Source organism: Pseudarthrobacter sp. B907 (assembly GCF_040137805.1).
GTDB lineage: Bacteria > Actinomycetota > Actinomycetes > Actinomycetales > Micrococcaceae > Arthrobacter.
In genome coordinates this window covers 1-55,728 of the sequence record NZ_JBEEQE010000015.1, presented here as the reverse complement: position 1 = coordinate 55,728, position 55,728 = coordinate 1, and the positions used below count along the sequence as shown (strand labels likewise).

The 55,728-nt window shown below is 69.8% G+C and carries 52 protein-coding genes; 37 read left to right on the top strand and 15 right to left on the bottom strand.

The features are described from left to right. The first annotated feature begins 383 nt into the window (after nt 1-383). Both hflX and ABLI39_RS13180 read left to right on the top strand, forming a co-directional pair. Nucleotides 384-1,961 carry a GTPase HflX gene (gene hflX, locus ABLI39_RS13185; RefSeq protein WP_349413876.1) on the top strand — a complete coding sequence of 526 codons (1,578 nt, stop codon included), beginning with the start codon at nt 384-386 and terminating at the stop codon, nt 1,959-1,961. After that, complete coding sequence (locus ABLI39_RS13180; RefSeq protein ID WP_349413875.1) at nt 1,954-4,074, top strand: ATP-dependent DNA helicase; 2,121 nt, start codon at nt 1,954-1,956, stop codon at nt 4,072-4,074. Before hflX ends, ABLI39_RS13180 begins: the two co-directional genes overlap by 8 nt. Nucleotides 4,075-4,156: 82 nt before the next feature. Here the strand turns inward: ABLI39_RS13180 and lexA are convergent, their stop codons facing one another. Next, nucleotides 4,157-4,906 (bottom strand): transcriptional repressor LexA, encoded by a 750-nt coding sequence (lexA, locus tag ABLI39_RS13175; RefSeq protein ID WP_349413874.1) that lies wholly within the window; start codon nt 4,904-4,906, stop codon nt 4,157-4,159. Between the two features lie 402 nt (nt 4,907-5,308). Here lexA and ABLI39_RS13170 point away from each other — a divergent pair, with 402 nt between their 5' ends. The 8 genes from ABLI39_RS13170 to ABLI39_RS13135 all read left to right on the top strand — a co-directional run bounded on the left by ABLI39_RS13170 (nt 5,309) and on the right by ABLI39_RS13135 (nt 11,670). Then, nucleotides 5,309-5,770, top strand: a complete 462-nt coding sequence (locus tag ABLI39_RS13170; protein WP_349413873.1) for a LysM peptidoglycan-binding domain-containing protein — start codon at nt 5,309-5,311, stop codon at nt 5,768-5,770. Nucleotides 5,771-5,834: 64 nt separating this feature from the next. Beyond that, entirely contained in the window at nt 5,835-6,953 is a 1,119-nt protein-coding gene (locus ABLI39_RS13165; protein ID WP_349413872.1) for a histidinol-phosphate transaminase, read from the top strand. A 69-nt stretch (nt 6,954-7,022) separates the two neighbouring features. Then, nucleotides 7,023-7,649, top strand: a complete 627-nt coding sequence (hisB, locus tag ABLI39_RS13160; protein WP_349413871.1) for an imidazoleglycerol-phosphate dehydratase HisB — start codon at nt 7,023-7,025, stop codon at nt 7,647-7,649. Then, nucleotides 7,646-8,404, top strand: a complete 759-nt coding sequence (gene hisH / locus ABLI39_RS13155; RefSeq protein ID WP_349413870.1) for an imidazole glycerol phosphate synthase subunit HisH — start codon at nt 7,646-7,648, stop codon at nt 8,402-8,404. Before hisB ends, hisH begins: the two co-directional genes overlap by 4 nt. Next, nucleotides 8,405-8,563: a CG2302 family histidine operon protein gene (locus ABLI39_RS13150; RefSeq protein ID WP_349413869.1), complete on the top strand. Its 159-nt coding sequence runs from the start codon at nt 8,405-8,407 to the stop codon at nt 8,561-8,563. 75 nt (nt 8,564-8,638) lie between these two features. Beyond that, on the top strand, nt 8,639-9,385 hold the full coding sequence (gene priA / locus ABLI39_RS13145) for a bifunctional 1-(5-phosphoribosyl)-5-((5-phosphoribosylamino)methylideneamino)imidazole-4-carboxamide isomerase/phosphoribosylanthranilate isomerase PriA (RefSeq protein WP_349413867.1): 747 nt from the start codon (nt 8,639-8,641) through the stop codon (nt 9,383-9,385). Nucleotides 9,386-9,399: 14 nt separating this feature from the next. Further along, entirely contained in the window at nt 9,400-10,287 is an 888-nt protein-coding gene (locus ABLI39_RS13140) for an SseB family protein (protein ID WP_349413866.1), read from the top strand. 63 nt (nt 10,288-10,350) lie between these two features. Continuing rightward, the gene (locus ABLI39_RS13135; protein ID WP_349413865.1) at nt 10,351-11,670 is read left to right on the top strand and encodes an MFS transporter; all 1,320 of its coding nucleotides are present in this window, start codon (nt 10,351-10,353) and stop codon (nt 11,668-11,670) included. Nucleotides 11,671-11,796: 126 nt separating this feature from the next. On the opposite strand, the gene ABLI39_RS13130 is transcribed toward ABLI39_RS13135, so the two are convergent. After that, on the bottom strand, nt 11,797-12,183 hold the full coding sequence (locus tag ABLI39_RS13130) for a DUF1844 domain-containing protein (protein WP_146337937.1): 387 nt from the start codon (nt 12,181-12,183) through the stop codon (nt 11,797-11,799). 395 nt (nt 12,184-12,578) lie between these two features. Here ABLI39_RS13130 and infC point away from each other — a divergent pair, with 395 nt between their 5' ends. The 4 genes from infC (at nt 12,579) to ABLI39_RS13110 (ending at nt 15,514) form a co-directional block, all read left to right on the top strand. Then, a complete protein-coding gene (gene infC / locus ABLI39_RS13125; protein ID WP_502935229.1) occupies nt 12,579-13,649 on the top strand; it encodes a translation initiation factor IF-3 in 1,071 nt (356 codons plus the stop codon). Between the two features lie 115 nt (nt 13,650-13,764). Then, entirely contained in the window at nt 13,765-13,959 is a 195-nt protein-coding gene (rpmI, locus tag ABLI39_RS13120; RefSeq protein ID WP_009358635.1) for a 50S ribosomal protein L35, read from the top strand. A 119-nt stretch (nt 13,960-14,078) separates the two neighbouring features. Further along, entirely contained in the window at nt 14,079-14,543 is a 465-nt protein-coding gene (gene rplT, locus ABLI39_RS13115; protein WP_349413863.1) for a 50S ribosomal protein L20, read from the top strand. A 65-nt stretch (nt 14,544-14,608) separates the two neighbouring features. After that, nucleotides 14,609-15,514, top strand: a complete 906-nt coding sequence (locus ABLI39_RS13110) for a TrmH family RNA methyltransferase (protein ID WP_349413862.1) — start codon at nt 14,609-14,611, stop codon at nt 15,512-15,514. A 105-nt stretch (nt 15,515-15,619) separates the two neighbouring features. On the opposite strand, the gene ABLI39_RS13105 is transcribed toward ABLI39_RS13110, so the two are convergent. Continuing rightward, entirely contained in the window at nt 15,620-15,886 is a 267-nt protein-coding gene (locus tag ABLI39_RS13105) for a GlsB/YeaQ/YmgE family stress response membrane protein (protein ID WP_349413861.1), read from the bottom strand. A 228-nt stretch (nt 15,887-16,114) separates the two neighbouring features. On the opposite strand from ABLI39_RS13105, the gene ABLI39_RS13100 reads away from it, so the two are divergent. Beyond that, on the top strand, nt 16,115-17,035 hold the full coding sequence (locus ABLI39_RS13100; protein WP_349413860.1) for a cation diffusion facilitator family transporter: 921 nt from the start codon (nt 16,115-16,117) through the stop codon (nt 17,033-17,035). Nucleotides 17,036-17,083: 48 nt separating this feature from the next. Here ABLI39_RS13100 and ABLI39_RS13095 read toward each other — a convergent pair whose 3' ends face one another. Beyond that, nucleotides 17,084-18,292: an MFS transporter gene (locus ABLI39_RS13095; protein ID WP_349413859.1), complete on the bottom strand. Its 1,209-nt coding sequence runs from the start codon at nt 18,290-18,292 to the stop codon at nt 17,084-17,086. Nucleotides 18,293-18,470: 178 nt separating this feature from the next. Here ABLI39_RS13095 and ABLI39_RS13090 point away from each other — a divergent pair, with 178 nt between their 5' ends. Genes ABLI39_RS13090 through ABLI39_RS13075 form a run of 4 tightly spaced genes read left to right on the top strand, consistent with a single transcriptional unit; the run spans nt 18,471 to nt 21,846 of the window. Next, complete coding sequence (locus ABLI39_RS13090) at nt 18,471-18,914, top strand: (deoxy)nucleoside triphosphate pyrophosphohydrolase (RefSeq protein ID WP_349413858.1); 444 nt, start codon at nt 18,471-18,473, stop codon at nt 18,912-18,914. Nucleotides 18,915-18,956: 42 nt separating this feature from the next. Then, entirely contained in the window at nt 18,957-20,114 is a 1,158-nt protein-coding gene (locus ABLI39_RS13085; RefSeq protein WP_349413857.1) for a Re/Si-specific NAD(P)(+) transhydrogenase subunit alpha, read from the top strand. After that, nucleotides 20,114-20,476 carry an NAD(P) transhydrogenase subunit alpha part 2 gene (locus tag ABLI39_RS13080; RefSeq protein WP_349413856.1) on the top strand — a complete coding sequence of 121 codons (363 nt, stop codon included), beginning with the start codon at nt 20,114-20,116 and terminating at the stop codon, nt 20,474-20,476. Before ABLI39_RS13085 ends, ABLI39_RS13080 begins: the two co-directional genes overlap by 1 nt. Then, nucleotides 20,473-21,846 (top strand): NAD(P)(+) transhydrogenase (Re/Si-specific) subunit beta, encoded by a 1,374-nt coding sequence (locus ABLI39_RS13075; RefSeq protein WP_349413855.1) that lies wholly within the window; start codon nt 20,473-20,475, stop codon nt 21,844-21,846. The genes ABLI39_RS13080 and ABLI39_RS13075 overlap by 4 nt, the downstream gene beginning before the upstream one ends. Before the next feature lie 63 nt (nt 21,847-21,909). On the opposite strand, the gene ABLI39_RS13070 is transcribed toward ABLI39_RS13075, so the two are convergent. After that, nucleotides 21,910-23,067, bottom strand: coding sequence for an Rv2578c family radical SAM protein (locus tag ABLI39_RS13070; protein ID WP_349413854.1), 1,158 nt, complete (start codon nt 23,065-23,067; stop codon nt 21,910-21,912). Between the two features lie 80 nt (nt 23,068-23,147). On the opposite strand from ABLI39_RS13070, the gene pcp reads away from it, so the two are divergent. Further along, on the top strand, nt 23,148-23,789 hold the full coding sequence (gene pcp, locus ABLI39_RS13065; protein WP_349413853.1) for a pyroglutamyl-peptidase I: 642 nt from the start codon (nt 23,148-23,150) through the stop codon (nt 23,787-23,789). 25 nt (nt 23,790-23,814) lie between these two features. Here pcp and ABLI39_RS13060 read toward each other — a convergent pair whose 3' ends face one another. After that, nucleotides 23,815-24,453, bottom strand: a complete 639-nt coding sequence (locus ABLI39_RS13060) for an SIMPL domain-containing protein (protein ID WP_349413852.1) — start codon at nt 24,451-24,453, stop codon at nt 23,815-23,817. After that, nucleotides 24,450-24,884, bottom strand: a complete 435-nt coding sequence (locus tag ABLI39_RS13055) for a hypothetical protein (RefSeq protein WP_349413851.1) — start codon at nt 24,882-24,884, stop codon at nt 24,450-24,452. Before ABLI39_RS13055 ends, ABLI39_RS13060 begins: the two co-directional genes overlap by 4 nt. Before the next feature lie 249 nt (nt 24,885-25,133). Here ABLI39_RS13055 and pheS point away from each other — a divergent pair, with 249 nt between their 5' ends. The 3 genes from pheS to ABLI39_RS13040 are packed head-to-tail and all read left to right on the top strand — an operon-like array spanning nt 25,134 to nt 29,474. Beyond that, nucleotides 25,134-26,195 carry a phenylalanine--tRNA ligase subunit alpha gene (gene pheS / locus ABLI39_RS13050; RefSeq protein ID WP_349413850.1) on the top strand — a complete coding sequence of 354 codons (1,062 nt, stop codon included), beginning with the start codon at nt 25,134-25,136 and terminating at the stop codon, nt 26,193-26,195. Between the two features lie 3 nt (nt 26,196-26,198). Continuing rightward, on the top strand, nt 26,199-28,742 hold the full coding sequence (pheT, locus tag ABLI39_RS13045; RefSeq protein WP_349413849.1) for a phenylalanine--tRNA ligase subunit beta: 2,544 nt from the start codon (nt 26,199-26,201) through the stop codon (nt 28,740-28,742). A 33-nt stretch (nt 28,743-28,775) separates the two neighbouring features. Beyond that, nucleotides 28,776-29,474: a 4'-phosphopantetheinyl transferase family protein gene (locus ABLI39_RS13040; RefSeq protein WP_349413848.1), complete on the top strand. Its 699-nt coding sequence runs from the start codon at nt 28,776-28,778 to the stop codon at nt 29,472-29,474. A 15-nt stretch (nt 29,475-29,489) separates the two neighbouring features. Here the strand turns inward: ABLI39_RS13040 and ABLI39_RS13035 are convergent, their stop codons facing one another. The 4 genes from ABLI39_RS13035 to ABLI39_RS13020 form a co-directional block, all read right to left on the bottom strand. Then, nucleotides 29,490-30,782, bottom strand: a complete 1,293-nt coding sequence (locus tag ABLI39_RS13035; RefSeq protein ID WP_349413925.1) for a M1 family metallopeptidase — start codon at nt 30,780-30,782, stop codon at nt 29,490-29,492. Between the two features lie 142 nt (nt 30,783-30,924). Next, on the bottom strand, nt 30,925-34,878 hold the full coding sequence (locus ABLI39_RS13030) for a Pls/PosA family non-ribosomal peptide synthetase (RefSeq protein ID WP_349413847.1): 3,954 nt from the start codon (nt 34,876-34,878) through the stop codon (nt 30,925-30,927). Between the two features lie 58 nt (nt 34,879-34,936). Further along, on the bottom strand, nt 34,937-35,902 hold the full coding sequence (locus ABLI39_RS13025) for a quinone oxidoreductase family protein (RefSeq protein ID WP_349413846.1): 966 nt from the start codon (nt 35,900-35,902) through the stop codon (nt 34,937-34,939). 95 nt (nt 35,903-35,997) lie between these two features. Next, complete coding sequence (locus tag ABLI39_RS13020; RefSeq protein WP_349413924.1) at nt 35,998-37,101, bottom strand: fatty acid desaturase family protein; 1,104 nt, start codon at nt 37,099-37,101, stop codon at nt 35,998-36,000. Nucleotides 37,102-37,281: 180 nt separating this feature from the next. Between ABLI39_RS13020 and argC the strand changes: the two genes are divergently transcribed. The 10 genes from argC to ABLI39_RS12970 all read left to right on the top strand — a co-directional run bounded on the left by argC (nt 37,282) and on the right by ABLI39_RS12970 (nt 47,380). After that, a complete protein-coding gene (gene argC, locus ABLI39_RS13015; RefSeq protein ID WP_349413845.1) occupies nt 37,282-38,313 on the top strand; it encodes an N-acetyl-gamma-glutamyl-phosphate reductase in 1,032 nt (343 codons plus the stop codon). Then, complete coding sequence (gene argJ, locus ABLI39_RS13010; protein WP_349413844.1) at nt 38,310-39,476, top strand: bifunctional glutamate N-acetyltransferase/amino-acid acetyltransferase ArgJ; 1,167 nt, start codon at nt 38,310-38,312, stop codon at nt 39,474-39,476. Before argC ends, argJ begins: the two co-directional genes overlap by 4 nt. Nucleotides 39,477-39,500: 24 nt before the next feature. Continuing rightward, nucleotides 39,501-40,436 (top strand): acetylglutamate kinase, encoded by a 936-nt coding sequence (argB, locus tag ABLI39_RS13005; RefSeq protein ID WP_349413843.1) that lies wholly within the window; start codon nt 39,501-39,503, stop codon nt 40,434-40,436. Between the two features lie 68 nt (nt 40,437-40,504). Beyond that, nucleotides 40,505-41,719 (top strand): acetylornithine transaminase, encoded by a 1,215-nt coding sequence (locus ABLI39_RS13000; protein ID WP_349413841.1) that lies wholly within the window; start codon nt 40,505-40,507, stop codon nt 41,717-41,719. Nucleotides 41,720-41,727: 8 nt separating this feature from the next. Next, nucleotides 41,728-42,717: an ornithine carbamoyltransferase gene (argF, locus tag ABLI39_RS12995; RefSeq protein WP_349413840.1), complete on the top strand. Its 990-nt coding sequence runs from the start codon at nt 41,728-41,730 to the stop codon at nt 42,715-42,717. Further along, nucleotides 42,717-43,247 carry an arginine repressor gene (locus ABLI39_RS12990; RefSeq protein WP_138769703.1) on the top strand — a complete coding sequence of 177 codons (531 nt, stop codon included), beginning with the start codon at nt 42,717-42,719 and terminating at the stop codon, nt 43,245-43,247. The genes argF and ABLI39_RS12990 overlap by 1 nt, the downstream gene beginning before the upstream one ends. A 57-nt stretch (nt 43,248-43,304) precedes the next feature. After that, on the top strand, nt 43,305-44,510 hold the full coding sequence (locus ABLI39_RS12985) for an argininosuccinate synthase (protein WP_349413839.1): 1,206 nt from the start codon (nt 43,305-43,307) through the stop codon (nt 44,508-44,510). Continuing rightward, nucleotides 44,510-45,925, top strand: coding sequence for an argininosuccinate lyase (argH, locus tag ABLI39_RS12980; RefSeq protein ID WP_349413838.1), 1,416 nt, complete (start codon nt 44,510-44,512; stop codon nt 45,923-45,925). Before ABLI39_RS12985 ends, argH begins: the two co-directional genes overlap by 1 nt. Nucleotides 45,926-46,063: 138 nt before the next feature. Next, on the top strand, nt 46,064-46,585 hold the full coding sequence (locus ABLI39_RS12975; RefSeq protein WP_349413837.1) for a pyridoxine/pyridoxamine 5'-phosphate oxidase: 522 nt from the start codon (nt 46,064-46,066) through the stop codon (nt 46,583-46,585). A gap of 54 nt (nt 46,586-46,639) precedes the next feature. After that, entirely contained in the window at nt 46,640-47,380 is a 741-nt protein-coding gene (locus ABLI39_RS12970) for a maleylpyruvate isomerase family mycothiol-dependent enzyme (protein ID WP_349413835.1), read from the top strand. A gap of 25 nt (nt 47,381-47,405) precedes the next feature. On the opposite strand, the gene ABLI39_RS12965 is transcribed toward ABLI39_RS12970, so the two are convergent. Further along, the gene (locus ABLI39_RS12965) at nt 47,406-47,921 is read right to left on the bottom strand and encodes a methylated-DNA--[protein]-cysteine S-methyltransferase (RefSeq protein ID WP_349413834.1); all 516 of its coding nucleotides are present in this window, start codon (nt 47,919-47,921) and stop codon (nt 47,406-47,408) included. Beyond that, entirely contained in the window at nt 47,918-49,459 is a 1,542-nt protein-coding gene (locus ABLI39_RS12960; RefSeq protein WP_349413833.1) for a DNA-3-methyladenine glycosylase 2 family protein, read from the bottom strand. The genes ABLI39_RS12965 and ABLI39_RS12960 overlap by 4 nt, the downstream gene beginning before the upstream one ends. Nucleotides 49,460-49,563: 104 nt before the next feature. On the opposite strand from ABLI39_RS12960, the gene ABLI39_RS12955 reads away from it, so the two are divergent. Next, nucleotides 49,564-50,205: a DNA-3-methyladenine glycosylase gene (locus tag ABLI39_RS12955; protein ID WP_349413832.1), complete on the top strand. Its 642-nt coding sequence runs from the start codon at nt 49,564-49,566 to the stop codon at nt 50,203-50,205. Here the strand turns inward: ABLI39_RS12955 and ABLI39_RS12950 are convergent. Beyond that, the gene (locus ABLI39_RS12950; protein WP_349413831.1) at nt 50,175-50,792 is read right to left on the bottom strand and encodes a GNAT family N-acetyltransferase; all 618 of its coding nucleotides are present in this window, start codon (nt 50,790-50,792) and stop codon (nt 50,175-50,177) included. The genes ABLI39_RS12955 and ABLI39_RS12950 overlap by 31 nt on opposite strands. A gap of 211 nt (nt 50,793-51,003) precedes the next feature. Here ABLI39_RS12950 and ABLI39_RS12945 point away from each other — a divergent pair, with 211 nt between their 5' ends. From ABLI39_RS12945 to tyrS, 3 genes are all read left to right on the top strand, one after another. Continuing rightward, on the top strand, nt 51,004-51,525 hold the full coding sequence (locus ABLI39_RS12945; protein ID WP_349413923.1) for an adenine phosphoribosyltransferase: 522 nt from the start codon (nt 51,004-51,006) through the stop codon (nt 51,523-51,525). Nucleotides 51,526-51,699: 174 nt separating this feature from the next. After that, entirely contained in the window at nt 51,700-53,949 is a 2,250-nt protein-coding gene (locus ABLI39_RS12940) for a HelD family protein (protein WP_349413830.1), read from the top strand. Nucleotides 53,950-54,047: 98 nt separating this feature from the next. Next, nucleotides 54,048-55,361, top strand: a complete 1,314-nt coding sequence (tyrS, locus tag ABLI39_RS12935) for a tyrosine--tRNA ligase (protein ID WP_349413829.1) — start codon at nt 54,048-54,050, stop codon at nt 55,359-55,361. Here tyrS and ABLI39_RS12930 read toward each other — a convergent pair. After that, nucleotides 55,358-55,728 (bottom strand): hypothetical protein (locus ABLI39_RS12930; RefSeq protein WP_349413828.1); only part of this gene is annotated, 371 nt, incomplete at its 5' end. The genes tyrS and ABLI39_RS12930 overlap by 4 nt on opposite strands.

Genomic DNA, 55,728 nt, shown 5'->3' with positions numbered 1-55,728 from the left:
CTTGAACTTCAAGTAGCCGGCACGGGCCTTCCTTTCGTTAGCGAAGTCCCGTCCCCGCAGCGACGCAGGTAGTCACCTTCCGCTCAGTGCGCCCCGCGATGCTCTTGCCATGGAGCCGACGGCCAGCGCCAGAACCTTGGAGTTTGGCAGTGCTCCTTCGAGCCCGGCCGGGCGGACAGTCTCTCCCTCCTTAAGGCGCCAGCACGCCTGTATCTTTCCCCTTTCCCAGCGCTCCGTCCCGGAGCCCGCCCCAGCCCGCGGCACCGCCGCCGCCGGCACGCCAGGAGGCATGGATGACCAACACTCGTCAGCCCAGCGCGAATACAGCGCCACAAGAGACCGAACAGCACTATTCTGGAAGGGCCAACCCTTCAAAGGAGACCATGACCAGTCAGCCCAACACCGGACCCGATTCAGCCGCCCAGGACATGAGCCCTGCGGAAATCCAGGCTGTCATCGACCGGATCCTCTCCAAAGACGCCCCTGCCTCGAAGAACGGCTCCGGCGCCGGCCACTCCGGCGAGTCCCGGGCGGTGTTCGGCCGGGCCCAGGCAATCTCGCGGCTGGATGAGGAGCACGGCAGCTACGACGGCGACCAGCAGGACCTCGAGGAGCGCCACGCGCTCCGCCGCACGGCCGGCCTGTCGACGGAACTCGAAGATGTCACCGAAGTCGAATACCGCCAGTTGCGCCTGGAGCGTGTGGTCCTCGCCGGGCTCTGGACCGAAGGCACCCTCGCCGACGCCGAGAACTCCCTCCGCGAGCTCGCGGCGCTGGCCGAAACCGCTGGTTCCGAGGTCCTCGACGGACTCGTCCAGCGCCGCGCCAAGCCGGACCCGGGCACGTTCCTGGGTTCCGGCAAGGCCCAGGAACTCAAGGACATCGTGATGTCCACCGGCGCGGACACCGTGGTGGTCGACGCCGAACTGGCACCGTCCCAGCGCCGTGGCCTCGAGGACATCGTCAAGGTCAAGGTCATCGACCGCACCGCCTTGATCCTGGACATCTTCGCCCAGCACGCGAAGAGCCGCGAAGGCAAGGCCCAGGTGGAACTGGCCCAGCTCGAATACCTGCTCCCGCGCCTGCGCGGCTGGGGTGAATCGATGTCCCGCCAGGCCGGCGGCCAGGTGGGCGGCGCCGGAGCAGGCATGGGTTCCCGCGGCCCCGGTGAGACCAAGATCGAGCTGGACCGCCGCCGGATCCGCACCCGGATGGCCAAGCTGCGGCGGGAAATCGCCGCGATGAAGCCGGCCCGGGAGACCAAGCGGGCCAACCGCCGTCGTAATGCCGTCCCGTCCGTGGCCATCGCCGGCTACACCAACGCCGGCAAGTCCTCGCTGCTGAACCGGCTGACCGACGCCGGTGTCCTGGTGGAGAACGCCCTGTTCGCCACGCTGGACCCGACCGTCCGCAAGGCCGAGACCGCCGACGGGCTCGGCTACACCCTCGCCGACACCGTGGGATTCGTCCGCTCGCTGCCCACCCAGCTGGTGGAAGCCTTCCGCTCCACCCTGGAGGAGGTCGCGGATTCGGATCTGATCCTTCACGTCGTCGACGTCTCCCACCCTGACCCGGAGGGCCAGATCGCGGCGGTCCGCGCCGTGTTCAGCGAAGTCGACGCGCGCAAGGTGCCGGAAATCATCGTCCTGAACAAGGCCGATGCCGCCGACCCGTTTGTGATCGAGCGGCTCAAGCAGCGCGAACCGCGCCACGTGGTGGTCTCGGCCCGCACCGGCGAAGGCATCCCGGAACTGCTCAAGGCCATCAGCGAGGGTATTCCGCGGCCGAGTGTGAAGCTGGAACTGATGATCCCGTACAACCGCGGGGACCTGCTCAGCAAACTGCACGAGACCGACGCGGAAATCATCAGCCTCGACCACGAGGAGACCGGCACCCGTGCCGTGGTGATGGTGCGCGAGGGGCTCGCCGCCGAACTGGATTCCTTCGTCAGCAATGACTGAACCAGCGGCGGCCGAAGGGGAGGCCCTACCGTCCGGCAGTCCCTCCAAAGGCAGCGCGTCCGGCAGCGGCCCGTCCGGCGAGCAGTTCGTGGTTGAACTGCTCGACCGGGCGGTCTCCGGCATGGGCGGCCAGAGCCGCGACGGCCAGCACGAAATGGCCCGGCAGGTGGCCCGCGCGATTGAAACCGGCGACCACCTGCTGGTCCAGGCCGGCACCGGCACCGGCAAGTCCCTGGCGTACCTGATTCCGCTGATCGCCCACTCGCTGGTCAGCGACAAGCCCACCCTGGTCTCCACCGCCACCCTGGCGCTGCAGACCCAGATCGTCGGCCGTGACCTGCCCCGGCTGCTCAAGACCATCACCCCCGCCCTGGACCGGCCGGTGAAAGTGGCCCTGGTCAAGGGCCGCTCCAACTATGTCTGCCGGCACAAACTCGAAGGCGGCTTCCCCTCCGAGGAGCCCTCCGAGGGCCAGTTATTCTCCCTCGGCGAGGACACCTCCGTGCCGCACTTCGCCGCCGCGATGGGCGGGCCGTCCTCCCAGCTCGGCAAGGAGGTAGTCCGGCTCCGCGAGTGGGCCGAGGACACCCAGACGGGGGACCGGGACGAGCTGATGCCGGGCGTGACCGACCGCGCCTGGCGGCAAGTCTCCGTCACCTCGATGGAATGCCTCGGGGCGCAGAAATGCCCGCTCGCCGCCGAATGCTTCAGCGAACTCGCCCGGCAAAACGCCGCCGACGCCGACGTTGTGGTCACCAACCACGCCATGCTGGCCGTCAGCGCCTTCGAAGGCCTCGCCGTGCTGCCCGAATACGACGTGGTGGTGGTGGACGAGGCGCACGAACTGCAGGACCGGGTGACCGGCGCCGTGTCCGGACAGCTCTCCGTCGCCATGGTGCACGCCGCCGCGTCAGGTGCCCGCAAGCACACCGGAATCACCGTCGACGCGCTCAACAACGCCGCGTCCAACCTGGAACTCGCCATTGAAGGCGTCCCCAGCGGGCTGATGCCGAACGGCCTGAACACCGAACAGCTCGACTGCGTCGACCAGCTGCGTGACGCCTGCCGCGCCGCGCTTTCGGATTCGAAGGGGGACAGCGCCAACACCGCCGACGGCGGCCGGCAGCTAGCCCGGTCCCGCCTGATGCTGATCCTCGAACTGTGCGAACGGCTCCTGGCCGCCAAGGAAAACCGCGAGGTGGTCTGGTTCTCCCGCAACAGCAGTTTCGACCCGCAACAGGGCTACTCCCAGCCCGATGACTCCGCGCCCGCGCTGATCAACATCGCCCCGCTCAGCGTCGCCGGGCGGCTGCGCGAGGGATTGTTCGCCGACCACACCGTCGTGCTGACCTCGGCCACCCTCGCCATCGGCTCGGCCTTCGAGCCGGCAGCCGGAGGCCTGGGCCTGGTCGGCCCGGGCGCGCCCAGCTGGACCGGCGTCGACGTCGGGTCCCCGTTCGAATATCCCAAACAGGGCATCCTCTACGTCGCGAAGCACCTGCCCAAGCCCGGCCGCGGCACGTCGCCCGAAGCGCTCAACGAGCTCGAAAAGCTGATCCGCGCCTCCGGCGGCGGGGCCCTGTGCCTCTTCTCCTCCCGGCGCGCCGCCGAGGAAGCCGCCGAGGCGATGCGGCCGCGGCTCGGCATGAGCATCCTCTGCCAGGGGGAATCGACCATGACGGCACTGGTGAAGCAGTTCGCGGACGAGCCGGACACCTGCCTCTTTGGCACCATGTCGCTCTGGCAGGGCGTCGACGTGCCCGGTAACTCCTGCCGCCTTGTGGTGATTGACCGGATCCCGTTCCCGCGGCCGGATGATCCGCTGATGACGGCCCGCTCCCGTGCCGTGGCCCAGGCCGGCGGCAACGGTTTTATGAGTGTCTCTGCAACCCACGCGGCTATCCGGCTCGCCCAGGGCGCCGGCCGGCTGATCCGCTCGACGTCGGACAAGGGCGTGGTGGCCGTCCTGGATTCCCGGCTGTCCACTGAGCGCTACGGCGGGTTCCTGCGCGCCGCGCTGCCGCCGTTCTGGCCCACCACCGACCCTGCGGTGGCCCTGGCCGCCCTTGCACGCCTGGCCCGGGATGCGCCGGCCAAACAGGCCGCCACCTAGGCCGACAGGCAACGCGAAGGCCCCGTCCGGAACGGGCGGACGGGGCCGTCGGCGTCGGCGGCCGGACGTGCCGACGCGGGTGCTAGAGGGAGCGCAGCACGGAGACGACCTTGCCCATGATGACGGCGTGGTCACCCAGGATCGGTTCGTACTGGGTGTTCTGCGGAAGCAGCCAGGTGTGGCCGTCGCGCTGGCGGAACGTCTTGACCGTGGCCTCGTCGTCGAGCAGGGCGGCCACGATGTCGCCGTTAACGGCGTCGTTCTGGCGCCGGACCACCACCCAGTCGCCGTCGCAAATGGCGGCGTCGATCATCGAATCGCCGGCCACCCGGAGCATAAACAGTTCGCCGTGGCCCACCAGCTGGCGCGGCAGCGGCATCACGTCCTCCACCACCTGGTCGGCCAGGATCGGGCCGCCGGCCGCGATCCGGCCCACAAAGGGCACCATCGCTGTGTCCGTGGCGCTGGCCAGCTCCGAGACCGCGAGGCCGCCGACGGCCCGCAGGCCGGTGGACTTCGCAACACCGGACACCTTGGTGGCGCCCTCGTCGAGCGTCAGCGGCAACAGGACTTCCATGGCGCGGGGCCGCTTCGGGTCCCGCCGCAGGTAACCGAGCTTTTCCAGCTGCGAGAGCTGGTGGGTGACGCTGGAGAGGCTGGCGAGCCCGACGGTGTCGCCGATTTCACGCATCGAGGGCGGGTAGCCGTTGTCCGTCACAGACCGCTGGATGGTCTCCAAGATCTTCTTTTGCCGGACGGTGAGGCCCTTCGGCGCCCGGCCGGTCTGGGGGTTCCGCTGGGCGGCCCTCCCGCCGGCGGCTTGTGCTGCCATGTTCGCCTCGCCTTTCCGTTCCGCCCGGCCGCAGTGGCCGCCGGGACCAGCGGGCCTGAAAAATGTCAGACCCTGTTGATCAACTGCTGTTGATCGCCACCCGTGGTTGTCCTGCAATTGGTTGTCCTGCTGGTTCAAAAGTAGGCCAGCCTGCACAGTTTTTCAAACATTTGTTCTAGCGAGTCTCGACAATGTTCGTTCATAAGTGCTAAAACAGGAACTACAAAGTTCGAATATGTATTCGAAGCAGGGCGTCGGAGGAGCACTTCGGGGTTCGGTTCTGTGTTCGAACATGGTGATCAACGTTTACGTTCCAAGGTTCGCGTTTGATGGTTAGGCCGGTTGGCGGCAGGTACGTGGAGTACGCCGGGCGGCACAGATAAGTCCAGGAGGGCTCAGCTCATGTCAGCAGTAAGCGCTATTTCCGGTTCGCTGGTTTCCGTTCCCGCTCAGGGCCCGTTCGAGGGGTCCGGCTTTGAGGCCTTCGGCCCGAACGGCATCTTCGACGGCCAGGAGTCCGGCCGGAGCCGGCGGACGGTGCCCGCCGGGCAGGCGCCGCTGCGGCTGACCCGCCGCGGCCGCTTCGTCTTCTTTGGCCTGCCGCTGATCCTGCTGGCTGCCCTTCTCCTCTCGCTGGCCGGTTTCCTCAACGCGCCGGCCAAGGCTGCCGACTCCGCGTCGGAGCTGGCGCTCACGCCTACGGTCACCGTCACCGTCCAGCCGGGGGAGTCACTTTGGGCCATCGCCGGGGCCGTGGCTCCGGAACGGGATCCCCGCGACGTCGTCGCGGACATCGTCCAGCTCAACAACCTCGGCGCCGCCCGCGTCATCCCCGGCCAGCAGCTCTACGTACCCTCCAAGTAGCGCCGGCGGCCGGATTGCCGGTCACAGTTTCGGGGCCGGGCAGGGTCTCACTTAAACTGGGCAGGTGACTGACCAGCTAGAGCGCCTCAACCGACTGCCCCTCCGGACGAACCTGCGGGGGCTGCGCCCGTACGGCGCGCCCCAGCTGGACGTCCCCATCCTGCTGAACGTCAACGAGAACACCCACGGGGTTCCGGCCGACGTCCGTGCGGCCATCGCCGAAGCGGTGACGGAGGCCGCCGCCGGGCTGAACCGCTACCCGGACCGCGAGTTCACCGAACTGCGGGAAGGGCTCGCCGAGTACCTCGGCCACGGCCTCGACGCCGGCAACATCTGGGCAGCGAACGGCTCCAACGAGGTCCTCCAGCAGATCCTCCAGGCCTTCGGCGGTCCGGGCCGCACTGCGCTCGGCTTTCCTCCCACGTACTCCATGTACCCGCTGCTGGCCGCCGGCACGGACACCGGATACATCACCGGGGTGCGTGCCGACGACTATGGGCTCAGCGCCGAATCGGCCGCGCGGCAGGTCCGGGAGCTGCAGCCCAACGTTGTTTTCCTCTGCTCGCCGAACAACCCCACCGGCACCGGCCTGGGACTCGACGTCGTTGAAGCGGTTTACGAAGCCGGCGAAGCAAGCCAGACCATCGTGATCGTCGACGAGGCGTACCACGAGTTCGCCCACGACGGCACGCCCAGCGCCCTCACGCTGCTGCCGGGACGGGAACGGCTGATCGTCTCCCGGACCATGAGCAAAGCCTTCGCCCTGGCCGGGGCGCGGCTGGGCTACATGGCGGCCGCGCCGGAGGTCACCGACGCCCTGCGCCTGGTCAGGCTGCCGTACCACCTCTCCGCCGTCACCCAGGCCACGGCGCTGGCCGCGCTGCGCCATCGGGTGGCCCTGATGGCCGACGTTGAAGACATCAAGCGCCAGCGGGACCGGATCGTCGCCGAGCTGACCCGGATGGGACTCAAGCCCGCGGCCTCGGACTCCAACTACGTTTTCTTCGGCGGCCTCGAGAACCCGCACGAGACGTGGCAGGGGCTGCTGGACGCCGGAGTCCTCATCCGCGACGTTGGCATCCCCGGCCACCTGCGCGTGACCGCCGGCACTGAGACGGAAACCACAGCCTTCCTGCAGGCGCTGGAGCGGATCCTGACCGGCCACGAAGCGCAGTCCGCCTAGACTAAAGCCAGGACCCACGCACACCGCCGGCGTTTGCCGGGCGCCCGCCTCATCCAAAGGACACCCCACATGAGCACCACCGGATCTGCCGCTGCCGAGGCCCGGACCGCACGCCTCGAGCGGACCACCAGCGAATCGTCCGTGCTGGTCGAGATCGACCTCGACGGCACCGGCGTCTCCGACATCAGCACTTCGGTGCCGTTCTACGACCACATGCTGACGGCGCTGAGCAAGCACTCGCTGATCGATATGACCGTCAAGGCCACCGGCGACACCCACATCGACGTCCACCACACGGTGGAAGACGTCGCCATCACCTTCGGCGAGGTCCTCCGCATCGCCCTGGGCAACAAGGCCGGCATCCGCCGCTTCGGCGAGGCCACGGTCCCGCTCGACGAGGCCCTCGCGCACGCCGTCGTCGACGTCTCCGGCCGGCCCTACCTGGTGCACGCCGGCGAACCGGCGGGCCAGGAATACCACCTGATCGGCGGCCACTTCACCGGTTCCCTGACCCGGCACGTCTTCGAGGCCATCACGCTGCACGCCGGAATCTGCCTGCACATGAACGTCACCGCCGGCCGGGACCCGCACCACATCGTCGAGGCCCAGTTCAAAGCCTTCGCCCGAGCGCTCCGGGCCGCCGTGGAACCCGACCCCCGGGTCGAGGGCATCCCCTCCACCAAGGGTGCGCTGTGACCGGCAAAGTCCTCCAGGACGGCGCCATCATCAACCCCGACGCGGCTCGGAAGCCCGCGTCGCCCGAGGGTAAGCCCACCGTCACCGTGCTGGACTACGGCTCCGGCAACGTCCGCTCCGCCGTCCGCGCGCTGGAACGCGCCGGTGCCGAAGTGATCCTCAGCGCCAAGCCCGAGGACGTGCTCAACGCCGACGGACTCGTCGTCCCCGGCGTCGGGGCCTTCGAAACCGTCATGAAGGAGCTCAAAGCCGTTGACGCCGTCCGCATGATCGGACGCCGGGTCGCCGGCGGCCGTCCGGTGCTCGCGATCTGCGTCGGACTCCAGGTCCTGTTCGAGGCCGGCGTGGAACACGGCACCGTCGCCGAAGGCATGGGGGAGTGGCCCGGCAAGGTCGAGCTGCTGCCGGCCGAGGTGGTGCCGCACATGGGCTGGAACACCGTCACCGTGCCGGGGGGCTCACGGCTCTTCGCCGGCGTCGAGAACGAGCGCTTCTATTTCGTGCACTCCTACGGCGTGCAGCACTGGGACTTCGACGTGATCCAGCCGCGGATGAAGGCGCCGCTCGTGACCTGGTCCGAACACGGCGCCCCGTTCATCGCCGCGGTGGAAAACGGCCCGCTCTGCGCCACCCAGTTCCACCCCGAAAAGTCCGGCGACGCCGGCGCGCGGCTGCTCCGCAACTGGGTAAACGGCCTGCGCACCGACACCAAGCCCGGCACCGCCCGGCCCGCCGCCCCGGAACAGACCGCCTAGATGTGGTCCATAGTCTTGATGGGCCTCGCCGGACTGCTCGTAGGCGGCGCCCTGTCCTTCCGGCAGCAGAAAAGCCCCCTGTGGGTCCAGATCGTGTTCTACCTCCTGGCCGGAATGTCGCTGCTGGCCGCCTGGCTCCTGACCCTGCCGGGAAACTGACCCCGCCGGCACCGGACCGGCCCGCAAACACGCACCCTTTCCAGACCGCCGCCCCAACACCGTGAGGACCCTACGATGACCACCGAAACCCCGCTGCCGGTACTCGAATTGCTCCCCGCCGTCGACGTCGTCAACGGGCAGGCAGTGCGCCTGGTCCAGGGCGAAGCCGGCAGCGAAACCAGCTACGGCACCCCGCTGGAGGCCGCGCTCAACTGGCAGGACCAGGGCGCCGAATGGGTCCACCTCGTGGACCTCGACGCCGCTTTCGGGCGGGGCTCCAATGCCGAACTGCTGCGCGAGGTCGTCGGCCGGCTGGACATCAAGGTGGAGCTTTCCGGCGGCCTGCGCGATGACGAGTCCCTGGAAAAGGCCCTCGACCTCGGCGTGGCCCGGGTGAACCTCGGCACCGCGGCGCTGGAGAACCCCGAGTGGACGCAGGGCGTGATCGAGCGCTTCGGCGACAAGATCGCCGTCGGACTCGACGTCCGCGGCACCACCCTCGCCGGCCGCGGCTGGACCAAGGAGGGCGGCGACCTCTGGGACGTGCTCGGCCGCCTCGAAGAGGCCGGCTGCGCCCGCTACGTCGTCACCGACGTGACCAAGGACGGCACGCTGCAGGGCCCCAACGTCGAGCTGCTGCGCCAAATGGTGGAAAAGACCGGCAAGCCCGTGGTGGCCTCCGGTGGCATCTCCAGCCTCGAGGACCTCAAAGTCCTGCGCTCCCTCGTGCCGCTCGGCGTCGAGGGCGCCATCATCGGCAAAGCCCTCTACAACGGCAACTTCACGCTGCCGGAGGCGCTCGACGTCGCCGGCCGCCGCTAGGGAGACCCCCGCCCATGGAGCACAAGCCGCTGCCCGGCCACATCGCCGCCGCCCTCGCCGGGGCCGGGGGCGCGACGGACTCCGCCGGGCAACCCTGGGCCGGGCGCAGCCTCAGCGGTGACGACGCCAAGATCCACAACTTCGAGGACGACGACGGCGCCGCAGACGCCGGCTACCGCGCAGCGCTGGCGGCACTCGCCGCCGGCACGGGCGACGAGGCGGCGGTCGTGGCATCGCTGGCCACCGCCCGCGTCTTTGTGCCCATCCTCGCCCGGCTCGCCGAAGAGGGCGACGCAATGGCCGGCCAGGAGGGCAACGACCACCACGGCGGGGAACTGCACGGTGACAAACAGGCGGACATGGCGCTGGTGACCCTGCAGGCGCCGGACGGCCGGACCGCGCTGCCGGTCTTCACCTCGGCGGACGCCCTCGCGGCCTGGCACGCCGAGGCGCGGCCCGTGGCGGTCTACGCCGCGCGGGCGGCGCTTTCCGCCGTCGCCGAAGGCGCCGAACTGCTCGTCCTGGATCCCGGTTCAGCCGCCACCTTTGTCGTGCGCCGGCCCGCCGTCTGGGCCCTGGCCCGGCAGCACGGCTGGACGCCGAGCTACAGCGACGCGGCGGTGGCCGAAGCGGTCGCAACCGCGGCGGCTGGCCTTCCGGCGCTCCGGCGCGTGGAAATCCAGCCCGGCGGGGGAGTGGCGTCGGCGCAGGCCGGCGGCGGCCAGCTTCCCGGCGGCGGCGCGGGCCCGGAGTTGCGCATGGTGCTGTACCTTGAAGACGGGCTCGACGCCGCCGCGGTGCAGTCCCTCGTGGCCGGGCTGAACGACGCGCTGGCCCGGAATGAAACATTTGCCGAGCGGGTTGACTCGATCGACATCAAATTGCAGCGCGCAGCACCCTAGCCGACGGCCGGTACGGACACTTCCGGGTGCTGCCCACGGCAGTACACAAAGGAAAGCAGTTTCGTGAATTTCGCGCTCTACCGGGACCTGCTGGCCGTGAGGCCCATCAGGAACCTCCTGCTCGTCGGCATGGTCGCCCGCATCCCGCACTCCGCGGCCGGGGTGCTGCTGACGCTGCACATCGTCCTCAGCCTGGGACAGGGCTACGCCGCCGCCGGCGCCGCCGCGGCCGTCATGACCATCGGGATCGCCGTCGGCGCCCCCTGGCGCGGACGCCGGGTGGATACCGTGGGCCTGCGCCGCGCGCTCATCCCCTCCGTCGTCTCCGAGACCGTGATCTGGTCGATCGTCCCGCATGTGGGCTACGAACTGTTGCTGCCGCTGGTGTTCGTCGGCGGCCTGCTGACCCTGCCGATCTTCAGCGTCGTGCGCCAGTCGCTGGGCATCCTCGCCGGCGGCGAACAGCGCCGGACCGCCTTCGCCCTGGACGCGATCAGCACGGAGCTTGTTTTTATGATCGGCCCGGCAGCGGGCGCCGTCATCGCCACCGCGGGCTACTCGGCGCTCGGCCTGACCGTGGTGGGCGTGGCCACCTCCCTCTCCGGCCTGTTCCTGATGTGGATCAACCCGCCCACCCGCAGCGCCGACCCGGGCGCGGAACCGGACGCGGCGTTCGAGGCCGGCCAGCAGGAGGGCGCGGAGAGCGCGCTCGTCGCCGCGGCGCCCCATGTGCAGGAAGCCGCGGCCGAGCTGGCACCGCTGGCCGCCGCGGAACAGCGCCGGCAGGACCGCCTGGACCTGAGGCACAGGCTCGTCCACAACTTCGCCTGGTTCACGGCCGGTGTGGCGGCGGTCTTCGCCGTCGCAGCCGGTGCGGGCATGGTCCTCAGCGGCACCGACGTCGGCATTGTCGCGGCCCTGCAGACCGGCGGCCATGAGGCCGAGATCGGCATCGTCTTCCTGTTCTGGTGCGCCGCGTCCGTGCTGGGCGGCCTCGTGTACGGCGCCATGCACCGGCCGGTGTCGCCGGTCCTGCTGCTGCTGGGCATGTCCGCGCTGACCCTACCGATGGCCTTCGCACAGGACACCTGGACGCTCGCCCTGCTCTCGCTGCTCCCGGGCCTGCTGTGCGCGCCGGTGCTCTCGGCGGCGTCGGAGAAGGTCGCGGCCCTGGTCGAGGAGGGACGCCGCGGTGAGGCGATGGGCTGGTATGGCTCGGCCCTGACCGGCGGCGTGGCACTCGGCGCACCGCTGGCCGGGCTCTTTATTGACGGGGTTGGCCCGGGAGCGGGCTTCCTCTCAGTGGGGCTGGCCGGCGTTGTGCTGTGCCTGGTGGGCCTGGTCCTTCAGCGGCGCCGGCGGCGGCGGCTCGCAGCGGCTTGACCTGCTGCGGCCCTCGCCCGGCCGCTTACCGGCGCCCGGTTACAACGCCCGGTTAAACGACGACGGCGGCGGCCGGCCCCCTGGGGTCCGCCCGCCGCCGTCGTCTTTGGCTGTTAGTGCTGGTGCCTAGTTGACCGGGCCGGTGTACTTCTCGCCCGGGCCCTTGCCCGGGGCGTCCGGAATGACGGATTCTTCGCGGAACGCGAGCTGCAGGGAACGCAGGCCGTCGCGCAACGGGCCGGCGTGCTGGGAACCGATTTCCGGCGCCGCGGAGGTGACGAGTCCGGCCAGCGCGGTGATCAGCTTGCGCGCTTCGTCGAGGTCCTTGAGCTCTTCGGCGTTGTCCTCGGCAGCCAGGCCGAGCTTCACCGCGGCGGCGCTCATCAGGTGGACGGCGGCGGTGGTGATGACCTCGATCGCGGGGACCTCGGAGATGTCGCGGATCTGCTGGGAGACGTCGGGCTGGGCGTCGGCCGGCTGGTAAACGTGTGAATTACTGTCTGAAGTGCTCATGCTGGTAAGCTTGTCACAGACCGACTGAATGTCGTTATTTCTGCAGCTTGGAGCAACACCTGCAACCCGCCCGGCGCACATGTGCGTTGAACGGGTGCCTTTCTGTAGAATGGCAGTTCAGTTTGCAAGCGGAGTTCTCTCCCACCCGCGTCAACCGCACATATTCCTCACGGAATCAAGGTTGCCGGGTACCTGGTCGGGCATTCTTCCCGGGCTTCACGCCTGGCGGGGGACGCGTGCCGCCTCCTCACGGGGGAGGGCAATTCCGATCTTCGAGGCCTTCGATTGCTCCGGCAATTGGAGGCCTTCTTCATTTGCCGGCGAAGTACCCCCACGAACACAGGAGCTTTAACATTAGCGAGCCAAGAATCAATGAGCGTATCCGCGTCCCCGAGGTGCGGCTGGTCGGCCCTGCAGGTGAACAGGTAGGAGTCGTCCGTATTGAGGATGCCCTGCGTTTGGCTGCCGAGTCCGATCTTGATCTCGTTGAAGTTGCACCGCAGGCAAAGCCTCCGGTGTGCAAGCTGATGGACTTCGGCAAGTACAAGTACGAAGCCGCTGTCAAGGCACGTGAGGCCCGGAAGAACCAGACCAACACGGTCCTGAAGGAAATCCGTTTCCGGCTCAAGATCGACACTCACGACTACGAGACCAAGCGCGGCCACGCGCTCCGGTTCCTCGGCGCCGGTGACAAGGTCAAGGCCATGATCCAGTTCCGCGGCCGTGAGCAGCAGCGTCCTGAGATGGGCATCCGCCTGCTCCAGCGCTTCGCCGACGACGTTGCCGAAGTGGGCGTCGTGGAGTCCAGCCCGCGTATCGATGGCCGCAACATGGTCATGGTGGTGGGCCCGCTGAAGAACAAGGCCGAAGCAAAGGCAGAGGCCCGCCGTGCAACGCAGCGCGCAGAAGCCAAGGCCGAGAACGAAGCCAAGGCCTCGGGCCGCGTCGACACCTCGGGCCCGGATGCGCCGATGACTCAGTCGCTCGCCGATCTCCTTCCCGAGGGCTACCAGGTACGGACCGAGGCCACCGAAACCGAGGCGCCCGAAACGGCGGCTCCGGCAACGGAAGCCCCCGCCGTCGAGAAGCCCAAGGCAGAGGAATCCAAGGCAGCCGAGACCGCGGCCGCGAAGGCTCCGGCCGAGGCGGCCCCGGCAGCGGAAGAGCCGAAGCAGGAGGCCCCCAAGGCCGCCAAGGCAGCGGCTCCGAAGCAGGCGGCACCCAAGGCTGACGCGAAGCCGGCAGCGAGCAAGGCCCCGGCTGCCCCGAAGGCCGCGGCTCCCAAGGCTGCACCGAAGGCGCCTGTTGCTGCGGCCCCCGCCGCAGCGACGCCGGCTGCCGAGAAGCCTGCACCGAAGCCGGTCGCGGCTCCCAAGCCGGTAGCCCGGCCTGCGGCGCCGAAGCCTGCGGCTCGGCCGGCGGCCCCCAAGGCCGCCCCGAAGCCGGGCAGCAAGAAGACTAACTAGTTCACGGCTGCCGGACAGCAATGTCCGGCAGCAAGCAACCAGCACGCCGCCCGCAGGGGTGGCTGCACGAAAGACTGCAGACCTGGTCTGCGGATACGTAAGGAGATCGGTTCCCATGCCGAAGATGAAGACCCACAGCGGTGCTAAGAAGCGCTTCAAGCTGACCGGCAGCGGCAAGCTGCGCCGCCAGCAGGCCAACCGCCGCCACTACCTCGAGCACAAGTCCTCCAGGCTGACCCGCCGCCTCGCCGGCGACAAGATCGTCTTCAAGGGCGACGCCAAGGTCATCCGGAAGATGCTCGGCATCTAAGTTCCAAGTTCTCGGATCGATTGCCACCTGGCAGCGGTCCACTACCAAAAAGGCTTCTCAGGCCAGCCGGGTTTCCCGGCAGTAGACGCTTGGGATCAGAATTCTGAAGGAGTACGCACGTGGCACGTGTGAAGAGGGCGGTCAACGCCCACAAGAAGCGCCGGGTTATCCTCGAACGCGCAAAGGGCTACCGCGGACAGCGTTCACGCCTGTACCGCAAGGCCAAAGAGCAGCTGCTGCACTCGTTTGTGTACAGCTACGGCGACCGCAAGAAGAAGAAGGGCGACTTCCGCCGCCTGTGGATCCAGCGCATCAACGCTGCATCCCGCGCCAACGGCCTGACCTACAACCGTCTGATCCAGGGCCTCAAGGCCGCTGAGGTCGAGGTTGACCGCCGTATGCTGGCCGAGCTGGCCGTCTCCGACGCCAACGCCTTCGCCGCGCTGGTCAAGGTCGCCAAGGACTCGCTGCCCGCGGACACCTCCGCTCCGGCCGTCCAGGCTGAAGCTGCTGCCCCGAAGGCCGCCAAGAAGGCTCCCGCGAAGAAGCCTGCTGCCAAGAAGGCTGACGCCGAGGCCAACTAGTCCCCGCCGCCGTCGCAAGACAGCGCCGTTCGAGAACCCGCTGCGAAAGCAACTAAGGTTCTTATATGAACGAAACCGGGCGCCCGCAAGACTTTGCACTTTCCAATCCTCGAGCCGATCGAGTGAGGAAGGTGGCACAGCTTGCCGGGCGCCCGGCCCGTTTAAAGCGCCGCGAATTCCTGGCCGAGGGCCCGCAGGCTGTCCGCGAGGCCCTGGTCCTGCACCAGCGGCGGATTGCCGCGGGGGAGCCCGGGATCGTCTACGAGGTCTACGCAAGCGAGGCCTGCCTGGACCGGCACCCGGACCTGGAAGCCCTGGCGGAGGGCACCGCCGCGTACCTCGCCACCGATGAGGTGCTGGCCGCGATGGCGGACACGGTCACGCCGCAGGGCATTCTTGCGGTCTGCGGCTTCCTGGATGTCAGCCTCGACGCGGTGCTGGACGCGCGCCCGCAGCTCCTCGCGGTGCTGTGCCAGGTGCGGGACCCGGGCAACGCCGGAACCGTGCTCCGGGCCGCCGACGCCGCCGGCGCTGATGCCGTTATCCTGACCGCCTCCAGCGTTGACATCTACAACCCCAAGGCCGTCCGCTCGACCGCGGGTTCCCTCTTCCACCTGCCCGTCGTGCTCGGCGCCGACGTCGAGGAGCTGGCGGCCCGCTGCAAGGAACGCGGCATCGGCATCCTTGCCGCGGACGGCCAGGGCCAGCTGAACCTGGACCGCCTGCAGGACGAGAACGCGGCCCGCCGCCTGGGCGCCCCTGCCGCCGGGTCCATCTTCGCCCTGGAGCAACCCACCGCCTGGCTCTTCGGCAACGAGGCGCAGGGACTGTCCGCCGAGGAAATCGCCCTAGCCGACCACCGGGTCGCCGTTCCGGTCTACGGGGCGGCCGAAAGCCTCAACCTCGGCACCGCGGCAACGGTCTGCCTGTACGCCAGCGCCCGCTCCCAACAGCCCGCCGCCTCGGCTTAGCGGACAGCTGCCACAACAACGACGGCGGGGGCCCACCTTTCGGTGAGCCCCCGCCGTCGTGCTTTCACCGCTGCGGCACTGCTGCCGGGGCGGTGGCTTGAGAGATTACGTGCTCCGGTTGCGCCCGGTGACGGCGCCGTAGATGCCGGCAACAACGAGGCCGCCGACAATGGCCAGGAGCCAGGAACCCAGATTCCAGAATTCCATCTTGCCGCCGCCGAACAGCAGGTCGCCGATCCAGCCGCCGACAATGGCGCCGACGACGCCGAGCACGAGGCTGGTGACCCAGCCGCCGCCGACCCTGCCAGGCATGATTGCCTTAACGATTGCACCTACAATGAGTCCGAGAATGATCCAGCCTAGAAAGCCCATTTCTCCTCCTACATATTCGTCGGCATTCACCTTAGGAATCCCGATTATGGCTTCAAGCTAACACAGGCGTGACCCCCTGTCAGCAACATCACCCCCAATCGTTACCTGCCTGCTGAGGCCCCTCCGCGGTGCGGGCGCGGTTCCGGAACGGGTACGGTATTGCTTGCGGATACGGGCCGCCGCCGGTGTCCGCGATTCCCCCGAAAAACCTCCAAAGGAGAAGCTCTCGTGGCTGCAAATGGCGGTACCAAAGCGATTGTCGCGGCGCTGGCCGCCAACCTGACGATTGCCGTCCTGAAGTTCGTCGCGTACATCCTGACGTTGTCCTCCTCGATGCTGGCCGAAGCGATCCACTCCCTCGCCGACTCCGGCAACCAGCTCCTGCTGCTCGTGGGCGGCAAGCGCGCCAAGAAGGAGGCCAGCCCGGAACACCCCTTCGGTTACGGCCGTGAGCGTTACATCTACGCGTTCATCGTCTCGATTGTGCTGTTCAGCGTCGGCGGACTCTTTGCCCTGTACGAAGCGTGGGGCAAGCTGCAGCACCCCCACGGCATCGAGGGCGACTTCTGGTGGGTGCCGCTCGCGGTCCTCGTCGGCGCCATCATCGCCGAATCGTTCTCGTTCCGGACGGCAATCATGGAATCCAACCACATCCGCGGCAAGCAGAGCTGGGTGCACTTCATCCGCAATGCCAAGCAGCCCGAGCTGCCGGTGATCCTGCTGGAGGACTTCGGCGCCCTGCTGGGCCTGGCCTTCGCGCTGTTCGGCGTGAGCCTGACGCTGGTCACCGGCAACGGCATCTGGGATGCCCTGGGCACTGCCATGATCGGCCTGCTGCTGGTGGCGATCGCCGCCGTGCTGGCCGTGGAAACCAAGTCCCTGCTCCTCGGCGAGTCCGCCACGAAGGACGACGTCGCGAAGATCCGCGCTGCCATCGAATCCGACGGCACCCGCATCATCCACCTCAAGACCATGCACCTGGGCCCCGAGGAACTGCTGGTCGCGGCCAAGATCGGCATCGGCCACTCCGATACGGGCCGGCAAGTCGCGGCCGCAATCGACGCCGCCGAGATCCGGATCCGGGACGCCGTGCCGACGGCGCGCGTGATCTACCTGGAACCGGACCTGGAACGCGTCACCGCCGGCTAGGACCGGGCGTCGCACCGAGGCCGCTGGGCCGGAACCGCAGGCTGCGGGTTACCGGACCAGCGGCCTCCTGCGTTCCACCGCGCCGCTGAGCACGGCGACGCCGAGGCCGAGGACGGCCAGTACCGCTCCCACCAGGGCGGGGGCCACGTAGCCCCAGCCCCACGCGATGACGAGGCCGCCGAGGAAGGCGCCCAGGGCATTGGCCACGTTGAGGGCGGCGTGGTTCAACGAGGATGCCAGCGACGGCGCGTCGGGCGAGGCGTCGAGGAGGCGGGTCTGCAGCGCCGGAACGAGCATGGAACCGGCCGCGCCCACCACAAAGACCATCACGTAAGCGGACCACGGCCAGTGCACCGCCACCGCGTAGACCACGAGCGCCACGGCCACGCCCGGCAGGACCCAGTAGATGGTGCCCATCACGGACCGGTCCGCGATGCGGCCGCCGACGATGTTGCCCGCCACCATGCCCACACCGTAGAGCGCGACGACGAGCGGCAGCCATTCCGCCGGGATGCCGGCCACTGAGGTCATCGTGTGGGCGATGTAGGTGTACGTGGCGAAGAAGCCGCCGAAACCGACGATGCCGATCAGGATGGCCAGCCAGACCTGCAGCCGCTTCAGCGCGCCGAGTTCGCGCCGGATGCTGGCGTCCGCGTGGGGCTGCTGAAACGGCACGAACTTCCAGAGCATGGCCATGGTGGCAATCCCGATCAGGCCGACCAGCAGGAAGAGCAGGCGCCAGCCGAAGTTCTGGCCCAGCCACGTCCCGAACGGCACACCGATCACGTTGGAAACGGTCAGCCCGGCCATCACCATGGAGATCGCCCAGCCGCGCCGGGTCGGGGCCACCAGCGACGAGGCGATGACAGCGGCAACCCCGAAGAAGGCGCCGTGCGGCAGCCCGGCGGCGAAGCGGGACACCAGCATGGTGCCGTAGTCCGGGGCGATGAAGGAGCTGAGGTTGGCGAGGCTGAAGAACAGCATGAGCCCCAGCGCGAGGTACTTGCGCGGGAGTTTGGCTCCGACCGCGGCCAGCACCGGGGCGCCGACCACCACGCCCAGGGCGTAGGCCGAGATCAGGTGCCCCGCCTCCGGAGTGCCGATGCCCAGGCCCTGCTCGACCTCCTTGAGCAGGCCCATCATGGTGAACTCCGTGGTGCCGATGCCGAATCCGCCCATGGCGAGGGAGATGATGGCGAGGGCGAGGTGGCGGGTGCCGGTCTTGGGCGTCGCGGGGGCGTCTTTGGTGATGGTCATCCGTCTGCTTTTCGGGAACGATCCCGGCCGGGGCCAGGAGAATGCGGCGTGGTGGATCGGCTTGTGCTATCAGTGGGGGCAACGCAGGACGCGGGGCCCGGTATTCCGGCGCCCGGCGTGGCGCGCCCCACCATTGTCCCCCGGCAGCGGGCGCCGGGCGGCCTCTAGACTGGTGGACGTGACTGAACTCATCAGCGTCGTCGGCGGCGCAGTAGTGGATTCCCTGGCCGCCCCCCGCACCCTCCTGGTGGCACGGCGGACGGCGCCGCCCCAGTTCGCCGGCATGTGGGAGTTCCCCGGCGGCAAGGTGGATCCGGGCGAAGCCCCGGAGGGTGCCCTGCACCGTGAACTGTACGAGGAGCTCGGCGTGGAGGTCCGGCTGGGGGCGGAACTGCCCGCCGAGGCCCCGACCGGTTGGCCGCTGAACGAACGGGCGGCCATGCGGGTCTGGTTCGCGGAGCTGGCCGCTGGCACCCCGCAGCCGCTGGAGGACCACGACGAGCTGCGCTGGGTGCCGCTGGAGGACCCGTCGGAGGTCCTGGGCCTGCCTTGGATCCCGGCCGACCTGCCGATCGTCGAAGCACTCCTGGCAGCCGTTGGAGCCGAACCCTCGCCAAACTGAGCCCTGTGTGCCTACTCTTGGGCCAACCGAGAGGAGCTGGGTGTGCAGGTCGGGGTCAGACGGGAAGAGCGAGCGGGCGAACGCCGGGTTGCGGCGACACCGGAGACGGTGCGGCAACTAACGGGCCTGGGCCTGGCACTGCTGGTGGAGTGCGGGGCCGGGGCCGAGTCCGGCTACGACGACGCCGACTACGAGGCGGCGGGCGCGGCCCTCACCCCGGAGCTCCCGCTGAAGGCCCTCGACGTCCTGTTGCACGTCCGTCCGCTCACGCCAGAGACCGCCGCCGCGCTGCGGCCGGGCGCCGTCACCATCGGTTTCGCCTCCCCGGCCTCGGAACTGCCGGCCGTCGGGGCCCTGGCCGCCGCCGGGGTGACGTCTTTTGCCCTGGAACTCGTTCCCCGGATCTCTCGCGCCCAGTCCATGGATGCCCTCAGTTCCCAGTCCCTGGTCGCCGGCTACCGCGCCGTCCTGGAAGCCGCCGTGCGGTACCCGAGGTTCTTCCCGCTCTACATGACCGCCGCTGGCACCATCCCGCCGGCCAGGGTGCTGGTCCTCGGCGTCGGCGTCGCGGGCCTGCAGGCGATCGGCACCGCCAAGCGGCTCGGTGCCCGGGTTTCCGCGAACGACATCCGGGCGGCCTCCGCCGACGAGGTCGCCTCGATGGGCGGCACCTTCATCAATCTCGACCTCGACACCCGGGCAGCGGGCGCGTCCGCCGAGGGCAGCGGCGGCTACGCCCGGGAACTCGGCGAGGACCGGGCCGCCCGGCAGCGCGCGCTGCTGGCGCCGCACGTCGCCGCCGCGGACGTGCTCATCACCACGGCCGCGATCCCGGGCCGGGACGCCCCGCTCCTCGTCACCGCCGACATGGTGGCCGGCATGCGGGCCGGGTCCGTCGTGGTGGATCTCGCCGCCGAGTCCGGCGGCAACGTCGAGGGCGTCATCGCCGGCCGGGACGTTTTGGTGCCGGTCGCCGGCGGCGCCGTGACCTTGGTGGGGATGCAGGACGCGGCGTCCGCTCTCGCCTCCGACGCGTCCCGCCTCTACGCCAAGAACGTCGCCAACCTGCTCGCCCTGATGACCTCGGACGGTACGGTGGCACCGGACTTCGACGACGACGTCGTCGCCGGAGCCTGTCTGACCCACGACGGCGCCGTCCGCCACGCCGGCACGGCGGCAGCTATGGAGGCGCACACGTAATGGACGCAGTCACGTTACTCACGGTGGTGGTCCTCGCCGTCTTCGTTGGCTTTGAAGTCGTCTCGAAGGTCACCAGCAAACTGCACACGCCGCTGATGTCCGGCGCCAATGCGATCCACGGCATCATCCTGGTCGGGGCCATCATCGTGGCGGGCCAGGCCGACGATCCCTGGCTGCTGGCCGTGGCCCTGCTGGCGGTGGCCCTCGCCACCGTCAACCTTGTGGGAGGCTTTGTGGTCACGGACCGGATGCTGGAAATGTTCGGACCGCGGAAAGCAGCCGGCGTGCACCCGGCGGACGGCGCCGGGACGTCGGCTGGCACATCGGAAGCATCCGGCCGGGCGGGGGAGGGGCGCCCATGAGCTTCCTCTCTCCCGCCTGGACCGCGCTGCTCTACCTCGTGGCAGCGGTGTGCTTCATCCTGGCGCTGAAGGGCCTCAGCTCTCCCCGGACGGCCCGGCGCGGAAACGCCATCGGCGCCGCCGGGGCCGCGGTGGCCGTTGTGACCGTGTTCCTCTCTGCGCGGTTGGAGAACATCCCGCTGATCCTGGCCGCCATTGCCTTCGGCACCGCCCTGGCAGTTCCTGTCGCCCGGCGCGTGCAGATGACGCAGATGCCCCAATTGGTGGCCTTGTTCAACGGCGTCGGCGGCGGCGCGGCCGCGCTGGTCGCGGTGCTGGAGCTCGGTCACAGCGCTGACTCCTGGGTCCGGCTGGCGGTCGTCTTCACCATGCTGGTGGGCGCGGTGTCCTTCGCCGGCTCGGCCGTCACGGTCGGGAAGCTGCAGGAGCTGATCAGCACCCGCCCGCTGCTGTTCCCCGGCATGCCCGTGGTGATGGCGGTCGTACTAGTGGGGGCGCTCGCCGCCGGTGGCTTCGTCGTGGGGACGGGCTCGCCCGGCTGGGCCGGCGCGCTGCTGGTCCTCGGCCTGGCCGCGGGCCTGCTGCTCGTGCTTCCGGTCGGCGGCGCCGATGTTCCCATCGTGATCTCGCTGCTGAACGCCTTCACCGGCCTCGCCGTCGCGGCCTCCGGAATCGTGCTGGGGAACGTGCTGCTGCTCGTCGCCGGCACACTCGTCGGCGCCAGCGGCACCATCCTGACCAAGGTGATGGCCTCCGCCATGGGCCGCGGCGTGGCCGGGATTATGTTCGGCGCCTTCCGGGGCGGGTCCACCGCAGGCTCGACCACGCTCAGCGACCGGCCGGTGCGCTCCTCCTCGGCCGAGGACGTCGCCGTCCAGCTCGGGTACGCCCAGCGCGTCGTGATTGTGCCCGGCTACGGCCTCGCCGTTGCGCAGGGCCAGCACACCGTGGCCGAACTCGCCACCGCCCTGACCGCCCGGGGAGTCGACGTCGTCTTCGCCATCCACCCCGTCGCCGGCCGGATGCCCGGGCACATGAACGTGCTGCTGGCCGAGGCGAACGTGCCCTACGAGTCGCTGCGGGAACTCGAAGAAGTCAATCCGGAGTTCGCGAGCACCGACATCGTCCTGGTGGTGGGCGCCAACGACGTCGTGAACCCGGCCGCGAAGTCATCGCCGGGGTCACCTATCTTCGGGATGCCGATCCTGGAGGTGGTCGAGGCCCAGCAGGTGGTGTTCCTCAAACGCTCGATGCGCCCGGGCTTTGCCGGCATCGAGAACGAGTTGCTGCACGATCCGAAGACCACCCTGCTGTTCGGTGACGCCAAGGATTCGCTCTCTAAGGTCCTCGGCGCGGTCAAGATCCTCTAGGGCAACGGGCCGGTCCGGCAGGGTCGAGCAGGGCAGCCCAGGGTCTGCAGGGAGCGTGGGTCCTCAGAACAGCGTGGGCTGCGCGGCACCGGCATGGGCCACCGATGCGTTGCCCGCGAACGCCCGTTGTGCCGCCGGGTCGGGAATGCTGCCGGCCGGGTACTGGGCCTCCTCTTCCCTGGGATCGTCGTCGAGGTCGCGGTGGCTGAACCCCGAGGAGCCCAGGAAGCCATGCCGGGACTTGAAGTAGCGGATCCGGCCGGCCAGCCAGGCCCGGTACTCCTTCGAGGCGTAGGACCCGCTGCCGTACAGCCGGCGGTACTTGCCGGCGAGCTGCGGGTGCTCCTTGGCGATCCACTGCATGAACCATTCCCGGGTACCGGGCTTGAGGTAGAGCGCCCCGGCGGTGACGCCGGTAGCGCCGGCGGCGGCAAGCGAGCCGAAGAGGGAATCCAGCGCTTCGTCGGAGTCGGAGAGCCAGGGCAGGATGGGCATCGCCATCACACCGCAGGGAAGTCCCGCCTCACGCAGCCGGGAGACCAGTTTGAGCCGGGCCCGCGGTCCGGGAGTCCCCGGTTCGACCGCCTCGGAGAGCCGCTCGTCGGTCATCGCCAGCGAGATCCCCACGCCCACGGGAACCTGGGCGGCCGCGTGCTTGAGCAGCGGGATGTCGCGGGCCAGCAGCGTGCCCTTGGTGAGGATGGACAGGGGAGTGCCGGAGTCTGCGAGGGCGCCGATAATGCCGGGCATCAGCTGGTACCGGCCCTCGGCGCGCTGGTACGGGTCCGTGTTGGTGCCAAGGGCGACATGGTGCCGCTGCCAGGACGGCTTGGCGAGTTCCTTGCGCAGGACCTCGGCCGCGTTGATCTTGACCACCACCTGGCTGTCGAAGTCCAGGCCGGCGTCGAAGTCGAGGTAGGTATGGGTCTTGCGGGCGAAGCAGTAAACACAGGCGTGACTGCAGCCCCGGTACGGGTTTACGGTCCATTCGAACGGCATCCGGGAACCGGCGGCCACCTTGTTGAGCACCGATTTGGCAGTGACCTCATGGAAAGTGACCCCGGCAAACTCAGGGGTGGAGACGGAGCGAACCAATCCGGCCAGCGGCAGCAGCGCGGGAGCGGTCGGGCCCGCGCCGGAGGCGGAATCCCCGGACAGCTGCCCACCGCCTGTGGCGTCAGTTTCACCGGCTGGTCTGAGTGCCTGCGCGTCCCATCTCATTACTACATTCGAATATATGTTCGATCTTAAGTCAAGGACGTTGGGCTTGATGACCAACGCGGCGTTGCTAGGCTGGGCCCATGATTCTCCTGACCGGGTTCGAACCGTTTGGCGGCGAAACCACCAACCCGTCCTGGACCGCGGCGCGCGAGGCGGCGGCCCTGCTACGGGCCGAGGGACACGAGGTCGCGGCGGTAGAGCTGCCCTGCGTCTTCGGGGACGCCGTCGCCGTCCTGCAGGCCGCCCTCGCGGAGCACCGGCCTGCGCTGGTGGTCTGCGCGGGCCAGGCCGGGGGCAGGGCCCGCATCTCGCTGGAGCGGGTCGCGATCAACTGCGACGACGCGCGGATCCCGGACAACGCGGGCAACGCCCCCGTCGACGAGCCGGTAGTACCCGGCGGCCCGGCGGCCTACTTCAGTACCCTGCCGGTGAAGGCGGCACTGGAGGCGCTGGGCACCGCCGGCATTCCCGCCGAGGTGTCCCAGACAGCCGGCACCTACGTCTGCAACCACGTCTTCTACGGCCTGATGCACGCCCTGCGGCTCACCCCAGGCGCCCGGGGCGGCTTTGTGCACGTCCCGTTTGGACCCGACCAGGTCCCAGCGGGGAGCGGCCTGGCCTCGCTGCCGCTGGAGCACATGACGCAGGCGCTCGCCGTCGTCGTCCGGACCGCGCTGGCGACGACGGCGGACCTCAAGCTCGCCGCCGGCGCCACGCACTAGCGCCACCCACCAGCGCCGTAACTGGTCAGTCCAGCAGTTCCCAGACAACGCCGACGGCCGCGGTGACGCCGGCCGCGCCCGCCTCGACGGTCAGCGGCTCGGACGCCACGGCTCGCTGCATCGCGGCCAGCGGGAGTGGCGGTGCGGTGCCCGGCTGCTGGGTCACCGAGATCGCCCTGCCCAGCCGGGCGCCGGCCAGTGCGGCGAAATGTTCCGCTGCCGCCCGGGCGTTGTGCCACGCGGCCTCCCGGGCGCGGGCTTCGACCGCGGCGGGATCGGCGAAGCCGAGTTCGAGTCCGTTGAGGCGCGCGTCGTCCCCGGCGGCCCCGACCGCCGCCGCAATGAGCCCGGAGGACGCCGCCAGGTCGCGAAGCCGGACGGTGAGCATGCTGGAGGCCAGGTAGCCGGAGACGATTTGGCCCCGTCCCTCCTGCCAGCTGACCTCGGCCCGGACGTTCAGCCCGGTGGTGGTGATGTCCGGATTCCCGACGCCGTGATCCCGGAGCACGGCCGTGATCGCGGACGAGGCCCGGGCGGCGTCCCGGTACGCCGCGTCCACGCCCGGTCGCCGGCATTCGACGCCGAGCGAGAGCGTCAGCAGGTCCGGCGCCGCCTCCGCGGTGCCGGACCCGGTGACCGAAATGGATCTGGGAGTGTCCGTCATGTGATGCCTCGTTCCGTTCGGGGGTCGGAAGTGGCCGGCGGGTAGCCGCCGGCCTGGAGCCCGGCGTGGCGCTCAAAAAAATTGGCGGACCCGGGGTTGCCGGTCCGGAGCAGGGACCAGGCCGCCGCCAGGAAGTACAGCGGCAGGAACGGCACCCCGAGGCACCAGGCGTACTGGGTGGCGTGCCGCTCTTCGTGCCCCAGCAGTACCGGGTTGGCCATGGCCTCCTCCGGCCCGGCACGGAAGAGCACCACGTTGCCCACGGTGAACGCCGCCGCGAACGGCAGGCGCCAGCGGTAGCCGGTGGCCAGGAGCAGACCGCGCGGGCCGCGGCGGAGCCTGGTCCGGGCGCAGGCCGCCAGCAACAGCCCCAGCGGGGTCGTCGCATTCACCGCGTTGGCGAACTGCCGCAGCCGCTGTCCGGGAGTCATGAGGCCATGCTAGCGGGGCACCCGCCGACGGGATACGCCAGCGGGATACGACGCCGGGGGGAGGCGGGACCGCCGGGACCGCCGGCGCCGCCGTCACGTTCGGGCACCTGAGTGGCTTCAACTAGACTGAGGGGGAGCGCCCGCCGGAGCGATTTTGGCGAGCCCTGCCCTTTGCCAACGCACTGGCACCTGCTCCTGTTGAAGGCCTGCGTGCGTTGGCATGAACCGACTCGTAGCTAAGAACAGTAGATGACTGAAACTTTGCCGGGCGCCGCCGTCCCGAACCCTCTGGATGAAGCCGCCATCACCGCCGCCGTAGACCAGGCCGTCGCCGCCATTGCCGCGGCCTCGACGCTCGATGAACTCAAGACCGTGCGGCTCGCCCACACCGGGGAGAAATCCGCGCTGAGCCTCGCCAACCGGGAGATCGGCGGGCTGCCCAAGGACCAGAAGGCCGCAGCCGGCAAGCTGATGGGCGCCTCCCGCGGACGCGTCAACAAGGCGCTCGCGGACCGCACCGCCGAGCTCGAGGCTGAGAACGACGCCCGCATCCTGGTCGAGGAGACGGTGGACGTCACCGCCGCCCCGCGCCGCCGTCGTGCCGGCGCCCGCCACCCCCTCTCCACCCTGCAGGACCGGGTCGCGGACATCTTCGTGGGGATGGGCTGGGAAATCGCCGAGGGCCCCGAGGTCGAGTCCGAGTGGTTCAACTTCGATGCGCTGAACTTCAAGCCGGACCACCCCGCCCGCGAAATGCAGGACACCTTCTTCGTGGAGCCGCCCGAGGCGCACCTGCTGATGCGCACCCACACCTCCCCGGTGCAGGTCCGCTCCATGCTCGAACGCGAAGTCCCGATCTACGTGCTGTGCCCGGGCAAGGTCTTCCGCACCGACGAACTCGACGCCACGCACACCCCGGTGTTCCACCAGTTCGAGGGCCTGGCCATCGACAAGAAGCTGAGCATGGCGGACCTGCGCGGCACCCTGGAGCACTTCGCGCGCCAGATGTTCGGCGACGAGGCCCAGATCCGGCTGCGCCCCAACTACTTCCCGTTCACCGAGCCGTCCGCGGAGCTGGACATCTGGCACCCGGGCGCCAAGGGCGGCCCGCGCTGGATCGAGTGGGGCGGCTGCGGCATGGTCAACCCCAACGTGCTCCGCGCAGCCGGCATCGATCCGGACGTTTATTCAGGTTTTGCCTTCGGCATGGGCATCGAGCGCACCCTCATGTTCCGCAATGAGGTCGGCGACATGCGCGACATGATCGAAGGCGATGTACGTTTCAGCGAGCACTTCGGGATGGAGATCTAAACAGTGCGTATACCACTTTCCTGGCTGCGTGAATTTGCAGCCGTACCGGCCGGAGCGAGCGCCGAAGACGTGATGGCGGACCTCGTCAAGGTCGGCTTTGAAGAAGAAGCGGTCCACCGCCCCACCGACGCCCTGCAGGGCCCCGTGGTGGTGGGCCAGGTCCTGAGCATCGTCAAGGAACCGCAGACCAACGGCAAGACCATCAACTGGTGCCAGGTCCGGGTGGTCCCGGAAGGACAGCAGCAGACCCTGACGGGGGAGGGCATCGACCCGTCCGGCGTCCAGGGCATCATCTGTGGCGCCCACAACTTCGTGGAAGGCGACAAGGTGGTGGTCACCCTTCCCGGCGCCGTGCTGCCCGGCGACTTCCGCATTTCCGCCCGCAAGACCTACGGGCACCTCTCCGCCGGCATGATCGCCTCCGTGCGCGAGCTCGGCATCGGCGAGGACCACGACGGCATCCTGGTGCTCTCCCGGATCGGGCTGGACCCGGAAATCGGCACCGACGCCATGGAACTGCTGGGCCTCTACGACCAGGCCGCCGAAATCAACGTCACCCCGGACCGCGGCTACGCGTTCTCGATCCGCGGCGTGGCCCGGGAGTACGCCCACGCCACCGGCACGCCCTTTACCGACCCGGCTTCCAAGGTCCAGGCTCCCTCGGACCTCAGCGGCGGCTACGGCGTGAAGCTCAACGACGACGCCCCGATCTACGGCAAGCCCGGCTGCGACCGCTTTGTGGCCCGCACCGTCCGCGGTGTCGACGCCACGAAGCCGACCCCGCCGTGGATGAGCTCCCGGCTCCGGCTCGCCGGCATCCGGTCCATCTCGCTGCCGGTGGACATCTCCAACTACGTCATGCTGGAACTCGGCCAGCCCACGCACTGCTACGACCTGGACACGCTGTCCGGCGATATTGTGGTCCGGCGGGCGGTGGCCGGCGAAAAGATCACCACCCTGGATGCGAAGGAACGCACGCTCGACGCCGAGGACCTCCTCATCACCGACGGCTCCGGCCCAATCGGCATCGCCGGTGTGATGGGCGGCGCCGCCACCGAGGTGTCCGACTCCACCACCAACGTCCTGGTCGAGGCCGCGCACTTCGACGAGGTCTCGATCGCACGCTCCCGCCGCCGCCACAAACTCCCGTCCGAGGCCTCCAAGCGCTTCGAACGCGGCGTCGACTGGCACATCGCCCCCGTGGCCGCCCAGCGGGTCGTTGACCTCCTGGTCGAGCTCGCCGGCGGAACCGCCGTGGCCGAGGGGACCGACGTCGGCACCGCACCGGACGCCGTCGCCGTCGAACTGCCCGCGGCCTTCGCCGCGGAGCGGATCGGCATCGACTTCACCGAGGACCAGATCCTGACCTGTCTGCGGGACCTCGGCGCCGTCGTCGAAAAGACCGGCACCGGCTACGCCGTCACGGCCCCGAGCTGGCGCACCGACCTGGAGACCAAGGAGGACCTCTCCGAGGAGATCGCCCGGCTGGTCGGCTACGACAACATCCCCGCCACCCTGCCGGTGGCGCCCCCGGGCCGCGGACTGACCCGCGTCCAGCAGCAGCGCCGGCGGCTGGTCCAGGCCCTGGCGGACGCTGGCCTCACCGAGGTGCTGGCCTATCCGTTCGTCTCCAAGGCCGCCAATGACACCTTCGGGACCCCCGAGGCCGGCGCGGAGCGCAAGGCGCTCAAGCTGGCCAACCCGATCAGCGAGGAGCACGGCTACCTGCGGACCTCCATCCTGCCGGGCCTGATCGAGGTCGCCAAGCGCAATCACTCCCGTGGCTTCCGCGACCTCGCGCTGTTCGAGTCCGGGCTGGTCTTCCTGCCCGGCGACACGCTGGGCACCGCCTCGATCCCGCCGCTGGGCGCCAAACCCTCCGACGAGGTGCTGGACGGCCTGTACGACGGCGTCCCGGACCAGCCGCTGTACCTCGCCGCGGTGCTGACCGGCCACGATTCGCCTGCCGCACCGGCGCATGCGCCCCGCGCCTGGGACTGGGCTGACGCGCTGGACATCGCCCGGCTTACCGGCGACGTCCTCGGCGTCGAGATCGTCATCAGCCAGGGCCAGCACCAGGCTTTCCACCCGGGACGGGCCGCGCAGTTGACGCTCCGCAACGGTGAGGTCCTGGGCTACGCCGGCGAACTCCACCCGAAACTGCTCGCGGCGCACGACATGCCGGCCCGCTCGGTGGCGCTGGAACTGAACGCCGATGCACTGTTCGAAGCCGCCGCCGACGTGATCGTCGCCCGGCACATCTCCACCTACCCGGTGGCCACCCAGGACGTTGCCCTCGTGGTGGCGGCAGAGGTTGCCGCGGACGAGGTGCTGGCCGCCCTGCGCGAGGGCGCGGGGGAGCTGCTCGAGGACGTCGCACTGTTCGACGTCTATGCCGGCAAGGGCATCGAAGAGGGCAAGAAGTCGCTGGCCTTCAACCTGCGCTTCCGCGCGGATGACCGGACGCTGACCGCGGACGAGGCCTCGGCGGCCCGGGACAGCGCGGTGGCGGCCGCGCACGAGCGGTTCGGTGCGGTCCAGCGCTAACGCCCGGGCGGTAAACACAGGAGGGCGGGACATTTGTCGCAGCTGATGGTGCGGTCGGTCCCGCCCTTCCGCGTCCCCGGCGCACCCGGGCAGGCGGCGGGCTCCGGCGACGAGCCGCTGGAGGCGGCGGCCCGCACGCTGTTGGACGACGTCGAACTCGGCCGGGCCCGGGATCTGGAACCCCGTCCGCGGGAGGCCTTCCTGGCCGGCAGGCTGGCGCTGCGGCGCTTCGCGGCGGAACTGCTGGGGGTGCCGGCGGCGGACCTTACGGCGGCCTACGACTGTCCGCAGTGCGGGCCCGGAAGTGCGCACGGCCGGCCCGGCTACGCGCTGCGCGGTGAACCGGTGCCGTTGCTGCTGAGCCTCTCGCGGAGCGCGGGATGGATCCTGATGGCTGCGGTCGCGGATCCTTCACCGGGGCTCCGGCTGGGCGTCGACGTGCAGGACCCGGCAGGCACGGATTTTGCCGGCTTCGACGCACTGGTGCTTGGCGCTGCGGAACAAGCGAGCCTGCGCGGATTGGCCGCCGCCGAGCTCCTGGCCGGCCGCGCCCGGCTCTGGGCCCGGAAGGAGGCCTGGCTCAAAGTGTGCGGCACCGGGCTGCGGACCGCGCCGGACACGGTGGAGGCTCTGGAGCACCCCGGCATCAGGGACTTGCCGCCCGCTGAATCCGGGCTGCCCGCGCACTTTGCTGCCGCCGTCGCCCTGGCCTGCGTTCCGAAGGGGGACTGACGGTGCTTCCGCGGCTCAGTCGGCGGGCAGCGGCGGCAGCGCCGCCTCGTAAAGCCAGGGGTGGAGCACTGCCTCGGCGTCGATCCCGGTGACCCGGTGCGCGGCCAGGATGAAGTCCTCCGTAGTGACCGAGCCGTGCCGGTGATTTCCGGTCCAGTCGTGCAGGAGCGCGAAGAACGCGAGGTCGCCGCACTTGAGCCGGATCGCGTGTAGGGCGAGGGCGCCGCGTTTGTAGACGCGGTCATCGAACATCAGCTCCGGCCCCGGGTCACCGACCAGCAGGTCCTGGGCCCCGCCATTGAGCCCCCGCCAGGCCGCCTTCGCCCGGTCGGTCACGGTCATGATGCCCGCCTCCTCGGACCAGATCCACTCGGCGTAGCAGGCGAAGCCCTCGTGCAGCCAGATGTCCTTCCAAGAGGCCGCCGTCAGCGAGTTCCCGAACCACTGGTGGGAGAGCTCGTGGGCGATCAGCCGCTGCGATTCCCAGTGCTGCTCCAGGTGGTTGCTGCCGAAAATGGACAGCGACTGGGCCTCCAGCGGGATTTCCAGGGCGTCTTCGGTCACCACGACGGTGTAGCCGGCGAACGGGTACGGCCCGAAGCAGCTGGTGAAGGTGCGCATCATCTCGGGCTGGCGGGCGAGTCCGGTGCGGGCCTGGGCGGACAGTTCCGCCGGCACGGCGGCGAGCTGGGCGACGTCGCCGGCGGCCCGGTCCGGGTTGAGGGGGAGTAATGCGTAGCGGCCGATCTGGACCGTGGCGAGGTAGCTCGCCATCGGTTCGGACTGCTCGTAGACCCAGGTTTCGCGGCTGGACCGGGCCTGGTGGGAGACCAGCACCCCGTTGCAGACGGCGCGGTAGTTAGCGTCGGTGGTCACCGCGATCCGGTAGCTGGCCTTGTCCCGCGGGTGGTCGTTGCAGGGGAACCAGGACGCCGCGCCGTTGGGCTGGCCGGCGACCAGGACGCCGTCGCTGAGCTCCTCCCAGCCGACTTCGCCCCAGAGCCCGCGGCGCGGGGCGGGATTGCCGTCGTAGCGGATGTCCAGGGTGAATTCGTCGCCGGGCAGCAGCGCCGGGTCCGGCACCACCACAAGGCGTTCGGCCCGCTGGGTGAACTTGCGCACCTTCCGGCCCGGCATCAGCACCTTGGTGGCCCGGAGTCCGGTCAGGTCCAGGACAATAGCGGAGCTCTGGCGCCGCGCAACGGCGTGCAGCGTCGCCCGGCCGGCGAGGTGGTTGCTGTTGATCCGGTAGTCGAGCTCCAGCTCGTAGCGGGTCACCCGGTAGACCTCGGTGCCGTGGCCGGGCATGTACGGGTCGGGGGCGTCGACGGGCAGTTCGGGAGGTAGTTCGGCGGGATATTCCTCGGCGGCTGAAGCGGTTGGACTCATTAAAAGGCCTTCAGTGGTTGCGGTGGGCGTGGTGCTCTCGGCATGGCCATCACGGGCGGGGCTACTTGGGCTTGGGGGCCGGGACGTCCGGGCCGCCCCACGGGCTGACCGGATTCCCCATCCAGTAGGTGGCGGCCGGCACGGTTTCCCCCCTCATCACGAGGGATGCCGGTCCGACTGTGCCCCCGGTGCCGATCCGGGCGCGCGGCAGGATGACCCCGTGCGGGCCCAGCGTGGCCCCGTCGTCGAGCGTAACAGTGTCGATGCTCATGACCCGGTCGTGGAACAGGTGGGTCTGGACCACGCAGCCGCGGTTGACCGTAGCGCTCCGGCCCAGGGTGACAAGGTCGGCCTCGGGGAGCCAGTAGCTTTCACACCACGTTCCGGCCCCGATCTTGGCGCCGAGCGCACGCAGCCACCACACCAGCGCCGGGCTGCCGGACGCGGCCCGCGCGAACCAGGGGGCGCTGACCATCTCGATGAAGGTGTCCACCACCTCGTTCCGCCAGATGAACGAGCTCCACAGCGGGTGCTCGCCGGCGCGGATGCGCCCCACCAGCAGCCACTTGGCGACGACGGCGCTGCCCGCGGCGGCCGCGCCGGCCAGCAGCACCACCACGCCGCCCAGGACCGCCGCCACGCCGTAATTGAAGGTGCCGGCCAGCCAGTCCAAGACCACGAGCACCCCCGCGGCCACGGCGACCGTGAGCACCACCGGGACAAAACGGCACAGCTCCCACAGGGCCCGGGCCAGCTTGAGCCGCGCCGGCGGCTGGAAGGTGCGGGTGTCGTCAGAGGCGATGGCGGTCCGTCGCAGCCGCACCGGCGGGCTGCCCAGCCAGGAGGTGCCGGACTTCGCTTTGGCAGGGGTCGCGGAGAGCACCGCCACGAGGGAGTTTTTGGGAACGTTCCGTCCCGCGGCCGTCATCCCGGAGTTACCAAGGAAGGAGCGTTTGCCCACCTTGGCCGGCGCAATCCGCATCCAGCCGCCGCCGAGCTCGTAGGACGCGATCAACGTGTCATCGGCCAGGAAGGCGCCCTCGCCCACGGTCGTCATTTTCGGGATCAGCAGCACGGTGGACGCCTCCACGTTACGGCCGATCCGGGCGCCGAGGAGCCGCAGCCAGACCGGGGTGAACAGGCTGGCGTAGACCGGGAAGAGCAGGTCGCGGGCCAGGTCAAGGACCCGTTCCGTCGCCCAGACCTGCCAGCCGATCCGGCTGCGCACCCGGTAGTAGCCGGCGCGCAGGCCGATCCCGAGGAGCCGGGTGGTGGCGAGGACCAGCACCAGGTTGGTGCCGAACCACGCCAGGGCGGCCAGCGGGAACGAGAGGGCCAGTTGCGGCAGCGCCGCGGCCAGCGAGTCCCGGCCCTGGATGAAGCCGAACATGACCAGTGCGGCCGCCGCGGCGGACAAGTAGGGGATCAGGGCCAGCACGGCCGAGGCTGAGGCGAAGCCGGCAAACCATAACCGCCCGATCAGGCGGTGCTCCGGCGGGCTGTCCGGCCAGCCTTGTTTGGCCTTGCCCCGGCGTTCCGCCGGGGACCCGGCCACCAGGTGGCCGGCCTTGACCCGGCCGAGGACGGCGGAGCCTGGTTCCACCTGCGCCCCGGCACCGATGCTCGCGCCGGGCATGAGGGTGCTGCGGGCCCCGACGACGGCCCCGGCGCCGATCCGGATCGCGCCGATGTGGACGGAGTCGCCGTCGATCCACCAGCCGGAGAGGTCGACCTCGGGCTCGACGTTGCAGCCGGTGCCCAGCGATAGCATTCCCGTGACGGGCGGCAGTGAGTGGAGCTGGACGTTGTTGCCGATGGTGGCGCCGAGGGCCCGGGCGTAGTACGGCACCCACGGCGCGCTGGCCAGGCTGATGGCGCCGGCCAGGTCCTGGATCTGCTCGGCCAGCCACAGGCGTAGATGGACCTTGCCCGAGCGGGGGTAGCTTCCCGGGGCGACGTTGCGCAGCAGCAGCCGGGCCGCGGCGACCGAGATTGCCATCCGCCCCGCGGGGCTCACGAATACCAGCCAGGATGCGGCCACCCACCACCAGGACAGCGTCGGCGCCGCGGTGAAACCGGCCAGGGACGCCAGCAGGTTGTTGGCCGCCATCAGGTAGGTCAGCCAGCGCATGCCGACGAGGATATGCAGCGGAACACCCAGCAGCGTCTGCGCCCACTGGGCGCGGCGGGAGGTGGGCCGCACGGATCGCTCGCCGGCGGCGGCGGCCCCGCCCTCCGGCAGGGACTGGCGGGCCGCGTCAATCAAGGCACCGACCCGGGGTGTGGCATAGATGTCCGCCACCGTGATGGTCGGGTAGCGGACCCGCAGCGCCGAGACGAGCTGGGCCGCTGCCAGGGACCCACCGCCGAAGGCAAAGAAGTCGGCGTCCAGGTCCGCGACGGTCCCGCCCAGCACGGCGCTCCACTGCTCAACGATCCAACGGGCGTCGTCGGGCAGGTTCAACGGCGCCGCCGCGGCGTCGGCAGCGCCCGCGCCGGCCAGCGGCCACGGCAGGGCGTGCCGGTCCACCTTGCCGCTGGTCTTGGTCGGCAGGGCGTCCACCACGGTGAGCAACGGAATCAGCGGCGCGGGCAGGCTGGAGGCGAGCAGTTCCCTCGCGGCCGCCAGATCCAGCTCCCGGCCGTCTGCCAGTGACAGATAACCGACCAGCACCTGGTTGCCGGCCGCCGTCGTGCGCACCGCCGCGGCCGCGCCGGCGACGTCGGGGAGCGCCTGGAGTGCGGCGTCGATCTCGCCGAGTTCGATCCGGCGGCCGCCGAGTTTGACCTGTTCGTCGGCGCGGCCCATGAAGAGCAGGCCCGCCCGCTCGTAGCGGACCAGGTCGCCGGAGCGGTAGGCGCGGGACCAGCCCAGGGCCGGTAGCGGCGCGTACTTTTCCGCGTCCTTGGCCGGATCGAGGTAGCGGGCCAGCCCGACGCCGCCGATGATCAGTTCCCCAATCCCGCCCTCGGGGACAGGCACCCCGTCGGAGCCGATGACGGCGAGGTCCCAGCCGTCCAGCGGGAGCCCGATCCGGACCGGTCCCGGCCCGCCCAGGGGCGCGGCGCAGGCGACGACGGTGGCCTCCGTGGGCCCGTAGGTGTTCCAGACCTCGCGGCCGTCCACGGCGAGGCGATCGGCGAGTTCGGGCGGGCACGCCTCGCCGCCGAAGATCAGCAGCCGGACGCTCTCCAGCGACTCGACCGGCCACAGCGCCGCGAGGGTGGGCACCGTGGAGACCACCGTGATGCCGTGGTTGATGAGCCAGGGCCCCAGGTCCATGCCGGTCCGGACCAGGGCGCGCGGCGCCGGAACCAGGCAGGCCCCGTGCCGCCACGCGAGCCACATTTCCTCGCAGGAGGCGTCGAAGGCCACCGAGAGCCCGGCCAGCACCCGGTCCTGGGGGCCCACCGGCTCGGCCTGCAGGAAGATCCGCGCCTCGGCGTCGACAAACGCGGCCGCGGAACTGTGCCGCACCGCGACGCCCTTGGGCGTGCCGGTGGATCCCGAGGTGAAGATCACCCAGGCGTCGTCGTCGGGGACCGGCTGCCTGGCGGCCGGGAACGGGCGGGGACGGCCGGTGTCCGCGACGATCGTGCCGCCGGCGCGCAGGATGCCGGAGACCCGGGCCTCGCCGAACACCAGTTTCGCCCGCTCGTCGGGATCGTCCGCGTCCACCGGAACGTAGGCGGCGCCCACGAACATGACGGCCAGGATCGAGATATAGAGCTCGTTGGTGCCCGAGGGGATCCGGACGCCGATCTTGTCCCCGGCGCCGAGGCCGGCCAGGTGCAGCTTCCGTGCGGCGGCCCGGACCTCGTCCATCAGCTGGGCGTAGCTGAGGGAACGGTGGCCGTCGTCGAGGGCCGAGGCGTCCGGGAAGCGGCTGGCGGTGTCCTGCAGGACATCGATCAGGGTCCGTTCCGGAGGCGCCGCGGAGGCGCCCGGCAGCTGCGCCTGGTAGGCGGGGCGCGCCGGGGGAGTGCCGCCGGCCGGCGTTTGCTGCTCATTCACAGCGTGATTCTCCTCGGGACAGGTGAACGGGAGAATTTGGTGTGGCTCCCGTGCGTGTTTAGGGGACCAGGATGACCTTGCCGGTGGTGCGCCGCTGCTCCAGGTCGGTGTGGGCCGCGGCGGCGTCGGCGAGGTCGTAGCGGGCGCCGATCCGGACCTTGAGGCTGCCGTCCGCCACGGCGGCGAAGAGCTCGTCGGAGCGCCAGCGGCGCTCCTGCGCGTCCTGGAGGAAGTGCGTGATGGTCGGCCGGGTCAGGTACAGCGAGCCGCCGGCGTTGAGCCGCTGCGGGTCGAACGGCGGCACCGGACCGGACGCCGCGCCGAAGAGCACGAGGGTCCCGCGGACCCGGAGGGCGGCCAGGGATCCGTCGAAGGTGTCCTTCCCGACGCCGTCGTAGACCACGTGCGCGCCGGCGCCGCCGGTCAGTTCCCGCACCTTCGCGGCGAAGCCGTCGTAACGCAGCACGTGGTCGGCGCCGGCCTCGCGGGCCAGCGCTTCCTTCTCGTCGGTGGAGACCGTGGTGATGACGTGCGCGCCCCTGGCCTTGAGCAGCTGGATCAGCAGCAGCCCGACGCCGCCGGCGCCGGCGTGCAGCAGCACGGTGTGGCCGGCTTCGACCTTGAAGGAGGAGTTGATCAGGTAGTGCGCCGTGATGCCCTGGAGGGGGAGGGCGGCCGCGGTGAAGTCGTCGACGCCGTGCGGCACCGGCAGCGCCTTGTCCGCGTCCACGAGGGCGTACCCGGCGTAGCAGTTGACGCCCTCGGCCGTCGCCACCCGGTCCCCGGCGGAGAAGCCGGTCACGCCGTCGCCGGTTTCCTCCACGGTTCCCGAGGCTTCGGAACCCGGGGTGAAGGGGTACTGCACCTTGTACACGCCGCTGCGCTTGTAGGTGTCAATGAAGTTCACGCCGACGGCGGCGACCTTGATCAGGAGCTGGCCGGGGCCCGGAACGGGACGGTCGACTTCTGCCAGTTCGAGGACCTCGGGTCCGCCGGACTGCCGGGCCACAATTGCGTGCGTCATGTGTCTCCTTTTGAAGTGCGGCGCTCTGGTTCATCGGCGCCCTGAGACCATCCTAGGGACCCGGGCGCGCCGGGCGAAGCATGCCCGGCAGGAGGCTAGTAACGGCGGGTAACGGTGGCCATTGGGCACTCGAAGTGCCGGCCGGCGGCGAGGCCGACGTCGTTGAGGTAGCGCACGATGATGCCGTAGGACTGCAGCAGGGTGGTTTCGGTGTACGGGACCTGGTGCGTGGCGCAGAACTCGCGGACGATCACGGCGGCCTTGTCCAGCTGCGGGCGCGCCATGTCCGGGAAGAGGTGGTGCTCGGCCTGGCGGTTGAGGCCGCCGAGCAGGATGTCCATAAAGCGGCCCCCGGAGATGTTCCGGGAGGTCAGGACCTGGCGGCTGAAGAAGTCCACCCGGCTGTCCGCGGGCAGCACCGGCATGCCCTTGTGGTTCGGGGCGAAGGAGGCGCCCATGTAGAAGCCGAAGACGGCCAGCTGCACGCCGATGAACGCGAACGCCATGCCCAGCGGCAGGAACGTGAAGGCGAGGACCGGAAGCAGGCTCAGGCGGGCCGCCAGGATGGGGAGCTCCACCCAGCGGTGTGTGACCTTGGCGCGGCGGACGATGAACCTGATCGAATCGATCTGCAGGCCCAGGCCCACCAGGAACAGCAGCGGGAAGAAGAACCAGCCCTGTTTGCGGGTCAGGAAGGAGAACCGGCCCTGCCGGGTGGCCGCCGCTTCCGGGAAGAACGCGATCGCGCCGGTGGCGATGTCCGGGTCCTTGGAAATGACGTTCGGGTGGTTGTGGTGCGCGCCGTGCTTCTGCTCCCACCAGGAGTAGCTGATCCCGGCCACGGAGGTGGCGAGCAGTCGCGCGGCCCAGTCGTTGGCGCGGCGCGAGGCGAAGATCTGCCGGTGGCCGGCCTCGTGGGCCAGGAAGCTCAGCTGGGTGCAGAGGATGCCCAGGGCCGCGGCGATGAGCAGCTGGAACCAGCTGTCACCAATCAGCGCGAAGCCGAACCAGGTGGCGGTCATCAGCAGGACCAAAACGGAGAACACTGTGAGGTAGAACCCGGTGCGGCGTTCCAGCAGGCCCTCGGCCTTGACGCGCTTGAGCAGCTCCGAGTAGCTCAGGACGACGGCGTTCGGCTGACGGACCCTGGGCTGCGGGCGCGCCGGAGAGTCGGCGGAAAGTGTGGTGGAGGGGGTCATGGAACGCATGCCTCGTAACTGTTACGGGCAACGTTGCAGCTGGCATTTGCAGCGGCACGGTCTGGATCACCCTCTGCCCAGCATACGCGGGCCAGCTGGGAACGGACCGGGTGCCGGACACACCCGACCGCATGCATAAATATCGGGCTCTATGCATAGTCTTGCTGTATACTCGTGGCTATGACTATTTCTGTTGCCGTCTCCGGTGCAAGCGGCTACGCCGGCGGCGAGGTCCTGCGGCTCCTGGCCGGTCATCCCGACGTCACCATCGGCGCCATCACCGCGCACAGCAACGCCGGTTCCAGACTAGGGGAATTGCAGCCGCATCTCCACGGTTTGGCAGGCAGGATCCTCGAGGACACCACCGTGGAGAACCTCGCCGGGCACGATGTCGTATTTCTCGCTCTGCCGCACGGCGCGTCCGCGGCGATCGCCGCCCAGCTGCCGGCCGGCACGGTCGTGATCGACGCCGGCGCGGACCACCGGCTGGAGGACCCGGCGGCGTGGGAGCAGTTCTACGGCTCGCCGCACGCCGGCACCTGGCCCTACGGCCTGCCCGAACTCCCGGGCCAGCGCGAGGCCCTGCGCGGCGCCAAACGGATCGCCGTGCCCGGCTGCTACCCGACGTCGGCCCTGCTGGCCCTCACCCCCGGCTTCAGCAACCACCTGCTCCAGGGCGACGACGTCGTGATCGTTGCCGCGTCCGGCACCTCCGGGGCCGGCAAGGCCGCGAAGGTGAACCTGATCGGCGCCGAAGTGATGGGCTCGATGAGCCCCTACGGCGTCGGCGGCGGGCACCGGCACACCCCGGAGATCGAGCAGGGACTCTCCAAGGCGCTGAATGCTCCGGTCACCGTCTCCTTTACCCCCACGCTGGCCCCGATGAGCCGAGGCATCCTCACCACCGCCACCGCGAAGGTGCGGCCGGGCGTGACGGCCGAGGAACTGCGCCGCGCGTGGGCCGAGGCCTACGACGAGGAGCCGTTCGTCCACCTGCTGCCGGAGGGCCAGTGGCCCTCCACCAAGTCCGTGCAGGGCTCCAACCACGCCGTGATGCAACTGGCGCTTGACGCCCGCGCCGGCCGCGTGATCGTCACCTGCGCCATCGACAACCTCACCAAGGGGACCGCCGGCGGCGCCGTGCAGTCCATGAACATTGCCCTCGGCCTGGCGGAAACCGCCGGCCTCGAACTGCAGGGAGTCGCACCGTGAGCATCACCGCCCCCCAGGGATTCCGGGCCGCCGGCGTCAAGGCCGGCCTCAAGGCCTCCGGGAACCCGGACCTGGCCCTCGTGGTCAACGACGGCCCCAACAAGGCCGCCGCCGCCGTCTTCACCTCCAACCGGGTGGCCGCGGCGCCGGTGCACTGGTCGCGCGAGGTCATCAAGGACGGCCGCGTGGACGCCGTCATCCTCAACTCCGGCGGCGCCAATGCCTGCACCGGGCCGCAGGGCTTCCAGAACACGCACACCACCGCGGAGAAGACCGCCGAGGTACTCGGTGCCTCCGCGACCGACATCTTTGTCTGCTCCACCGGCCTGATCGGCGAGCAGCTTCCGATGGACAAGCTGGTCCCGGCGATCACCGTCGCCGCCGGGGAACTGAGCGCCGACGGCGGCCCGGCAGCCGCCACCGCGATCATGACCACCGACTCGGTCTCCAAGCAGGCCGTGTTCACCGGCACCGACGCCGAGGGCCGCGAATTCACGATCGGCGGCATGGCCAAGGGCGCCGGCATGCTCGCCCCCGGCCTGGCCACGATGCTGGTGGTGCTCACCACGGACGCGGACGTCCAGCCCGAACTGCTCGACGTCGTCCTCCGCGACGCCACCCGCGTCACCTTCGACCGGGCCGACTCGGACGGCTGCATGTCCACCAACGACACCGTGGTGTTGCTCGCCTCCGGTGCCTCCGGCGCGGCCCCCTCCGCCGCCGACTTCGGCAAGGGCCTCACCCAGGTCTGCGCCGAACTGGCCCGCAAGCTGATCGGCGACGCCGAGGGCGCCAGCCACGACATCGCCATCCGCACCTTCAACGCCGCCAGCGAAAAGGACGCCGAGGTGGTCAGCCGGGCCGTGGCCCGCTCCAACCTCTTCAAGACGGCCATCTTCGGCAAGGACCCCAACTGGGGCCGGGTGCTCTCCGCCGTCGGCACCACCGACGCGGCCTTCGAACCGGACCAGCTCAATGTGTCGATGAACGGCGTGCAGATCTGCCGCAACGGCAGCATCGGCGACGACCGGAACCTCGTTGACCTGGAACCGCGCGAAGTCCTCGTCGAGATCGACCTGCAGGCCGGGACCGCCGAGGCGACCATCTGGACCAACGACCTCACGCACGACTACGTCCACGAAAACAGCGCCTACTCCAGCTAGGCAGTTCCCGGAGGGACACCCACCATGAGCACCCAGACCCGCGAGACGACCTCGATGTCCGACGCGCAGGGCAAGGCCGGCACCCTGATCGAGGCGCTGCCGTGGATCCAGCGCTTCGCCGGCACCACGATGGTGATCAAGTACGGCGGCAACGCCATGGTCAACGACGAGCTGCGCCGCGCCTTCGCCGAGGACGTCGTCTTCCTGCACCACGTGGGGATCCACCCGGTGGTGGTCCACGGCGGCGGCCCGCAGATCAACGCCATGCTCGGCCGGCTCGGCATCGAATCGGAGTTTAAGGGCGGCCTGCGCGTCACCACGCCCGAGGCCATGGACGTGGTCCGTATGGTCCTGACCGGCCAGGTGGGCCGTGAACTCGTGGGCCTGATCAACTCGCACGGCCCCTACGCCGTCGGCATGTCAGGTGAGGACGGCGGGCTGCTGCGCGCAGTGCGCACCGGCACCGTCGTCGATGGAGAAGAGGTGGACCTGGGCCTCGTCGGCGAAGTCGTCGGCGTGAACCCGGAAGGCATCCTGGACATCATCGCGGCCGGCCGGATCCCGGTGATCTCCACTGTCGCGCCGGAAATCCACGACGACCGCTCCACCACCGGCCAGGTGCTCAACGTCAACGCGGACACGGCCGCGGCCGCCGTCGCGTCCGCCCTGGGCGCCTCCAAACTGGTCATCCTGACCGACGTCGAAGGCCTCTACGCCAACTGGCCGGACCGCTCCTCGCTGATCTCCTCGCTCACGGCCTCGGAACTGCGCGAGATGCTGCCGCGCCTGGAGTCCGGCATGATCCCGAAGATGGCGGCCTGCCTGAAAGCCGTTGACGACGGCGTCGAACGCGCGCACATCGTGGACGGCCGGCTGCCGCACTCGATGCTGCTGGAAACCTTTACGACCGCCGGCATCGGCACGCAGGTCGTCCCGGACGAGGAAGTGAACGCACAGTGAGCAGCACCGAACTTAACCATTCCGCTGCGGAGGCCCCCATCGCCGGCTCGGCCCCCACAGCTTCCGTTATGACTGGAAAGAGTAGCGGCGCGCAGTGGCTGTCCCGCTACTCTTCCTCGCTGCTGGGCGTCTTCGGCACCCCGCAGCGTGTGCTGGTCCGGGGCGCCGGCTGCCTCGTCTGGGACGCCGACGGCAAGGAGTACCTGGACCTGCTCGGCGGGATCGCGGTCAACGCCCTCGGCCACGCGCACCCGTTCGTCACCTCGGTGATCTCCAGCCAGCTCGCCACCCTGGGCCACGTCTCCAACTTCTTCACCAGCCCCACCCAGGTGGCCCTGGCCGAGAAGCTGCTGGAGATTAGCAAGGCGCCCGCCGGGTCCAAGGTATTCTTCGCCAACTCGGGAACGGAAGCGGTCGAGGCGGCCTTCAAGCTCGCCCGGCGCAATGCAGGCACGGACCAGACGCCGCGCACCAAAATCATCGCCCTCGAGGGCGCCTTCCACGGCCGCACCATGGGCGCCCTCGCGCTGACCTCCAAGGAGGCCTACCGTGCACCGTTCGCGCCGCTGCCCGGCGGCGTCGTGCACGTGCCGTTCGGCGACATCGAGGCGCTCCGCGCCGCGATTGACGACACCACCGCCGCCGTCTTCCTCGAACCGATCCAGGGCGAAGCCGGCGTCCGCCCGCTGCCCGCCGGCTACCTGAAGGCGGCCCGCGAGGCCACCACCGCCGCCGGCGCGCTGCTGATCCTGGACGAGGTACAGACCGGCATCGGCCGCACCGGCAAGTGGCTGGCCAGCGAGGACGCCGGGATAGTCCCCGACGCCGTGACCCTCGCGAAGGGCCTCGGCGGCGGCTTCCCGATCGGCGCCCTGGTGACCTTCGGCCCGGAGGTGTCCGCCCTGCTGTCCGCCGGCCAGCACGGGACGACCTTTGGTGGAAACCCGGTGGCCACCGCGGCGGCCCTGGCCACCTTGCACGTGCTGGAAAACCAGCAGGTGCTCGCCCACGTCCGGGCGGTGGGGGAGCACCTGCGCTCCGGCCTCGCCGGAATCGACGGCGTCACCGAGGTCCGCGGCGAGGGCCTGCTGATCGGCTTCGACCTGGACGCCGACGTCGCCCCCGCCGTCGTCGCCGCGGGACTCGACGCCGGATTTATCCTCAACAGCCCCGGCCCGCACACCATCCGGCTCGCGCCGCCGCTGATCCTCTCCAAGGAGCAGGCCGACCGCTTCCTCGCCGCGCTGCCGGCCCTCCTCCGGACCGCAAAGGACGCCCAGTGACTGCCTCCATGAATGCAACTGAAACGTCGGCAGGACCTACCCGCCACTTCCTCAAGGACACGGACCTCACCCCGGCCGAGCAGGCCGAGGTCCTGGAGCTCGCGGTCCGGATGAAGGCCGCGCCCTACAGCGTCCAGCCCTTCGCCGCGGAGGGCAGCGGCCGCAAGACCGTGGCCGTGATCTTCGACAAAACCTCCACCCGCACCCGCGTCTCCTTCGCCACCGGCATTGCGGATATGGGCGGCAACGCGCTCATCATCAACCCGGGCGAGGCGCAGATCGGCCACAAGGAATCGGTCGAGGACACCGCCAAGGTCCTCGAACGTATGGTGTCCACCATCGTGTGGCGGACCGGCGCGCACGCCGGCCTGGTCGCGATGGCGGAAAACTCCGGCGTCCCGGTCATCAACGCCCTGTGCGACGACTACCACCCCTGCCAGCTCCTGGCCGACCTGCTCACCGTCAAGGAGAACAAGGGCGAGCTGGCGGGCCTGACCATGAGCTACCTCGGCGACGCGGCCAACAACATGGCCAACTCCTACCTGCTGGCCGGCGTCACCGCCGGCATGCACGTGCGCATCGCCGGCCCGGAGGGCTACCTGCCCGCCGCGGAGATCGTCGCCGCCGCCGAGGAACGCGCCGCCAAGACCGGCGGCTCGGTGCTCGTCACGGTCGACGCCGCCGAGGCGCTCCGCGGTGCCGACGTCGTCGCCACCGACACCTGGGTGTCGATGGGCCAGGAGGACGAGAAGGAAGCCCGGCTGCAGCTGTTCCGCGAATACTCCGTCGACGAGGACGCGATGAAACTCGCCGCCCCCGACGCCGTCGTGCTGCACTGCCTGCCGGCCTATCGCGGCTACGAAATCGCCGCCGGCGTGATCGACGGCCCGCAGTCCGTAGTCTGGGACGAGGCCGAGAACCGGCTGCACGCCCAGAAGGCCCTGATGGCCTGGCTCATGCACCGCTCCGGCCTGGCCGTGGTTGAAGGACTCGGCTAATGTCCGTCCAGCCTGCCGCCCAGGGGGCCAGCCCGGCCACCAAAACGGCCCGGCAGGCGCGGATCACCGCGATCCTCACCGGCGAATCCGTCCGCTCGCAGGCCGAACTCGCGGCGCTGCTCGCGGACGACGGCGTCCAGGTCACCCAGGCCACGCTCTCCCGCGACCTCGTGGAACTCGGCGCCGTCCGGGTCCGCGGCAAGGACGGCGTGCTCGTGTACGCCGTGCCGGGGGAGGGCGGCGAACGCGGCGCCAAGTCCGGGGTAACCCAGGAAATCCTCGACGCCCGGCTCGCGCGGCTCTGCGGCGAACTGCTCGTCACGGCCGAGGCGTCCGCGAACCTCGTGGTGCTCCGGACCCCGCCGGGGGCCGCGAACTTCCTGGCCCTCGCCATCGACCACTCGGTGATGCCCTCGATCCTCGGCACGATCGCCGGGGACGACACCGTGCTGCTGGTCACCCGTGACCCGGCCGGCGGCGCCGCCGTCGCCGCCCGCTTCCTGCAGCTGGCCGAAGAAGCCGGCCAATGACCTTCCCCGTGAACTTTCACCAGACAACCAAGAACCAACAACTAAGGAGCATTTGAAGTGACTGAGCGTATTGTGCTGGCCTACTCCGGTGGCCTGGATACTTCCGTAGCCATCGGCTGGATCGGTGAAGCGACCGGCGCCGAGGTCATTGCCGTGGCGGTCGACGTCGGACAGGGCGGCGAGTCGCTGGAGACCATCCGCCAGCGTGCCCTGGGCTGCGGCGCCGCCGAGGCCTACGTGGCCGATGCGTCGGACGAGTTCGCCAATGAATACTGCATGCCCACGCTGCAGGCCAACGCCCTCTACCAGGGCCACTACCCGCTGGTCTCGGCCATCTCCCGCCCGGTGATCGTCAAGCACCTGGTCAAGGCCGCCCGCGAATTCGGCGCCACCACCGTGGCGCACGGCTGCACCGGCAAGGGCAACGACCAGGTCCGCTTCGAGGTCGGCATCCAGACCCTGGGCCCGGACCTGAAGTGCATCGCCCCGGTCCGCGACCTCGCCCTGACCCGCGACAAGGCCATTGCCTTCGCCGAGGAAAAGGGATTGCCGATCGAGACCACCAAAAAGAACCCGTACTCGATCGACCAGAACGTCTGGGGCCGCGCCGTCGAAACCGGCTACCTCGAGGACATCTGGAACGCCCCCACCAAGGACATCTACGACTACACCGCCACCCCGGAATTCCCGCCGGCCCCGGATGAAGTCACCATCTCCTTCGAAGCCGGCATCCCGGTCGCGATCGACGGCGTCAAGGTCACCCCGCTGCAGGCCATCAAGGAACTGAACCGCCGCGCCGGCGCCCAGGGCGTCGGCCGGATCGACGTCGTCGAGGACCGCCTCGTCGGCATCAAGTCCCGCGAAATCTACGAGGCCCCCGGCGCGATGGCGCTGATCACTGCGCACAAGCACCTCGAGGACATCACGATCGAGCGCGAGCAGGCCCGCTTCAAGGCGACCGTCGGCCAGCGCTGGGCCGAGCTGGTCTACGACGGCCAGTGGTTCTCCCCGCTCAAGCGCTCCCTGGACGCCTTCATCCTGGACACCCAGCGCTACGTCTCCGGCGACATCCGCATGGTGCTGCACGGCGGCCAGGCGATCGTCAACGGGCGCCGCTCCGAGACCTCGCTCTACGACTTCGACCTCGCCACCTACGACACCGGCGACACCTTCGACCAGTCGATGGCGCGCGGCTTCATCGAGCTGTGGGGCATGTCGGCCAAGGTTGCCTCCGGCCGCGACATCCGCGTCGCCGGTAAGTAATGGCGTCCGCAACCAACGAAGGTGCGCTGTGGGGCGGCCGGTTCGCCGGCGGCCCCGCGGACGCCCTTGCGGCGCTGAGCAAGTCCACGCACTTCGACTGGCGGCTGGCCCGCTACGACATCGCCGGGTCCAAGGCGCACGCCCGCGTGCTGCACACGGCCGGGCTGCTGGACGACGCCGAACTCGCGGGCATGCTCGACGCCCTGGACCGGCTGGATGCGGACGTCGCCTCCGGCGCGTACACCCCGGCCGAGTCCGACGAGGACGTGCACGGCTCGCTGGAGCGCGGCCTGATCGAGCGCGCCGGAACCCAGCTCGGCGGCAAGCTCCGCGCCGGCCGGTCCCGCAACGACCAGGTCGCCACCCTGGGCCGGATGTTCCTGCGCGACCACGCCCGGATCATCGCCCGTGGTGTGCTCGCCACGATCGACGCGCTCATCGGCCAGGCCAAGGCCCACCAGGGCGTGGCCATGCCCGGCCGCACCCACCTTCAGCATGCCCAGCCGGTCCTGCTCAGCCACCACCTGCTGGCCCACGCCTGGGCGCTGCTGCGCGATGTGCAGCGGCTGGAGGACTGGGATAAGCGCGCGGCGGTATCGCCCTACGGCTCCGGCGCCCTCGCCGGGTCCTCGCTCGGCCTGGACCCGGAGGCCGTCGCGGCGGACCTGGGCTTCAACTCGGCCACCCACAACTCGATCGACGGCACCGCCTCCCGCGATGTCTTCGCCGAGTTCGCCTGGGTCTCGGCCATGATCGGCGTGGACCTGTCCCGGGTCTCGGAGGAAGTGATCCTGTGGGCAACGAAGGAGTTCTCCTTCGTGACACTGCACGATTCCTACTCCACCGGCTCCTCGATCATGCCGCAGAAGAAGAACCCGGACGTGGCGGAGCTGGCCCGTGGCAAGGCCGGCCGGCTGATCGGCGACCTGACCGGGCTGCTCGCCACCCTCAAAGGCCTGCCGCTCGCTTACAACCGCGACCTGCAGGAGGACAAGGAACCGGTCTTCGACGCCGCCGACACCCTGGAGCTGCTGCTTCCGGCCGTGTCCGGCATGATCGCGACGCTGAAGTTCAACACCGAGCGGATGGAATCGCTGGCACCCCAGGGCTTCGCGCTGGCCACGGACATCGCCGAGTGGCTGGTCCGTCAGGGCGTGCCGTTCCGCGAGGCGCACGAGCTCTCCGGCGCCGCCGTGAAGCAGGCCGAAAGCCGCGACGTCGAACTCTGGGACCTCACGGACGAGGAATACGCCGCCATCTCGGAGCACCTGACCCCGGAGGTCCGCACGGTCCTGTCCACCGATGGCTCGCTCAACAGCCGGAACTCCCAAGGCGGCACCGCGCCGGCCGCCGTCGAGCGCCAGCTGCTGGCCCTCGAAGGCGAGCTCGACGCCGTCCGCGGCTACGCGGGCTAGCAACCAGACGCTCCCTCACTTCGGACGGCGTTTCCACTGACGCTCCTGCAATTCCTGCAGGAGCGTCGGTGTGTTTCCTGCCAAAGGTGAGGGAGCGTTGTGCGTTCGCGGCCGAACAGCACTCGGTAGCATGACGGGATGAGCGAATCGTTCCGCCAGTTCCTGCGGTCCCTGCCCGATTTCCCGGAGGTACTCCCTGACTTCGACCCGGAAACGGCGCCCGAGGACCCCGCCGAGCTGTTCCGGCAGTGGCTCGCCGAAGCGCTGGCCGCCGGGGTTCCGCAGCCCAACGCCTGCAGCCTGGCTACCGCGGACGGGCAGGGGCGGCCGTCCTCGCGAATGCTGATCCTCAAGGACATCGACGCCGACGGCTGGCACTTCGCTACCTCCCGCGAGTCCCGAAAGGGGCGGGAGCTGAGCGCCAACCCGAATGCGGCGCTCAACTTCTTCTGGCAGCAGCAAGGCCGCCAGGTCCGCGTTGCCGGGGACGTGGTGGTGCTCTCCGCGGAGGCGTCCGCCGCCGACTGGCACGCCAGGCCCGGCGCCGACGGCAGCGAAAATCCAGCCTGGCAGCTCTATGCCTTGCGTCCGAAGGAGCTGGAATTCTGGCAGGCCCGGCATGACCGAGGGCACATCCGGCACCGCTACGGGCCGCGCTGAACGGCAAGCCCAGTTAATCAGGGTTAATCCGGGCGCTCAGTTAGGATGGGCGCCATGACTTCAATCACCCCGGAAAACCTGCCGGACGAACTCCGCCGCGCCGCCGACGTCGTGACCGGAATCGCCGCGAAACTAACGGACGCGGACGTCACGGCCGCCTCGGAGCTTCCCGGTTGGACCCGCGGCCACGTCCTGGCCCACGTCGCCGGAATCGCCAACGCGATGGCCCGCCAGCTCGAATACGCGGCACGCGGCGAAAAGATCGAGCTCTACGACGGCGGCTTCGAGGGGCGCAACCGCGCCATCGAACTCAGTGCCGGCCACGGCGCCGAGCAGCACCGCGGCGCCGTGACCGCCGCCGTCGGCCGCGCTCTGGCAGCGTTCGGCGCACTCGACACGGCAGGCTGGCAGGCGCCCATCACCTTCCGAGACGGCGTGGTGTTCGACGGCGGCCTGGCGCTCTGGCGCGAACTCACCATCCACGCCACCGACCTCGGCACGGGCCGCGGACCGGAAACCTGGAGCCGCCACTTCTGCGAGCACCTCTTCGAATTCCTGGCCGCCCGGGTGCCGGAGGGGGAGAGGTTCGTGCTGCAGCCGCTCGGCCTGCCGTCCGTCGCGCTCGGCGCCGCGGGCGGGCGCTCGACCGTAATCAACGGCATGCTCACAGATATCGCGGCGTGGCTCGCCGGGCGCACCCCCACCCTGGGCAGCCTGCGCGCCACGGCCGCAGCCGACGGCGTTGAGCTGCCGGCGCTGCTGCCCTGGCCCGCGGGTGTCCCCGTGACCAAGTAGGCCCACTCGAGCCAGGGGTGCTTGATTAGGCCTGCGGCACCGGCGCCAGCTGCCGTTCGCGGGCCAGCAGGCTCTCCTTGATCGCCAGCCCCCAGCGGAAGCCGCCCAGGCTCCCGTCGGTGCGAATCACGCGGTGGCACGGCACAAACAAGGCGGCCGCGTTGAAGGCGCAGGCACTGGCCGCTGCCCGGACCGCCTTGGCGTTGCCCGAGAGTTCCGCGTACTCGGTGTACGTCACCGGATGCCCCGGGGCGACGGTCCGGAGCATGTCCCAGGCGTGGCTGCGGAACGGACCGGATTTCTGCAGCACCGGCACGTCCATGGCGGCCCCGGGGTTGCCGGCGTAGAACTCCTCGACGGCGGCCGAGATCCCGCCCAGCTCCGCGACCGGTTCGTAGCCGCCGGGGAGCAGCTCGGCGTGGATTTGGCCGGTGAGTTCGCCGGGCACCGCGGTCCAGCCGGAGGCCAGCACGGCGCCGTCGCGGGCGATGATGGTGAACGGGCCGTCGGGCGTGTCCATGGTCAAGAGCTGGGCGTTCATTGCGTCACTTTCTTCGGGGAGAGTTTCTTGATGCGGGCTGCGGACTGGGCCGCGGCGGCCGCGCGCCAGAGGTGCATGGTGGCGTAGGAACGCCAGGGGCTGAGCTCCCGGAAATCGGGCGAGAGCGGAACGGGTGGCAACGAATCCGGGGCGAGCATATCCGGGGCGGCCGCCTGGGCGAGCGAGCGGATGCCGTTACGGACCGCCGCGTCGTTGGCCAGGAACACATCAGGGGCGCCGATCACCCGCATCGCGACGTACCCCACCGTCCAGGGTCCGACGCCGGGCAGCGGCAGGAGCTTGGCCTGCAGCCCGGCCAGGTCGTCGCCGTAGCCGAAGTCCAGCTCACCCGCGGCCATCGCCGCCGCGGCGCCGCGGATGGAATCGATCCGGCGCAGCGGCCCGCGGAGCAACTGGAACCCGCCGTCCGCGATCTCGGCCGCCGTCGGGAAGATCCCGTGCAGTCCGTCCGCGGGCACCAGGCTCGCGCCGCCGCACGCGGAAAGCTGGACCAGGGCCGTCCTGGCCGCGGCCACGGTGATCTGCTGGCCGATCATGGCGCGGATCAGCAGTTCCTGCGGATCGACGGCGCCCGGCATCCGCATCCCCGGCACCGCCGCGACACTGGCCGCCAGGCGCGGGTCGGCCCCCAGCGCCCCGTCGATGGCGACCGGGTCGGCGTCGAGGTCCAAAAGGCGGCGGACCCGGCTTAGCAGCGAGGCCAGGTCCCGCAGGTCCACGGCGCCGATGCTGAGCCTGATCGGGCGCCCGGGAGCGTCGGCTTCGTACTCCACGCGGAAGCGGGCGTCCCCGTGGGCCAGCCGAAGCGTCCGGGCGTACGAGGTGGACGTGCCTTCCTCGATGCCGGGGATGGCGCGGACGGCCAGGAACTCGAAGACGCCCGGATTGAACGGCTCCCGGTAGGGCAGGTTCAGCGTCAGGGCCGTGGAGGACGCCGCGGTCCGGGCCGGCGCGTGCTGGTGCCGGGCTGTGGCCCGCAGCTCCGAGGGGGTCATGGCGAAGACTTCAGCGATGGTCTCGTTGAACTGGCGCACGCTGCTGAACCCGGCGGCGAAGGCGATGTCGGCGGCCTTCATCGGGGTGGAGACCAGCAGGGTGCGGGCGGTCTGGGCGCGGCTGGCCCGGGCCAGGGACAGCGGGCCGGCGCCGAGTTCGTGGCTGAGGATCCGGTTGAGCTGGCGCGAGGAGTAGCCCAGCCGGGACGCCAGCCCCTCGACGCCGTCGCGGTTGATCACGCCGTCGTTGATCAGCCGCATGGCGCGGCCGGCAAGGTCCGAGCGAAGGTTCCAGGCCGGCGTGCCGGGGACGGCCTCGGGCAGGCAGCGCTTGCAGGCCCGGTAGCCGGCGTCGTGCGCGGCAGCGGAGGTCTCATAGAACGTGACGTTGTCCGCCTTGGGCGTCCGTGCGGGGCACGAAGGCCGGCAGTAGATGCCGGTGGTCCGGACAGCGGTGTAGAACTGCCCGTCGAAACGGGTGTCCCGGGCGTCGATCGCCCGGTAGCGCTGCCAGAAGTCCATGGCTCCATCCTGCCAGCTTCCAGCCGGTCACTGCTAGCGGAAATCGGACACGGCCGTGGAGGCCCGGCCGCAGCCGGCCGCCGTGGGTTTGTTAAAGTCGGAGGATGGATTCGCGCCTGACGCCTGACGCCCTGCGCGGGCTGCTGTCCGCCGACGCCCGCACCGTGGCGCCGCAGCTGCTCGGCGCGGTGCTCACACACGAAAGCCACGGCGGGACGGTGGCAGTGCGGATCACCGAGGTCGAGGCCTACCTGGGGCCGGAGGACTCGCTCCACCCGGATCCCGGCTCGCACACGTTCCGAGGCCAGACCCGCCGGAACGCCCCGATGTTCGGCCCCGCCGGCCACCTCTACGTGTACTTCACCTACGGCATGCACCACTGCGCCAACATCGTCTGCGGACCCGAGGGGGTAGCCTCCGCCGTGCTGCTGCGCGCCGGGGAGGTCGTAGCGGGGGAGGAGCTGGCCCTGGCCCGGCGACCGACGTCGAAGGCCCCCAAGGACCTGGCCAGCGGCCCCGCCCGCTTCGCCACCGCCCTGGGACTGACGACGGCGGACAGCGGCCGCGACGCGCTCGGTGCCCCATTCCGGCTCGAGCTGCCGGACAAACCGTCGACAGAAATTAGCTCCGGGCCGCGGGTGGGCGTCTCCGGCGCCGGCGGCACCGACGACTACCCCTGGCGCTTCTGGCTCAGCGGCGACCCGACCGTCTCCCGTTACAAGGCCGCGAAGGTCCGGACGGCGTAACCGGCAGGAACCGCAAACGGGGCCAGACGGGACCGCAGGCCCTCGCGCACCCCGGGCCACTCCCCGGCAAGGATCGAATAGACGGCGGTGTTCGAGCGCCCGCCGTCCTGGTCAGCCCGGTATCCGCGCAGGACCCCCTCGAACTGGGCGCCCAGGCGCTGGATCGCGGCGGCGCTGCGCGCGTTCGTGGCGTCGCAGCGGAAGCCGACACGGTGCACTCCAAGCACCTCGAAGGCGTAGCCAAGCAGCATGTTCTTACTCGCGGCGTTGACGTGGCTGCCCCAGAACTGGCGGCCGAAGAACGTGCCGCCGATCTCGATCCGATTCTGCGTGGGGAAATAGTCGCAGAGCGAGGTGGCGCCCAGCAGCGCCCCGGTCCGCTGGTCCGTAACGGCGAACGGAATAACGGATGGGTCCTTGAGCCGCGCTCGAAACAAATCGGCCAGCTCCGCGGCGTCCCTCGGCCGGGCCGCGGCCATGCCGGCCCACAGCTGCGGATCCACAAAGTCAAAGAGCGCCGACGCGTGCCGCGGCGAAAGCGGAACCGCGCAGACGCCGTGGCCGGACAAGGAAATGTCGTGCTGCATTGCAGTATTGAATCACCGCGCCCGGACCCGGGAAACGGCAAAACGGAGCCCTCCTCATGAACAGTTGGCAACGCCCGGGTGGCCGGGCGTGCTGCCCGGCCCGACCCGCGGCTTGGCCACCGCGTAAGGTGGACGGGTGAATCCAAGCCGACACGTACCCCAAACCAACCCCGCCGGGCAGCCCGGCCAGACCGCCCCCAGCGCCGCCAGCGTGCCGGTGCAGGAGCTGATTGCCAGCCTGTGTGCCACCGTCCCGGACTATCCCAAGCCCGGCATCGTCTTCAAGGACCTGACCCCGGTCTTCGCCGACGGCGGCGCGCTCAAGGCCATGGTGGACGCGCTGGTTGAGCCCTTCCGCGGACAGTTCGACGCCGTCGCCGGCGTGGAAGCCCGCGGCTTCCTGCTCGCCGCAGCCGCGGCCTACGCGACCGGGACCGGGGTCGTCACCGTCCGCAAGGCCGGCAAGCTGCCGCGCGAGGTCGTCTCGGAGGACTACTCGCTGGAGTACGGCACCGCCACCCTGGAGCTGCACAGCGCGGATCTGGTGCCGGGCACCCGGGTGCTGATCCTCGACGACGTCCTCGCCACCGGCGGCACGCTGGGCGCGGCCGCCCGCCTCTTCGAACGCTGCGGCGTCGAGGTGGCCGGCGTCGGTGTGGTGATGGAACTCGCCGAACTGAACGGACGCGCCGCCCTGGCCGGACACCGCGTCCACTCCCTGCTGGGCCTGTAGCCGGAAGCCGGGCGGCACGCCCCGGCCTCCGGGGCCTTGGTCTGGACGGGTGCCGCCGCCTCGGTAGAATGCCTGACAAAAAGTGCAGCCGGAAGAAAACCGACATATTTCGGGAGCGTTAACCGAAATCGCTGTAGAATGGTTGGTCTGTCTTTTTCGATAGGGGAACGCTCGATGCACGACGCTGATTTGGCCCATGAACGCGACTATGTGGCCGGCTTGTACGCCCGGCTGGATGAGCTGCGGGCGGAAAAGCGCGCCCAGCTGGCCCAGGTCCGCCGTGCCGGCGCCGTGGGCACCATGCAGAACGTCTCCGAGCGGGACGCGTTCGCCGCACTCTACGAGGACCGCCTGGCCCAGCTCGACGCGGTCGATGACCGCCTCGTGTTCGGCCGCCTCGACCTGGACTCCGGCGAGGCCCAGTACATCGGGCGGATCGGCCTGACCACGGAGGACCTGCAGCGGCTCATGGTGGACTGGCGGGCCCCCGAGGCCGGCCACTTTTACCAGGCCACGGCTTTCGACCGGCAGGGCGTGCGCCGCCGCCGGCACCTGATCCTGCAGGGCCGCGAGGTCAAGGCGATCGAGGATGACGTGCTCGACGCCGACCTGCTGGCGGACAACGACTCCCTGCAGGGCGAGGGCGCACTTCTTGCCGCGTTGAACTCCAAGCGCACCGGCCGGATGTCGGACATCGTCGGGACCATCCAGTCCGAGCAGGACCGGATCATCCGCTCCTCAATCTCCGGCGCCCTGGTGGTCCAGGGCGGGCCCGGCACGGGCAAGACCGCCGTCGCGCTGCACCGCGCGGCCTACCTGCTCTACACCCACCGGGACCGGCTCAAGACTGCCGGCGTGCTGCTGGTAGGCCCGTCTTCGTCGTTTATGAATTACATCGAACGGGTGCTGCCGTCCCTGGGTGAGACCGGTGTTGTTATGGCCAGCCTGGGCCGGCTGATGCCGGGCATCCACGCCGTCGCCGAGGACGACGCCGATGTCGCGGCGATCAAGGGCCGGCTCGACATGGCCGAGGTGGTGGCCAACGCCGTCGCCAACCGGCAGCGGATCCCGGCCGAAAACCGCATCCTCGAGGTGGACGGCCGCAAACTGGTGCTGACGCCGCGCCAGGTGCGCCGTGCCCGGGAAAAGGCGCGCGCTACCGGCAAGCCGCACAACGAGGCCCGGGTCTCCTTCGTCAAGATCCTGCTGCGGGAACTCACCGAGCAGATGACCGAGCTGGTCGAGGCCGGCAACATCGGCAACAACGCCGACCGCTCCTACCTCGCCGAGGACGTCCGCTCGGCGAGGGACGTCCGCGTGGCCCTGAACCTGTGCTGGATGCCGATGACACCGGAAAAGCTGGTGGGGGAACTGCTCAGCAAGCCCGCCATCCTGGCGGCCTGCACCCCGGACCTCAGCCAGGCCGAGCGCGACTTGCTGCTGCGGCCCGCCGGTTCGCCGTGGACCGAGGCCGACGTGCCGTTGCTGGACGAGGCAGCGGAACTCCTTGGTGAACTGGACCCGGCCGCCGGCCGCGGCCTGGCCCAGCAGGAGCACGACCGAGCCCGGGACCTGGCCAACGCCAAGCAGACACTGGTCAACATGGAAACCGCCGGCGTCGATGTGCTGATCTCGGCCGAGGAACTGGTGGACCAGAACCAGGAGCGCGAGGGCCGGCTGACCGCGGCCGAGCGCGCCACGAGCGACCGCACCTGGGCATTCGGGCACATTGTGGTGGACGAGGCGCAGGAGCTGTCGCCGATGCAGTGGCGCCTGCTGGTGCGCCGCTGCCCGTTGAAGTCCTTCACGATCGTCGGCGACATCGCCCAGACCAGCTCGGTGGCCGGTGCCAAGTCCTGGCAGAGCGCCCTGGCCCCGATGTTCGGGGACCGCTGGCAGCTTGAGGAACTCACCGTCAACTACCGCACCCCGGCCCAGATCGCCGAGGCGGCGGCCCGGATGGCCAACGCCGCCGGACTCGTCGTCTCCGCCCCCAAGGCCGTCCGCGACGGCCGCTGGTCGCCGGTGATCGACCGGGTCAAGCCCGGCACCATCGTCGACCGGCTCCTGGAGGTCCTCCCCGAGGAGCTGGACGCGCTCGACGGCGGCCTGCTGGCTGTCATCGCCGACGGCGGGCTCCTGCCGGAGGCCACGGCCGCGCTGCGCGGCGCCTACGGCCGCCGCGTCGGCACAGGCGCGGGCAGCTACGAGCAGGACATCGTGGTGATCAGCCCCCGCGAGGCCAAGGGGCTGGAGTTCGACGGCGTTGTGGTGCTGGAACCGTCCGCCATGCTCAACCACGAACACGGCAAGGTGGGGGATCTGTACGTGGCGATGACCCGGCCCACCCAGCGCCTGCGCCTCATCGCCGCCGCCGGCGTGCCGGCCGGCATCGAAGACGAAGGCCGCGGTCCGCGCAGCTAGCCCCTTGGTGTCCAGCCTTGGGCGTGACGGGACGTGCCGTTCCGTCACGTCCCGGGGAGGGACCTTCGGGCCCGGGCGTTCCTGCTAACTTAGATTCCGTGTCCCAGCTAAATGATCTTCAGTCCCAGCAGAACGACCCCGGCTTCGCCAACATCTGGCAGGAGCTGAAATGGCGCGGCCTCGTCCACGTGTCCACGGATGAGGCGGAGCTGGAGAAGCTGCTCGCCGGCGACCCCGTGACCTACTACTGCGGCTTCGATCCCACTGCGCCCAGCCTGCACCTCGGCAACCTTGTGCAACTGATGCTGATGCGCCGGCTCCAGCTGGCCGGGCACAAACCCCTGGGGCTGGTGGGAGGTTCCACCGGGCTGATCGGCGACCCCCGGCAGACCGCTGAACGCGTGCTCAACACCCCGGAGACCGTGGCCGAATGGGTCGGCCGGCTGCAGGGCCAGGTCCAGCGCTTCCTCAGCTTCGAGGGCGAGAACGCGGCCCGGATGGTCAACAACCTCGACTGGACCGCTCCGCTGAGCGCCATCGATTTCCTGCGCGGGATCGGAAAGCACTTCCGCGTCGGCACCATGATCAAAAAGGACATTGTGGCCACCCGCCTGAATTCCGATGAGGGCATCAGCTACACCGAGTTCAGCTACCAGATCCTGCAGGGCATGGACTACCTGCAGCTGTTCCGCGACTACGGCTGCGTGCTGCAGACCGGCGGTTCGGACCAGTGGGGCAACCTCACCAGCGGCACGGACCTGATCCGCAAGGTGGAGGGCAACCACGTGCATGCCCTGGGCACCCCGCTGATCACCAACTCGGACGGCACCAAGTTCGGCAAGAGCGAGGGCAACGCGATCTGGCTCGACGCCGAGATGTGCAGCCCTTACGCCTTCTACCAGTTCTGGCTTAACACCGCCGACTCCGACGTCGCCGCGCGGCTCAAGGTCTTTACCTTCCTCAGCCGCGCCGAGATCGAAGCCCTCGAAGCCTCGGTCGCGGAGCGCCCGTTCGCCCGCGAAGGCCAGCGCAAACTCGCCTACGAGGTGACTTCGCTGGTGCATGGCGTGGAAGCTACGGAGAAAGTCATCGCGGCCTCGGCTGCCGTGTTCGGCGGGGGAGACCTGACGGTCCTGGATGCAGCAAGCCTGCAGGCAGCGACCGCGGAGCTGCCGTCCGCCACCGTTGACGGGTCCGGCCTCGGCATCATCGACCTGCTGGTGGCCACCGGGCTGTCCGAAAGCAAGTCCGCTGCCCGGCGGACCGTCGGCGAGGGCGGCGCCTACGTGAACAACACCAAGATCTCGGACCCCGACGCCGTCATCGCCCCCGCGGAACTTCTGCACGGCCGGTTCCTGCTGCTGCGCCGCGGCAAGAAGAACCTGGCAACCGTGGAGGTTTCCGGCGTCTAGCAGGCATGTACCCCGGGCCCGGTTACGTCCCCAGCACGCTCTTCTCCGGCCGATTTGCACGGCCGGAGGGGAGCGTGTAATGTTTTCTGAGTCGCCGCCGCTGAGTGGTGACAAACCCCCAACAAAGAGAAGCAATTCTTCTTGCAGACAATGCGGGAAATCGAAATTGCTTCGAATTTTGCTGGGCGGATTCGCTTCGACGAGGTGAAATTCGGGAAAACTTCCGGGTTTGCAAAGTGGAAATGAATGAAATAAGCTAAATACATCGCAGCGAAGAAAAACGAAGCAAATGAATTCACTAAGTGAATTGTTTCGGCAAATATTCGAATGTGTCTGTTGTTTGAGAACTCAATAGTGTGCCAAGTTT

Coding starts and splice junctions, on each gene's coding strand:
- argF (WP_349413840.1), top strand. CDS start 41,728: ATGAATGCAACTGAAACGTCGGCAGGACCTACCCGCCACTTCCTCAAG.
- ABLI39_RS12975 (WP_349413837.1), top strand. CDS start 46,064: ATGAGCGAATCGTTCCGCCAGTTCCTGCGGTCCCTGCCCGATTTCCCG.
- argB (WP_349413843.1), top strand. CDS start 39,501: ATGAGCACCCAGACCCGCGAGACGACCTCGATGTCCGACGCGCAGGGC.
- ABLI39_RS13130 (WP_146337937.1), bottom strand. CDS start 12,183: ATGAGCACTTCAGACAGTAATTCACACGTTTACCAGCCGGCCGACGCC.
- ABLI39_RS13080 (WP_349413856.1), top strand. CDS start 20,114: ATGGACGCAGTCACGTTACTCACGGTGGTGGTCCTCGCCGTCTTCGTT.
- priA (WP_349413867.1), top strand. CDS start 8,639: ATGACCACCGAAACCCCGCTGCCGGTACTCGAATTGCTCCCCGCCGTC.
- lexA (WP_349413874.1), bottom strand. CDS start 4,906: ATGGCAGCACAAGCCGCCGGCGGGAGGGCCGCCCAGCGGAACCCCCAG.
- ABLI39_RS13060 (WP_349413852.1), bottom strand. CDS start 24,453: ATGACGGACACTCCCAGATCCATTTCGGTCACCGGGTCCGGCACCGCG.
- ABLI39_RS13000 (WP_349413841.1), top strand. CDS start 40,505: ATGACTGGAAAGAGTAGCGGCGCGCAGTGGCTGTCCCGCTACTCTTCC.
- ABLI39_RS13070 (WP_349413854.1), bottom strand. CDS start 23,067: ATGAGATGGGACGCGCAGGCACTCAGACCAGCCGGTGAAACTGACGCC.
- argH (WP_349413838.1), top strand. CDS start 44,510: ATGGCGTCCGCAACCAACGAAGGTGCGCTGTGGGGCGGCCGGTTCGCC.
- ABLI39_RS13110 (WP_349413862.1), top strand. CDS start 14,609: ATGAACGAAACCGGGCGCCCGCAAGACTTTGCACTTTCCAATCCTCGA.
- hflX (WP_349413876.1), top strand. CDS start 384: ATGACCAGTCAGCCCAACACCGGACCCGATTCAGCCGCCCAGGACATG.
- ABLI39_RS13105 (WP_349413861.1), bottom strand. CDS start 15,886: ATGGGCTTTCTAGGCTGGATCATTCTCGGACTCATTGTAGGTGCAATC.
- ABLI39_RS13035 (WP_349413925.1), bottom strand. CDS start 30,782: ATGCCCGGCCACGGCACCGAGGTCTACCGGGTGACCCGCTACGAGCTG.
- rpmI (WP_009358635.1), top strand. CDS start 13,765: ATGCCGAAGATGAAGACCCACAGCGGTGCTAAGAAGCGCTTCAAGCTG.
- ABLI39_RS12965 (WP_349413834.1), bottom strand. CDS start 47,921: ATGAACGCCCAGCTCTTGACCATGGACACGCCCGACGGCCCGTTCACC.
- pcp (WP_349413853.1), top strand. CDS start 23,148: ATGATTCTCCTGACCGGGTTCGAACCGTTTGGCGGCGAAACCACCAAC.
- ABLI39_RS13020 (WP_349413924.1), bottom strand. CDS start 37,101: ATGACCCCCTCCACCACACTTTCCGCCGACTCTCCGGCGCGCCCGCAG.
- pheS (WP_349413850.1), top strand. CDS start 25,134: ATGACTGAAACTTTGCCGGGCGCCGCCGTCCCGAACCCTCTGGATGAA.
- ABLI39_RS12990 (WP_138769703.1), top strand. CDS start 42,717: ATGTCCGTCCAGCCTGCCGCCCAGGGGGCCAGCCCGGCCACCAAAACG.
- ABLI39_RS12955 (WP_349413832.1), top strand. CDS start 49,564: ATGGATTCGCGCCTGACGCCTGACGCCCTGCGCGGGCTGCTGTCCGCC.
- ABLI39_RS13075 (WP_349413855.1), top strand. CDS start 20,473: ATGAGCTTCCTCTCTCCCGCCTGGACCGCGCTGCTCTACCTCGTGGCA.
- ABLI39_RS13055 (WP_349413851.1), bottom strand. CDS start 24,884: ATGACTCCCGGACAGCGGCTGCGGCAGTTCGCCAACGCGGTGAATGCG.
- ABLI39_RS13170 (WP_349413873.1), top strand. CDS start 5,309: ATGTCAGCAGTAAGCGCTATTTCCGGTTCGCTGGTTTCCGTTCCCGCT.
- ABLI39_RS13095 (WP_349413859.1), bottom strand. CDS start 18,292: ATGACCATCACCAAAGACGCCCCCGCGACGCCCAAGACCGGCACCCGC.
- ABLI39_RS13140 (WP_349413866.1), top strand. CDS start 9,400: ATGGAGCACAAGCCGCTGCCCGGCCACATCGCCGCCGCCCTCGCCGGG.
- ABLI39_RS12970 (WP_349413835.1), top strand. CDS start 46,640: ATGACTTCAATCACCCCGGAAAACCTGCCGGACGAACTCCGCCGCGCC.
- hisB (WP_349413871.1), top strand. CDS start 7,023: ATGAGCACCACCGGATCTGCCGCTGCCGAGGCCCGGACCGCACGCCTC.
- ABLI39_RS13025 (WP_349413846.1), bottom strand. CDS start 35,902: ATGACGCACGCAATTGTGGCCCGGCAGTCCGGCGGACCCGAGGTCCTC.
- ABLI39_RS13150 (WP_349413869.1), top strand. CDS start 8,405: ATGTGGTCCATAGTCTTGATGGGCCTCGCCGGACTGCTCGTAGGCGGC.
- ABLI39_RS12950 (WP_349413831.1), bottom strand. CDS start 50,792: ATGCAGCACGACATTTCCTTGTCCGGCCACGGCGTCTGCGCGGTTCCG.
- ABLI39_RS13180 (WP_349413875.1), top strand. CDS start 1,954: ATGACTGAACCAGCGGCGGCCGAAGGGGAGGCCCTACCGTCCGGCAGT.
- ABLI39_RS12940 (WP_349413830.1), top strand. CDS start 51,700: ATGCACGACGCTGATTTGGCCCATGAACGCGACTATGTGGCCGGCTTG.
- ABLI39_RS12960 (WP_349413833.1), bottom strand. CDS start 49,459: ATGGACTTCTGGCAGCGCTACCGGGCGATCGACGCCCGGGACACCCGT.
- argC (WP_349413845.1), top strand. CDS start 37,282: ATGACTATTTCTGTTGCCGTCTCCGGTGCAAGCGGCTACGCCGGCGGC.